At 45.8% G+C, this 57671-nt stretch carries 53 protein-coding genes (1 of these 53 running past the window's edge); 44 read left to right on the top strand and 9 right to left on the bottom strand.

The window, feature by feature from the left end; translation table 11 throughout:
• From ACQQ6X_RS12350 to ACQQ6X_RS12330, 5 genes are all read left to right on the top strand, one after another.
• Nucleotides 1-539 carry the 3' portion of a methionine ABC transporter permease gene (locus tag ACQQ6X_RS12350; RefSeq protein ID WP_149035507.1) on the top strand. Its footprint begins 124 nt before the window's first position, so the window shows 539 of its 663 coding nt (coding positions 125-663); its start codon lies beyond the left edge, outside the window; it ends in the stop codon at nt 537-539.
• A gap of 44 nt (nt 540-583) precedes the next feature.
• The gene (locus ACQQ6X_RS12345; protein ID WP_305165559.1) at nt 584-1471 is read left to right on the top strand and encodes a MetQ/NlpA family ABC transporter substrate-binding protein; all 888 of its coding nucleotides are present in this window, start codon (nt 584-586) and stop codon (nt 1469-1471) included.
• Between the two features lie 67 nt (nt 1472-1538).
• Nucleotides 1539-2747, top strand: coding sequence for a M20 family metallopeptidase (locus ACQQ6X_RS12340; protein ID WP_305165558.1), 1209 nt, complete (start codon nt 1539-1541; stop codon nt 2745-2747).
• A gap of 185 nt (nt 2748-2932) precedes the next feature.
• On the top strand, nt 2933-4369 hold the full coding sequence (locus ACQQ6X_RS12335; RefSeq protein WP_305165557.1) for a purple acid phosphatase family protein: 1437 nt from the start codon (nt 2933-2935) through the stop codon (nt 4367-4369).
• Nucleotides 4370-4619: 250 nt separating this feature from the next.
• Nucleotides 4620-5846, top strand: coding sequence for an RtcB family protein (locus ACQQ6X_RS12330; RefSeq protein ID WP_305165556.1), 1227 nt, complete (start codon nt 4620-4622; stop codon nt 5844-5846).
• Between the two features lie 57 nt (nt 5847-5903).
• Here ACQQ6X_RS12330 and ACQQ6X_RS12325 read toward each other — a convergent pair whose 3' ends face one another.
• Both ACQQ6X_RS12325 and ACQQ6X_RS12320 read right to left on the bottom strand, forming a co-directional pair.
• Nucleotides 5904-6794, bottom strand: coding sequence for a shikimate dehydrogenase (locus tag ACQQ6X_RS12325; protein WP_149035511.1), 891 nt, complete (start codon nt 6792-6794; stop codon nt 5904-5906).
• Between the two features lie 27 nt (nt 6795-6821).
• Entirely contained in the window at nt 6822-8012 is a 1191-nt protein-coding gene (locus tag ACQQ6X_RS12320) for an MFS transporter (RefSeq protein WP_305165555.1), read from the bottom strand.
• A 215-nt stretch (nt 8013-8227) separates the two neighbouring features.
• Here ACQQ6X_RS12320 and ACQQ6X_RS12315 point away from each other — a divergent pair, with 215 nt between their 5' ends.
• The 3 genes from ACQQ6X_RS12315 (at nt 8228) to aroD (ending at nt 11406) form a co-directional block, all read left to right on the top strand.
• Nucleotides 8228-9139, top strand: coding sequence for a LysR family transcriptional regulator (locus tag ACQQ6X_RS12315; RefSeq protein ID WP_305165554.1), 912 nt, complete (start codon nt 8228-8230; stop codon nt 9137-9139).
• A gap of 130 nt (nt 9140-9269) precedes the next feature.
• Nucleotides 9270-10538, top strand: a complete 1269-nt coding sequence (locus ACQQ6X_RS12310; protein ID WP_305165553.1) for an MFS transporter — start codon at nt 9270-9272, stop codon at nt 10536-10538.
• Nucleotides 10539-10641: 103 nt separating this feature from the next.
• Nucleotides 10642-11406, top strand: a complete 765-nt coding sequence (gene aroD / locus ACQQ6X_RS12305) for a type I 3-dehydroquinate dehydratase (RefSeq protein WP_305165552.1) — start codon at nt 10642-10644, stop codon at nt 11404-11406.
• 98 nt (nt 11407-11504) lie between these two features.
• Here aroD and ACQQ6X_RS12300 read toward each other — a convergent pair whose 3' ends face one another.
• Nucleotides 11505-12077 (bottom strand): shikimate kinase, encoded by a 573-nt coding sequence (locus tag ACQQ6X_RS12300; protein WP_064795854.1) that lies wholly within the window; start codon nt 12075-12077, stop codon nt 11505-11507.
• A gap of 565 nt (nt 12078-12642) precedes the next feature.
• Between ACQQ6X_RS12300 and ACQQ6X_RS12295 the strand changes: the two genes are divergently transcribed.
• From ACQQ6X_RS12295 to ACQQ6X_RS12285, 3 genes are all read left to right on the top strand, one after another.
• Nucleotides 12643-13335, top strand: coding sequence for a pectate lyase (locus ACQQ6X_RS12295; protein WP_305165551.1), 693 nt, complete (start codon nt 12643-12645; stop codon nt 13333-13335).
• Between the two features lie 146 nt (nt 13336-13481).
• On the top strand, nt 13482-14519 hold the full coding sequence (locus ACQQ6X_RS12290) for an aminoglycoside phosphotransferase family protein (RefSeq protein ID WP_305165550.1): 1038 nt from the start codon (nt 13482-13484) through the stop codon (nt 14517-14519).
• A 55-nt stretch (nt 14520-14574) separates the two neighbouring features.
• The gene (locus tag ACQQ6X_RS12285) at nt 14575-15573 is read left to right on the top strand and encodes a glycosyltransferase (protein WP_305165549.1); all 999 of its coding nucleotides are present in this window, start codon (nt 14575-14577) and stop codon (nt 15571-15573) included.
• Between the two features lie 74 nt (nt 15574-15647).
• Here ACQQ6X_RS12285 and ACQQ6X_RS12280 read toward each other — a convergent pair whose 3' ends face one another.
• Nucleotides 15648-16856, bottom strand: coding sequence for an MFS transporter (locus tag ACQQ6X_RS12280; protein WP_305165548.1), 1209 nt, complete (start codon nt 16854-16856; stop codon nt 15648-15650).
• Between the two features lie 216 nt (nt 16857-17072).
• On the opposite strand from ACQQ6X_RS12280, the gene cysK reads away from it, so the two are divergent.
• Together cysK and ACQQ6X_RS12270 are read left to right on the top strand one after the other, a co-directional pair.
• The gene (gene cysK, locus ACQQ6X_RS12275; RefSeq protein WP_305165547.1) at nt 17073-17996 is read left to right on the top strand and encodes a cysteine synthase A; all 924 of its coding nucleotides are present in this window, start codon (nt 17073-17075) and stop codon (nt 17994-17996) included.
• A gap of 132 nt (nt 17997-18128) precedes the next feature.
• On the top strand, nt 18129-19106 hold the full coding sequence (locus ACQQ6X_RS12270) for an aldo/keto reductase (protein ID WP_305165546.1): 978 nt from the start codon (nt 18129-18131) through the stop codon (nt 19104-19106).
• 153 nt (nt 19107-19259) lie between these two features.
• Here ACQQ6X_RS12270 and ACQQ6X_RS12265 read toward each other — a convergent pair whose 3' ends face one another.
• Nucleotides 19260-20060, bottom strand: coding sequence for a WYL domain-containing protein (locus ACQQ6X_RS12265; protein WP_305165545.1), 801 nt, complete (start codon nt 20058-20060; stop codon nt 19260-19262).
• Nucleotides 20035-21360 carry a helix-turn-helix transcriptional regulator gene (locus ACQQ6X_RS12260; RefSeq protein ID WP_305165544.1) on the bottom strand — a complete coding sequence of 442 codons (1326 nt, stop codon included), beginning with the start codon at nt 21358-21360 and terminating at the stop codon, nt 20035-20037. Before ACQQ6X_RS12260 ends, ACQQ6X_RS12265 begins: the two co-directional genes overlap by 26 nt.
• Nucleotides 21361-21558: 198 nt before the next feature.
• On the opposite strand from ACQQ6X_RS12260, the gene ACQQ6X_RS12255 reads away from it, so the two are divergent.
• The 17 genes from ACQQ6X_RS12255 to ACQQ6X_RS12175 all read left to right on the top strand — a co-directional run bounded on the left by ACQQ6X_RS12255 (nt 21559) and on the right by ACQQ6X_RS12175 (nt 43769).
• Nucleotides 21559-23127, top strand: a complete 1569-nt coding sequence (locus ACQQ6X_RS12255; protein WP_305165543.1) for a limonene hydroxylase — start codon at nt 21559-21561, stop codon at nt 23125-23127.
• A gap of 19 nt (nt 23128-23146) precedes the next feature.
• Nucleotides 23147-23965 (top strand): nucleotidyltransferase domain-containing protein, encoded by an 819-nt coding sequence (locus tag ACQQ6X_RS12250; RefSeq protein WP_305165542.1) that lies wholly within the window; start codon nt 23147-23149, stop codon nt 23963-23965.
• 21 nt (nt 23966-23986) lie between these two features.
• Complete coding sequence (locus ACQQ6X_RS12245) at nt 23987-25426, top strand: 3' terminal RNA ribose 2'-O-methyltransferase Hen1 (protein ID WP_305165541.1); 1440 nt, start codon at nt 23987-23989, stop codon at nt 25424-25426.
• Nucleotides 25423-28032, top strand: coding sequence for a polynucleotide kinase-phosphatase (locus tag ACQQ6X_RS12240; RefSeq protein WP_305165540.1), 2610 nt, complete (start codon nt 25423-25425; stop codon nt 28030-28032). The genes ACQQ6X_RS12245 and ACQQ6X_RS12240 overlap by 4 nt, the downstream gene beginning before the upstream one ends.
• Before the next feature lie 20 nt (nt 28033-28052).
• A complete protein-coding gene (locus ACQQ6X_RS12235; protein WP_305165539.1) occupies nt 28053-28850 on the top strand; it encodes a TatD family hydrolase in 798 nt (265 codons plus the stop codon).
• Nucleotides 28851-29305: 455 nt separating this feature from the next.
• A complete protein-coding gene (locus tag ACQQ6X_RS12230; RefSeq protein WP_305165538.1) occupies nt 29306-29902 on the top strand; it encodes an ECF transporter S component in 597 nt (198 codons plus the stop codon).
• Complete coding sequence (locus ACQQ6X_RS12225; protein WP_305165537.1) at nt 29902-31386, top strand: ABC transporter ATP-binding protein; 1485 nt, start codon at nt 29902-29904, stop codon at nt 31384-31386. Before ACQQ6X_RS12230 ends, ACQQ6X_RS12225 begins: the two co-directional genes overlap by 1 nt.
• The gene (locus ACQQ6X_RS12220; RefSeq protein ID WP_305165536.1) at nt 31361-32152 is read left to right on the top strand and encodes an energy-coupling factor transporter transmembrane component T family protein; all 792 of its coding nucleotides are present in this window, start codon (nt 31361-31363) and stop codon (nt 32150-32152) included. Before ACQQ6X_RS12225 ends, ACQQ6X_RS12220 begins: the two co-directional genes overlap by 26 nt.
• Before the next feature lie 137 nt (nt 32153-32289).
• Nucleotides 32290-33015, top strand: a complete 726-nt coding sequence (locus ACQQ6X_RS12215; RefSeq protein WP_305165535.1) for a methionine ABC transporter ATP-binding protein — start codon at nt 32290-32292, stop codon at nt 33013-33015.
• The gene (locus tag ACQQ6X_RS12210; protein WP_019686250.1) at nt 33008-33679 is read left to right on the top strand and encodes a methionine ABC transporter permease; all 672 of its coding nucleotides are present in this window, start codon (nt 33008-33010) and stop codon (nt 33677-33679) included. Before ACQQ6X_RS12215 ends, ACQQ6X_RS12210 begins: the two co-directional genes overlap by 8 nt.
• Before the next feature lie 276 nt (nt 33680-33955).
• A complete protein-coding gene (locus tag ACQQ6X_RS12205) occupies nt 33956-34813 on the top strand; it encodes a MetQ/NlpA family ABC transporter substrate-binding protein (RefSeq protein WP_305165534.1) in 858 nt (285 codons plus the stop codon).
• A gap of 344 nt (nt 34814-35157) precedes the next feature.
• Nucleotides 35158-35577: a hypothetical protein gene (locus tag ACQQ6X_RS12200; protein ID WP_305165533.1), complete on the top strand. Its 420-nt coding sequence runs from the start codon at nt 35158-35160 to the stop codon at nt 35575-35577.
• A 15-nt stretch (nt 35578-35592) separates the two neighbouring features.
• Nucleotides 35593-40560, top strand: a complete 4968-nt coding sequence (locus tag ACQQ6X_RS12195) for a DUF4132 domain-containing protein (RefSeq protein ID WP_305165532.1) — start codon at nt 35593-35595, stop codon at nt 40558-40560.
• Nucleotides 40561-40789: 229 nt separating this feature from the next.
• Complete coding sequence (locus ACQQ6X_RS12190) at nt 40790-41284, top strand: GNAT family N-acetyltransferase (RefSeq protein ID WP_305165531.1); 495 nt, start codon at nt 40790-40792, stop codon at nt 41282-41284.
• 191 nt (nt 41285-41475) lie between these two features.
• The gene (locus tag ACQQ6X_RS12185) at nt 41476-42459 is read left to right on the top strand and encodes a Gfo/Idh/MocA family protein (protein WP_305165530.1); all 984 of its coding nucleotides are present in this window, start codon (nt 41476-41478) and stop codon (nt 42457-42459) included.
• 350 nt (nt 42460-42809) lie between these two features.
• Nucleotides 42810-43199: a hypothetical protein gene (locus ACQQ6X_RS12180; protein WP_305165529.1), complete on the top strand. Its 390-nt coding sequence runs from the start codon at nt 42810-42812 to the stop codon at nt 43197-43199.
• A gap of 81 nt (nt 43200-43280) precedes the next feature.
• Nucleotides 43281-43769 carry an RTX toxin gene (locus tag ACQQ6X_RS12175; protein WP_305165528.1) on the top strand — a complete coding sequence of 163 codons (489 nt, stop codon included), beginning with the start codon at nt 43281-43283 and terminating at the stop codon, nt 43767-43769.
• Between the two features lie 369 nt (nt 43770-44138).
• Here the strand turns inward: ACQQ6X_RS12175 and ACQQ6X_RS12170 are convergent, their stop codons facing one another.
• A complete protein-coding gene (locus ACQQ6X_RS12170) occupies nt 44139-44933 on the bottom strand; it encodes a tyrosine-protein phosphatase (RefSeq protein ID WP_305165527.1) in 795 nt (264 codons plus the stop codon).
• A 303-nt stretch (nt 44934-45236) separates the two neighbouring features.
• On the opposite strand from ACQQ6X_RS12170, the gene ACQQ6X_RS12165 reads away from it, so the two are divergent.
• The 11 genes from ACQQ6X_RS12165 (at nt 45237) to ACQQ6X_RS12115 (ending at nt 54434) form a co-directional block, all read left to right on the top strand.
• On the top strand, nt 45237-45797 hold the full coding sequence (locus ACQQ6X_RS12165; protein WP_305165526.1) for an MFS transporter: 561 nt from the start codon (nt 45237-45239) through the stop codon (nt 45795-45797).
• A 24-nt stretch (nt 45798-45821) separates the two neighbouring features.
• Nucleotides 45822-46100, top strand: a complete 279-nt coding sequence (locus ACQQ6X_RS12160) for a DUF1648 domain-containing protein (RefSeq protein WP_305165525.1) — start codon at nt 45822-45824, stop codon at nt 46098-46100.
• Between the two features lie 156 nt (nt 46101-46256).
• Nucleotides 46257-47153 (top strand): TetR/AcrR family transcriptional regulator, encoded by an 897-nt coding sequence (locus ACQQ6X_RS12155; RefSeq protein WP_149035540.1) that lies wholly within the window; start codon nt 46257-46259, stop codon nt 47151-47153.
• A gap of 569 nt (nt 47154-47722) precedes the next feature.
• On the top strand, nt 47723-48196 hold the full coding sequence (locus ACQQ6X_RS12150) for a GNAT family N-acetyltransferase (protein ID WP_305165524.1): 474 nt from the start codon (nt 47723-47725) through the stop codon (nt 48194-48196).
• A 393-nt stretch (nt 48197-48589) separates the two neighbouring features.
• Nucleotides 48590-49420 carry a hypothetical protein gene (locus ACQQ6X_RS12145; RefSeq protein ID WP_305165523.1) on the top strand — a complete coding sequence of 277 codons (831 nt, stop codon included), beginning with the start codon at nt 48590-48592 and terminating at the stop codon, nt 49418-49420.
• 159 nt (nt 49421-49579) lie between these two features.
• Entirely contained in the window at nt 49580-49921 is a 342-nt protein-coding gene (locus ACQQ6X_RS12140; protein ID WP_305165522.1) for an iron-sulfur cluster biosynthesis family protein, read from the top strand.
• A gap of 211 nt (nt 49922-50132) precedes the next feature.
• Nucleotides 50133-50693: an SLOG family protein gene (locus ACQQ6X_RS12135; protein WP_305165521.1), complete on the top strand. Its 561-nt coding sequence runs from the start codon at nt 50133-50135 to the stop codon at nt 50691-50693.
• A gap of 156 nt (nt 50694-50849) precedes the next feature.
• Nucleotides 50850-52715, top strand: coding sequence for a rhamnogalacturonan lyase (locus ACQQ6X_RS12130; protein WP_430493586.1), 1866 nt, complete (start codon nt 50850-50852; stop codon nt 52713-52715).
• A 169-nt stretch (nt 52716-52884) separates the two neighbouring features.
• Nucleotides 52885-53118 (top strand): hypothetical protein, encoded by a 234-nt coding sequence (locus ACQQ6X_RS12125; RefSeq protein ID WP_305165520.1) that lies wholly within the window; start codon nt 52885-52887, stop codon nt 53116-53118.
• A 111-nt stretch (nt 53119-53229) separates the two neighbouring features.
• Complete coding sequence (locus ACQQ6X_RS12120; protein WP_305165519.1) at nt 53230-54096, top strand: DL-endopeptidase inhibitor IseA family protein; 867 nt, start codon at nt 53230-53232, stop codon at nt 54094-54096.
• A 92-nt stretch (nt 54097-54188) separates the two neighbouring features.
• Nucleotides 54189-54434 carry an HPr family phosphocarrier protein gene (locus ACQQ6X_RS12115; protein ID WP_016819915.1) on the top strand — a complete coding sequence of 82 codons (246 nt, stop codon included), beginning with the start codon at nt 54189-54191 and terminating at the stop codon, nt 54432-54434.
• 89 nt (nt 54435-54523) lie between these two features.
• Here ACQQ6X_RS12115 and ACQQ6X_RS12110 read toward each other — a convergent pair whose 3' ends face one another.
• Together ACQQ6X_RS12110 and ACQQ6X_RS12105 are read right to left on the bottom strand one after the other, a co-directional pair.
• Nucleotides 54524-55312, bottom strand: a complete 789-nt coding sequence (locus ACQQ6X_RS12110) for a formate/nitrite transporter family protein (protein ID WP_305165518.1) — start codon at nt 55310-55312, stop codon at nt 54524-54526.
• A gap of 88 nt (nt 55313-55400) precedes the next feature.
• Nucleotides 55401-56183, bottom strand: coding sequence for a Cof-type HAD-IIB family hydrolase (locus ACQQ6X_RS12105; RefSeq protein WP_305165517.1), 783 nt, complete (start codon nt 56181-56183; stop codon nt 55401-55403).
• 198 nt (nt 56184-56381) lie between these two features.
• On the opposite strand from ACQQ6X_RS12105, the gene ACQQ6X_RS12100 reads away from it, so the two are divergent.
• The 3 genes from ACQQ6X_RS12100 to ACQQ6X_RS12090 are packed head-to-tail and all read left to right on the top strand — an operon-like array spanning nt 56382 to nt 57401.
• Nucleotides 56382-57023: a WXG100 family type VII secretion target gene (locus ACQQ6X_RS12100; RefSeq protein WP_305165516.1), complete on the top strand. Its 642-nt coding sequence runs from the start codon at nt 56382-56384 to the stop codon at nt 57021-57023.
• 20 nt (nt 57024-57043) lie between these two features.
• The gene (locus tag ACQQ6X_RS12095) at nt 57044-57250 is read left to right on the top strand and encodes a hypothetical protein (RefSeq protein WP_305165515.1); all 207 of its coding nucleotides are present in this window, start codon (nt 57044-57046) and stop codon (nt 57248-57250) included.
• Nucleotides 57243-57401: a hypothetical protein gene (locus ACQQ6X_RS12090; RefSeq protein ID WP_430493585.1), complete on the top strand. Its 159-nt coding sequence runs from the start codon at nt 57243-57245 to the stop codon at nt 57399-57401. The genes ACQQ6X_RS12095 and ACQQ6X_RS12090 overlap by 8 nt, the downstream gene beginning before the upstream one ends.
• Nucleotides 57402-57671: the final 270 nt, after the last annotated feature.

Here is a 57671-nt window from a genome sequence, read left to right as displayed (position 1 = left end):
ATGTAACACGCAAAGGAAGCTTGTTTGAAAACAAATTTGTGTTTATGTCTCTAAACCTGCTGATAAATATCATTCGCCCGATTCCATTTATAATTTTTTTAGTGGCGATTAGTCCGTTTACACGGTTAGTCATAGGAACCACGATTGGCACCTCGGCAGCTATTTTTCCAATGACTATTGTAGCAGCCTTTGCAGTTGCAAGAATTGTGGAAAATAATCTGGTCTCCATAGATCCGGGGATGATCGAAGCAGCCAAGGCGCTCGGTGCAACTCCCTTTCAGATCATCACGGGTGTGTTGATTCGGGAAGCACTGGGACCTTTAATTCTTGGCTTGACGTTTATTACCGTGGCCTTGATTGATTTCTCTGCCATGGCTGGCACCGTCGGTGGAGGGGGTCTCGGGAATCTGGCCATGACCTATGGTTATCAACGATTCGATACCTCGGTCATGATCGTCACTATTGTTTTGCTGATTGTTTTTGTACAGGTAGCTCAATATGCGGGGAACTACTTGTCTCGTAAATTCCTACGGCGTTAATTGGAAAACAAGGATATACATAATGATTAAAGGAGAAATGAAAAATGAAAAAAATATTTCGTTTGGGTTTGCTCGCCATTCTTAGTGTATCGGTTTTATCTGCTTGCTCAGCTAACGGTTCGGGCTCCAATGCAGATGAAAAAGTACATGTTAAAATTGGGGTTTCAGGATCGGAGGATACGTATTGGGATGTGCTTAAGAAGAAAGCAGAGGCCAAAAACATTGAAATTGAGCTGATCAACTTTTCAGATTATACCTTACCCAATAAGGCACTTGCGAATAAAGAGGTGGATTTGAATTCCTTTCAGCATTTGGCTTTTCTCAGCCAGTTTAATGTAGAAAATGATGTGAATCTCGTCCCCATTGGTGCAACGATTATTGCTCCCATGGCACTGTACTCCGAAAAATTCAAAAACGTATCGGATATTCCCGCTGGCTCCAAAATTGCTATACCGGATGATCCTTCAAATCAGGGACGGGCTTTGAAACTGCTCCAGTCTGCCGGATTGATTACATTAAAGAAAGACTCAGGTCTGTATCCGACTCCAGATGAGATTGAAGGCAATCCTAAAAAGCTGGAGATTGTTCCTGTGGTCGCCCAACAGACGCCGCGCGTCTTGTCTGATGTAGCCGCCTCAGCCGTGAACAGCGGTGTTGCTACAGATGCCGGGCTCAAGCTGGATGAAGCCATTTACAAGGATGATGCGAGCAGCGAAGAAGCAAAGCCATATGTGAACGTGTTTGCTGCCCGTGCAGAGGATAAAAATAATGCGACCTACAAAACAATCGTGGATTTGTACCATGATGCTGATGTGGCCGAGGCTGTAAAGCAGGATTCCAAAGGAGCTAATGTCGTAGTAGACCAGTCTGCCGAGGAGCTGCAGGCTACATTGGATAAGCTGGTGGCAGATGTTAAAGCGCAAAAGAAATAAAGATGTCTGACAGAAGTGAAATTGGAAGCATAAAAAACTACTATTTTTGAAATGAGGAGAGATTGCGATGAATACAGCGAATACAGTGGATACACATAGACAGCGGATTACCGGACAAATTGAGGAATCTCGTCAGCTCTACACGGAGACTAGTCAGTTTATTCACGCTAATCCTGAAATCGGCAATCAGGAATTTCAAGCTTCCAAGGCACTGACGGGTATTTTGGAGCAAGCGGGATTTGAGGTAACCCGTAATGTAGCGGGACATGAAACCGGATTTGTTGCTCGCAAGACCTCGGCTAGACCAGGTCCCAAAATTGGATATTTGGCTGAATATGACGCATTGCCGGGTCTGGGCCATGCATGTGGCCACAATATTATCGGTACCGCAAGTACGGCAGCAGCTATCGCTCTGGCACAGGTGATTGATGAAACGGGGGGCGAAGTATATGTATTCGGTACTCCAGCGGAAGAAGGCGGTCCTAACGGCAGTGCAAAAGGCAGCTTCGTGAAGCACGGGCTGTTCGAAGGAATTGACGCTGCATTGATGGTTCATCCATCGGGCGTGACCCGGCTGACATCACCAAGTCTGGCAGTTGACCCGCTAGACTTTCATTTTTACGGCAAAGCGGCTCATGCCGCAGGATCACCAGAGCAGGGAATCAATGCGCTTGACGCGGTGCTGCAGCTGTTCAGCGGGATCAATGCTTTGCGCCAGCAGCTGCCGACCGATGTGCGTATTCATGGCATCATTACGCATGGAGGTGATGCGCCCAATATCATTCCGGATTATGCGTCAGCGCGCTTTTTCATTCGGGCAAGCACTTGGCAGCGCACGGAGGAGGTATCCACGAAAGTGCGCCATATAGCTGATGCGGCTGCTTTGGCAACTGGAGCCACGGTGAAAATTGAACGTTTTCAAAATGAAGTGCGCGACTTCATACTGAACGATACGCTGGACGAGGTCGTCGGTCGTGAACTGGAAGCGCTGGGAGAACAGCTGGATCGTGGCCCTCGTGCTGGGCTGGGTTCGACGGATGCGGGAAATGTGAGCCATGTTATTCCGACTGCACATGCTTATATTAAAATCGGTCCGGATGATCTCATCGCTCATACAGTAGAATTCCGGGAAGCAGCTGGCTCTGCCAAGGGGGATGAGGCTTTGGTGACTGGAGCCAAGGCACTTGCATTGTCAGGCCTGGAGTTACTGGTGAATGAATCATTACTGGTTGCGGTGAAGGAGGATTTTAAGCGTACGCATCCAGCGGCACAGTAAGCATCAGCGCATCTAATTGCCTCTATACTAATAGCATAAAAGGATATCCTACAGTCTTGTCGGCTGGAAGGGTATCCTTTTTCATTTTTACAAAGTACTCCATTTCAGCATACAACGTATTAACAATTGATTGTTATGATCGTAATTATAACTTTTACATAATAACTGCACAGAGGAGTGTACACATGTTTAAGAAGTTTCAAAAGTGGTCAGCAACATCTATGTCTGTTGCCCTTGCACTAGGTTTGATTACGGGCATGTCAGCCTTACCTGTCCATGCTGAGTCATCAGGGAATACAGATCAAGGCATTAGTAAAGTTACAGCTACATTTTATGGGGACACCAAGGGCTCCAAAGGGTTTACTTGGTATACTTCAAAACTGATTACGAAGAGCACTGTTCAAGTAACCAAGAAAACAGGTTCTGAAGCTGATTTTACGAAGGCTTTTACATTTGAAGGCACTTCCTCTCCATCAACCAATTCTGCAGAAGAGCTTGTCCATAAAGCTGTAGCTACAGGTCTTCAAGCGGACACAGCTTATTATTATCGTGTGGGTGATGGAGCGCGCGGGGTATGGAGCGAAACAGGAACGTTTCAAACGGCTCCTAAGAGCGGTGAATTTACCTTCATTGATCTAGCTGATACACAAGCCAAAAGCGAAGATGAAGCCATATTGTCTTCACAAACGCTTGAAAAAGCACTACAAACCGTAGGGAATGCTCAGTTTGTAGTCCACAACGGAGATATTGTAGATACCGGTACCAAAGAAGAGCAGTGGAACTGGTTGTTGGGGCATTCACAAAAAAGCCTTTTGAATACAACCATTGTTCCTTCAGCAGGTAATCATGAGGATGAGAACTACGCTTTTTATGATCACTTTAATATTAAAGAGCCAGCGGGCTCTGCTACTAAAACAGGAGCGTACTACTCCTTTGATTACAGCAATGCTCACTTTATCGTACTGAACTCTAACGAGGACTCAGAGAAATATGCCAATTTTTCTGAAGATCAAGTTGAATGGTTAAAGAAAGATGCTGCGGCAGCCAAAAAAGCAGGTGCAAAGTGGGTCATTGTTAACATTCATAAAGGTCCCTACACTACCTCTAACCATGCAACAGATGCTGACATCATGGATAGCAATGGAGTTCGTAACCAAATCGCTCCACTCATGGACAAACTTGATATCGACTTGGTTGTGCAGGGGCATGATCATATTTACGCTCGTACGAAACCAATCAACCAAGAGGGTAAAGCAACAACGCCTACCAAATTAAAAGATAGATTAAATGAAAAGACGATTGAATATAGTGTGAATCCGGATGGAAGTATTTATGTCATCCCAGCAACTGCGGGTCCTAAAGTTTACTACAAGAATCCGAGTGAAAAACTTGGAGATAAGTACTATAACCTCTTTGAACTAGCCGAAGAGAATCATGCGGCAGTCTATGGCCCAGATCCGAGTGACAATCGTAGACCTGTACGAGGACAGGTACAGAATTTTGTTGGCATCACTGTAGACGAAAATAAACTTACAGCCGTAACGTATGAAATTGATCAAAACAAAAATGATGCCAAGCCGTTTATTGTGGATCAATTCGGAATCATCAAAAAATATGATTAATATATTTTGATTTAATGGATTCTAATTGATCATAAAAGGATATCCTACAGTCTGTTTGGCTGAGAGGATATCCTTTTTCATTTTCTTATAAAAACTTTCGTATAGAGATGTCTGATATTGTGCTTGTAATACTTACGCCCTGTTCGGAAGCGGGTAAATCATACATAATGCTATTAACAGATCCAAAGTTGAAAAGCAGAGCACTTAATTTTACATATAAATTTCTTGCAAAACATGGGAGGATAAAACGATGGCTTATCAAGAAATCAATGGAGTACGCGTATGGGGAGCACCTGATCCGGGGGCACTATCTCAAGCCCGCACATGTGCCGAAAATGGTAATGTGATTCAAGCGCTGCTGATGGCAGATCATCATAAAGGCTACAGTCAGCCGATTGGCGGTGTGGTGGTGTATGACGGACAAATTTCACCTTCAGGTGTGGGGTATGATATCGGCTGTGGAAATAAAGCAGTAAGAACCAAACTGTCGGCAGCAGACATTATGCCGCGTATTTCAGCCGTGATGGATGAGATTGCACGTCAGATTTCGTTTGGTGTAGGTCGTGTGAATGAGGTTCAGGTAGACCATGAGTTGTTCGATGACCCGGATTGGGCGGTATATGCAGCGATTGGGAAACAAGAGCATAACAAGCTGAAGTCCTTGGCGAGAGAACAGCTCGGTACAGTAGGGAGTGGCAATCACTTTGTTGATATATTTGTGGAGGAAGCGACAGGACAGGTCTGGATTGCCAATCATTTCGGCAGCCGGGGCTTTGGGCATAAAACAGCAAGCGGGTTTCTAAATCTGGCCGCAGGACGGGAGTTTCTCGGAAAGGCGCCGGGAGAACATATGGATCAGCCACCTGTACTGCTGGATATGAACAGTGAGCTGGGGGACATGTACTACCGTGCGATGCGCCTTGCCGGACGTTATGCTTATGCCGGACGCGACTATGTGATAGAACAGGTGCTTGGTATTATCGGGACGGAAGCGGACTTTACGGTGCATAACCACCATAATTATGCATGGAAGGAACAGCATGATGGACGCGACACCATTGTGGTCCGCAAAGGCGCTACCCCTTCGGCTCCTGGCCAAATGGGCTTTATTGGAGGAAGCATGGGCGATATCTCGGTGATTGTACGTGGGAAAGATTCGGTAGAAAATCGGGATTCCTACTATAGTACCGTCCATGGCGCAGGACGTATTATGAGTCGTACCCAAGCAGCAGGTAAAATGAATTGGAAAACCCGTACGCGTAGCGGGGGGCAGATTACGGACCTACAGATGAAGGAGGCTGTGCGAAACTACGGTGTTGAGCTGCGCGGAGCGGGTACAGATGAAAGTCCATTCGTCTACCGTAAATTGCGTGAGGTGCTGGACGCTCATTCCGAGACCGTCGAAGTTATGCATGTGCTGAAGCCGATTGGGGTATGCATGGCTGGGGCCAATGAGTTTGACCCCTATAAGGATTAATGAAGAGAGAAGGAAGTCATGGCTTGATGTGCTTGTTAGTTGGTAGTACCTCTCAGTTTACAGTTGATCAGCAAAAAGCTGTTCTTTAATATAAGCGACAGGCATTTCTTGCCCTGTCCATAATTCAAAGGCAAGTGCGCCCTGCCATAGCATCATGCCCAGACCGTTAATGGCGGTTGCACCTACGGATTCAGCTTGTTCCATCAGCTTGGATTTCGCTGGGCTGTACACTACATCGGTCACGATCAGGTCGGAACGAAGCATGGACACATCCTCAATGACACTTTTGCCTTCCAGCGGTTTCATACCCACACCTGTACCGTTAGCAAAAATATGACTTGTAAGAATCTCTTCACGCAGCTTCTCTTGATCCTCTAATGCATAGATATTCGCCTTGGCTTGGGTATGTTTCATCTCTTCATTAATCATACGAACATTCTCTTCCGCCCGGGCAAAGAACGGGTCATGACGAGCAAAAATTGAAATTTCAGCGAGACCAGCCCGGGCGGCTTCGATCGCAATCGGCGTTGCAGCACCGCCTGAGCCGACGAGTGTCATCTTCTTACCTTTCAGATCAATGCCGTGCTCCTGCAAGTTACGAACATAGCCAGCTCCATCTGTACTGTAGCCTTTCAGCTTACCATCGGTATTCACGACGGTGTTCACGGCACCTGTAAACTTAGCGCTGTCGTCCAGCTCGTCAAGGTACTGTAAGATCGCTGTTTTGTTGGGCATGGACACGTTATAGCCGCGTATGTTTAGAGCACGCATCCCCCGTACTACTTCTTCAAGTTGTTCATTGCCTACTTCAAAGGCCATATATGCGTTGTTTAGCCCCAGTTTCTCAAACGCAAGATTATGCATAGCCGGGGACAAAGAGTGTCCGATCGGTGTAGCTAGCAGTCCGATTAATTGTGTTCTTCCGTCAATACGTCCAGCATTTTTCATAATAAGCCTCCAAGTGATCTGTGTAGTTTAATGAAACACTTTTTTATATCGATAAGCAACAAACACGGCCAGCAAAATACTGACTACGGCAATCGCAATATCTAGAATGAATACCGAGGTAATTCCCAGACTTTTGGACATGCCCCCGGTTGCCAAAGGCATCAAGATAAACGATAGGCTGGCTGCTATGTTTACGAGAGAAGTCGTCGTTCCTTTGTTCTTGCGGAAAAATTCAGTCATAACCGTGAGGGCAATTTGGAATATGCCTGCGGTAGACAAGCCGATCAAGAATGAACTGATCAAGGTAGCGACAGGATTGTGCCATATAATTAGAGCCAGCAAAGAAAGTAGGGCAATAAGCGGATACACCATCATGACGGTAATGGGCTTAATGAATCTACCAAGGATTACAGCTAGCAAAATAACGGAAACTAGTGAACCTATACTATAGTAGCTAAGCAGCTTAATGGCGCTGGCTTTGTCCATGCCAAGAGCCTCTTGTCCAAAGGTTGGAAGCCACAGCTGCACGATCATGAACAATACAGTTGAAGTAAAACCGATAATAATGAGAGACAAACCTTCTTGCCAGAACTTCGGCTCGCTGTGGAACGAATCCGTTGATTGGCCTGCCTCGGTAGGAGCCTTTTGTTCCTCTGCTTTGTGATTGGGGAAAGTGGTCATCGACAAGAAGATCCCGTTCAGCAGATAAATCGCTGCTGGAATAAAGAAGGAATATCCATAGAACAGATCGTGATTAATAAAAAATGCAATCATAAATGGAATAGCAATAGCACCGATCGAGATGGATGCTTTGACCAGCACGGTTGCTGACCCTGCTTTCTTTCCAAATCCTTCAATGAGTGCGGGATAAGTCCCCGCATCCATCATAGAGTTGCAGAGCCCTGCGATGATCGCAAACACGAATGCCAACGTATAGTTAGGTGCAAGCGGAATGCCAATTAGGAAGATTAAATAAGCAAATGATGCAATTACAATGAGTGGTTTTCTTCCGTATTTGTCTGACATTTTTCCGGCTACTCCGAGAGCAAGCAGCTTACCGATCCCAATCGCGGACACCAGATAGCCGATGGCTGCTTTATCTGTGTTCAATTGTACGGTCAGAAAGCTCATATTCGACGAGAGAATAACATTGATCATACCCAGAAGAAAATAGTTGATGTAAAGTCCTGCTGCCATTCTGATATAAGGATTTTTCATAGTGTAACTCCCAACTTGAATTTTAGATCAATGGCCTAGGTAGGCATCGTCCAGATGTATTGCAGTACGCCCACAAACAAGTGAAAATATTCACATATTGTCTATGTTTTAATTATATAAGGGGTGATATTATAAATCCAATGCATATTTTTATCGTTTTTAATAGTTTGAATCTATAATTTAAAATATGAATTAAAGAGGGGACGTACATCCTTATGAATCTGAAGCACTTACAATATTTTCGTGTACTTGCAGAGATGGAGCATTTTACCCAGGCAGCTATGCGGCTATGTATCACTCAACCCAGTTTAAGTCATGCGATTTCAGAATTAGAAAAGGATTTGGGCGTTCATCTGTTTGAAAAGCAGGGGAGAAATATTCGACTAAATAAATACGGGCGATTTTTCCTGAAGTATGTGGAGCACGCGATGGATGAATTGGAAAAGGGGGAGCATAACTTACGGGAATTAGTAAGTCCAAGTCATGGAAATATAGATTTGGCGTTCATTTACACGTTAGGCTCACACTTCATTCCGGCAATAATCCAAGCCTTTTCAGCTCAGGATGCTCGTAAAGACATCTCCTTTTCGTTTCACCAAGGGAATACGAACGATATTATTCAAGGCCTGAAGCAGGAACATTATGACGTGGCGTTTTGCTCTCATGTGGAAAATGAACCAGCTGTGGAGTTTATTCCGTTGGCTCAGCAGGAACTGGTGGTCATTGTTTCCCCTGATCATCCGCTAGCCTCTCTGGACCAGATTGATCTCAAGGATACAGCGGATTTCCCGGTGATCTTCTTCAACAAAAAGAGTGGGGTTCGGCCCATTATTGAAAATTTATTCGTCAAGGCAGGCGTTACGCCACAGATTATTTGCGAGATTGAAGAAGATACGTCTATGGCTGGACTGGTGTCTATCAATTACGGGATCGGAGTTATGCCCCGCATTTCATCGTTAGATTATTTTAATGTCAAAACATTGCCTATTATAAATCCAGCATACGAGCGTTTTATCTACCTAGCCAGCATTAAAAATAGATATTTATCCCCGGCAGTAGTAGAGTTTCGGAACTTTGCCCTCAGTTATGGCGAGGAGTTTTATCTGAAAACACATCAGCGTGTCTAAGCCGGAGTCTCGCAATATTTAAACTTGATAAATTTTAAATTGTGTTCTATACTTCATCCTCGACACAAACAATGTGAAAGGATTCACGTTTTGATACTACAAGACTTACTTACAAAAGCAGGTGAAATTCATGATGAAACGTTCTTCTATTCCAGTGGCGACAGGTCTTTATGTAAACTATCTGTTGTTCGGCATGTATAATATTATGCTGGCGTCACACATGTCCTTTTTAACAGAGCATTTGCATACAGATCCGGCGGGCATCAGTCTTTTGGTCTCCGCGATGGGGTTTGGCAGGCTGTTTACGCTATACATATCTGGCGTGCTCTCCGACCGCTATGGTCGCAAACCGTTTATTGTGGCCGCAGGGCTGCTGATGGCCGTATTCTTGGTTGGTATACCGCTGAGTCCCACCTTTGAGATGGCGATGGTACTGGCTGTGCTGGCAGGTGTAGCGAATTCTTTTCTTGATTCAGGTACTTATCCGGCTTTGATCGAAACTTTTCCCCAATCCTCTGGTTCGGCTACAGTATTGGTGAGAGGTTTTATATCTATTGGGGCGGCATTTTTACCGTTAATGATCATCTTTTTTATGAATCACGACATCTTTTACGGGGTTTCTTTCTTTTTAGCGGCACTCATATTTGCATTGAATGCGGTCTACTTGTTCAGAATGAAATTTCCAGACATGCGCGTACAGCCTGCCAAGGAGCAAAGGGGCGGTATTTCTGTATCTAGCGCTGAGCAGACGGAGACAAGGAAATTAAAGGCAAATGATGAGAGTAAACCGCGGTTTTGGCAGGAAGGTGTATGCCTTATTTTGCTTGGATTTACGGGACCTACTTTGTTATATATTGTGCAGTTATGGCTGCCTACGTTTGGACAACAGTTTATCGGCATGACCGAATCAGAATCTCTGAGACTATTAGTGTATTACAATATGGGTTCGCTGGTTTCCGTGTTTGTATTGGTGATTGTGTTAAGAAAATGGGTTAAACCTGTTCATATCATCCTTATTTATCCGTGTATATCCTTGTTGGCTTTTGGAGCACTTCTTCTTTTCAAATCAGGGGCTATCGCCATTATCTGTGCGAGTGTCATCGGATTTTCAATATCGGGTGTACTTCAGCTGACATTAACTGTAATGAGCGAATTTTTTAGTCAACGAAAAGGACAGATTACCGGGTTCATTTATACCGCAACTTCGCTGTCCTATACGCTTATTCCCGTGTTCACAGGCTTTCTTTTGAAGCATTCTCAAATTTCCAGTGTGTTTATGCTGGCTATCATCGTAAATGTGCTTGGGATCGCACTGGCGGTGTTTGTTAATTTTCGCTATAGTGCCGTTTTTCCTGCAAAACGAGAATTACCTTCTCAAATTGTACTGGATACGAAATAACAAGTGATTGAACCTAATCATCTGCATGCTCATTCAGAATGCGTTATACTATGAATTATTGTACATGTTCGACTTGAAACTGTAATTGGGGAGTGAGATAGATATGGCAAAAATCGTAAAGGTAAAAGATGTACGGATCGGTGAAGGAGCACCCAAAATATGTGTTCCCATGGTGGGAGAAACGTTAGAGCAGTTGAAGGAAGAGGCTGCCCATTTACGCACACTCGACCTGGATATCGTAGAGTGGAGAGTCGATTTTTTTGAGCATGTGGAGGATCTGGAAAAGGTAAAGGCTGCCTTACATGAAATTCGGTCTATTTTAGCAAATATTCCACTCGTATTTACGTTTCGCAGCGCCCGGGAAGGTGGAGAAAAGGAAATCAGTACGGCAAGTTATGTGGAGTTGAATCGTACAATAGCCGAAACGGGACAAGTAGATATGATTGATGTAGAGCTTTTTAATGAAGAAGACGATGTGAAGATACTGGTAGAAGCAGCACATAAGCATAACGTGTATGTGATTATTTCTAACCACGATTTTCAAAAGACGCCGCCGAAGGAAGAGATTGTGTCCCGGTTGTGTAAGGCACAGGAATTGGGAGGCGATCTGCCTAAAATAGCGGTGATGCCCACCAACACAGCCGACGTACTGACCTTGCTAGACGCCACGCGTACGATGGCAGAAGAATATGCGGATCGGCCGATTATTACAATGTCGATGGCGGGAAAAGGTGTCGTGAGCCGTTTGACTGGAGAACTGTTTGGTTCAGCGCTGACTTTTGGTGCTGCCAAGAAAGCTTCCGCGCCGGGGCAGATTCCTGTCACTGAACTGAGAGAAATATTGCAGGTGCTGCATAGCCGTTCTTAAAAGATATAGGTATTACTCGCTAGCGGCAAGGTACCGCAGTGAACACAAAAAGGAGGACCACAGCGTTAAGCATGCTGGGGCCCTCCTTTTTGTAACCCTTAATTCAATCCCCGAGTAGGTTCATACAATTCCCAACCCAGTTTCAGCGTTTGAATAATATAGTCTGCGACTTCCTCCGCATCCAACTGATCGGTATCGATCTTGGAGTGATTGACCGCATAAATGTCCTGTCTGGAACGGAAAAGTTCTTCGATTTCCTCTAGCGTCTTATTTTGCAGATTGGGACGAGTGTCAATCAGCATTTTGAGCCGATCTTTCCAGGAATCCCAATTTAAATCCAAGAAGAAAACAATGGAGGAAGCCAAACAAGCCTGCTTCACCTCTTCTTGTAGGAACGCGCCACCGCCAACAGAAATGATTTTAAGACGCGTATTGCTGCACAACTTCAAAATATGCTCTTTTTCAATCTCACGGAAACGCTTCTCTCCGTAAGTTTTGAAAATTTCTGTTGTGGGCATGTTGTACTCTTGTTCAATTTCCTGATCAATATCCACGAAATCGCGATACAGCTTGCGTGCTAGATGGGAACCGATCGTTGTTTTACCTACGCCCATAAAGCCGATCAGCACAATATTTTGTTCTTTTAATGGAATCTCACTATTGTTTTGCACGATAACCACTCTTTTCTCACCAGTAATGTTGAGATGTAACGCTTCAAAGCACTAAATACATTATACGTTCATCAAACGTGTCATTCAATAGTATAGAACACATCAACAATGAGGTATACGATAAAAAGAGGCTTTGATTACCAATAGAGTAATAAGCAGCAGACAAGCGAGGGTGGAGAATGAAGTGTTATGTAATGCGTAAATCGAAGAAAAAAAATTTGTACAAGTATAAAAGAGACAATATTGTGTTTTATATTGAAAAAAAGGATATATTTTGCCAGAAATATATTGAAATTACTGGAAGTAGGGCTATAATAGAATTATACAAATTGTAAATGTAAGTGCTATATTTACAGTTTGTGTTTGGTTGAATTTATAATAATAAAGTTACTTTGAATCGAAAACCTAGTATACATATATGAAAAGACATATATTACTTTAGGGACATGTATCGGTCAATGGGTTCATTGTACAAAGGTGGTGATATGGATTACTCGCTTGCGCTCTAGTCAACGAAGAGTTGGAGACAAGAACAAAAAAATATCTATGAGAGGGATGAATTGAAATGAAAACAAACACATCTAAAGTATGGAAAAAGGGAATGAGTATCGCTTTATCCGGTATGTTGATCGCATTATTTGTTGGCAATTATTCTGCCCATGCAGCCCGGGAAGTCGTTCATAAGACCATACTTGTTAAAGCTGGAGAAGTATACGATGGTAAAGGAAAGACCGTAGTGGCTGACCCCGATACTTTGGGAGATGGAAGCCAGAAAGAGGCGCAAAAGCCTATTTTCAAGCTTGAAAATAATGCAACGCTAAAAAATGTGATTATCGCCGCACCTGCCGCGGATGGTGTGCATGTATATGGAAATGGCACTATTTCCAACGTAACCTGGGAGGATGTCGGTGAAGATGCATTAACGCTTAAAGAACCAGGCACGGTGAATATTACAGGCGGCGGAGCATACCATGCATATGATAAAGTGTTCCAAATCAATGCCGAAGGCACAATTAACATTAAAAACTTTAGAGCCGATGATATCGGAAAGCTGGTTCGCCAGCTTGGAGGCTCTACTTTTAGAGTGAATATGACTTTGGATAACTCGGATATTTCCAACGTGAAGGATTCGATCCTGAGATCGGACGGTCCTAACAGCAAGGCTAAAATTACGAATACTCGTTATCATAATGTAAAGCAATTGTTCAAAGGTTTTAAATCAGGTAATACGAGCGAGTCCGGCAATACTCAATATTAATTGGTAGAGAATAGAGTAAGGATAGGAGTACGGATGTGATAAGGGGCTGTCTGACAGGTCACGTGATCTGCTTGGACTAGCCCCTTTTTGGGTGCATCAAGTTACCCCCAAACGAACTGGACTTCGTTCGGAACGAGGACTATGATATGATCGTGCTATTACATTTTATACAAAAAAGTTGGGTGGCTATGAATCTATTTCATCAATATGTGAATCTTGACGGTACTTTAAAGGATACGCTAGTGTGGGATCGTCAAATTTTATATACAGGTACAAATGGCCGGCATGTGGAACGTTTTTACGTGTCATCTTCTGAAAGTTATATATTTAAACCACTAACCAATGACGATCAGAAGGGGCGCGAGAAATGGGTGTATGAGCATGTACTTCCAGCATTACCACCCATTTATCCCCAATTGTTAGCTTGTTCCGATACAGACGTAAATGGCGGAGAAGAATGGATGGTGTTTGAGGACCTTGGTCCATTACATCACCTACATACAGACGAAACCCTATTGCAAGCTGCTGGACTTGTTGCACGGTGGCATGCTTTGCCGCCGGAGCATTTTGCTGGAATACCATTACGGGGACCGAAGCCGCTCATTCAGGAGATGGTTTCAGAGCTGCACAACCGTAAGGCTGATCTATTGGAGCTTTGCAGCTCGCCCGGTTTTTCCAAGCAACAGATGCAGCGTATCTACACGCAGCTAGAGCATCTTTCTTTTTCACACCAGCTTGTACTGTCCCATGGTGATCTTCATCCGGGAAACTATGCGCTGAGTGGAGAGCGGTTAATGGTAATGGATTGGGAGCATGCTCATCTAAACACACCTCTGTGGGATGTATATCACCTGATCGACATGTCCCATCCGTGTTTCCCCCGACACATGACGTCTGAGCTGCGTATTCATCTGCTGAATACCTATCTGGAGCAGCTGGAGCTGTTGGGGATAAGGGTGGATCGAACGACATTTGTGCAGGAATATGGCAGGTTTGCTGTGGTGTTTTCACTGTGGATGCTACTGCTAATCACAAGTGATTTGCAAAGGATGAGTACAGAGGTGCATAGAAATAGCAGCAAATGGTCAAAAGAGCAATTAGAGTCCCAGTTGGCTGAAACGCTAGCTTGTTTAAACCAATGTGCAGCGATGATGGATTGGGGACAAGTCCAAACATGTAAGTAGTCAGTTTAAGACCTAGATTCTATATAGTTAGCCAAAGAAGGTAGGGAAATAGTCCATGAAAAAAGTCGGTTTAGTCATGAGAAAAATACAATTTGCTGAAGCGCAAGGTCCTCGTATTTTTGCAGAACGTCTGAAGCAGATCGGATTGGAACTGGGGGTAGATATCGTATTTGTATCACCGGAACGCCATGTGAGCAGCCATGACTGGCTTCCAGGCTATGAGCATGAAAAGGGTGACCTGGTCAATTATGACATTGTACTAGACCAACTGCATGAGCAGCAGATTGAGCATGTAATTTATACGGTATCCGGCTTTACCTATTTGAACATGTTTTTTAAAAACAGCGTGCTCTTTCCGCATAGTTTTCCAGATCCGGCCCTGACAGGCTATGAGATGATGAAGCCTTTTTATCAGATCGTGGACAAGGCTATCGTACAGACTGCCTTTCTCAAACAGGAGATGGCCTCGAAGTTTGGCGTAACCGATGTGACGGTTATCCCGATCGGATTTAATGAGCGGCTGGTGGAAAAGCATTTTGATCCCTCACAAGTGGTGGAGAACCGGGTGATGTGGATTGGTAGAGACGAAGAGAATCGGCGTCCAGATCTGGTACTGGAGTATGCGCGGCATAATCCTGACAAGGATGTCTATATGGTGTTCGGCGGTGAACGGTACAAGGAAAGCATGAAGAAGTACGACATCCCGGACAATGTAAAACTTCAATTTGCATTGACGCAAGACGAGGTGTTCGGACTGATGAACACGGCGAAGGTGTATTGGAGCTGCTCCAAATTCGATACGTTCGCTATGCCGCTGACCGAAGCGCTTGCAATGGGGAAAATCGTCGTCAAGCCCGAGCATCCTTGCTATGGACATATCAGCTCTACGCATTCTTTTTCAGGTAATGAGAAAAACTGGTTCGAGTTGGTTAATATGGCTGCTGCTTCGCCTCGCCGGGTTTCTCTGGAGAACCAGGCATACGCCATGGAGCAGTTTTCAAGTCAGGTGATGAAGCAGGGATACCGAGACTTCTTTGATAGCTGGTTAAGCTGAATGCCGAGGCAGGGCACATGGAATTAGATCATAAGAAAAGGGACTCTCGCTCTAAAGAACGAAAGTCCCTTTTCTTATGACTGTATCTTTGCTATTACTTCAGTATGAGCCGTCTTGCGATCCATCCTGTAGCTGACTAGCATCAGTAGCAGACCGCCGATAGTAATGAGTGAGGCAACCCATGGAATGGCGGGCAGTCCCATTTGATTAATAACGACTCCCCCAACAAAAGCGCCGCCTGCGTTGCCCAGATTCAATGCGGAATGGCTGGAGGTAGAGGCCAGCAAAGGAGCCTCATAGGCCAGGTTCATGATGCGAACCTGAATACCTGGCATGATGCCGAATGCGGCAATCCCCCAAATAAATACAGTGATAACGGCCAGTACCTTGTTTTGAAGTGTAAACGTCAGAATGGCCAGAATAACAGCCAGTACAGCATAGTTTGCGATCAAGGAGGGCAGCAGCTTCCAATCTGCGAGCTTGCCGCCAACGATGTTGCCAATTGTGACCCCTAGGCCGAACAGCACGAGAATCCAGGTAATGCTATGCTCGGCAAAGCCGCTAATATCGGTAAGCATGGGCGTAATGTACGTAAAGACAGTGAACAGGCTACCACAACCGACTGCACCTGTCAGCAACATCAGCAGCACTTTTGGATTAAACAGGCTTTTGACTTCTTGTTTGAGACTGGAAGGCTTGTCTTGATGAATCACTGGAATATATCGAATGATGCCGAAGAGAGAAATCAAGCCGATGACCACGATGGCGCCAAAGGAAGCGCGCCAGCCAAGCTGCTGTCCGATAAAGGTGCCAAAGGGCACGCCAATAATGTTCGCCACGGTCAGTCCGGTCAGCACCATTGAGATGGCCCCTGCCCGCTTATCCGGACGAACCAGCCGGGCCGCAATCAGGGAACCGGCTCCCAGGAAGGTTCCGTGCGATAATGCAGTAGCCATACGGGCGGCAATCAGCAGCTCGTAGTTAGGAGCAATGACGGAAAAAAGATTCCCTAAAATGAATATGGACATCAGCAGACAGAGCAGCTTTTTTTGCGGAACTTTATGGGTTAATACGGTAAGCACAGGTGCGCCAATAGCCACACCAAGCGCATAACTGGTGATTAACTGCCCGGCTTGCGGGATCGTAACATGAAGATCATGGGCTACATTGGGCAGAAGTCCCATAATGACGAATTCGGTCATGCCGATGGCGAAGGCGCCAAGGGTCAACCATAGCAAGGAGGGGGGAAAGCGATCAGCTGTCGTATTTTCTTGAGTACTCATAAGTGTCTTATATCCTCCTGAAAAAATAGTAATGCGAGTATATCATTCCAAACGACATCTGGCGACCCATTTTGCAAGAATTTTACATACTAAGTTGATAAGGTTTGTATAATTTACAATAGAGGCAGAATGAGAGGAGCCCATTCTGTTATTTTGGTAGTATGATATGAAGACAGGAAATGATGTTGTAAGGAATGAACTAGGGAGGATATAACGATGACACTTAAAGTGGTACATAGTATTACGGATTTAATCGGAGATACGCCTTGTGTGCGGTTGCAACGGCTCACAGGACCGCAGGATGCGGAAGTCTATGTGAAGTTGGAGTATTTTAATCCAAGCGGAAGTGTTAAGGATCGGGCGGCGGGCAATCTGATTGCCGAGGCGGAAAAGGCGGGACATCTCAAGCCGGGAGGCACCATTATTGAGCCAACCAGTGGCAACACAGGGATTGGGCTTGCGATGAATGCGGCAGCCCGAGGTTACCGTGCGATTTTGGTCATGCCTTCGAATATGACGAAGGAACGGATCAATATTTTAAAAGCCTATGGAGCTGAGGTCGTACTGACACCAGCCGAAGAACGGATGCCAGGAGCGATTCGTAAAGCTCTCGAACTGGGGGCAGAAATTGAAGGGAGCTTTATCCCGCATCAATTTGAAAATGAGGCAAATCCCGATATCCACCGTACAACCACGGCGCTTGAAATTTTGGAGCAGACGGAAGGGAAGCTGGATGTATTCGTCGCTTCTTCAGGAACGGGCGGGACCATCACGGGGACAGGTGAAGTGCTGCGCCAGCACTTGCCGGATTTGCGGATTGTTGTGGTCGAGCCTAAGGGCTCGCCCGTACTGTCCGGGGGCAAACCCGGTCCGCATAAGCTGGTGGGAACGAGTCCGGGCTTTGTACCCACCGTGCTGAATACGGAGGTTTATGATGAAATCATACAGGTTTCCGATGAGGATGCGATTGCGATGACACGGGCGGTTGCTGCTCAGGAGGGGATTCTCGTCGGGCCCTCCAGCGGGGCTACAATATGGACGGCCATTCAGGAAGCCCGGCGTTTGGGAGCAGGCAAACGGGTACTGTGCATTGCCCCGGATACCGGAGAACGTTATCTGAGTATGGGGATATTCGGATAAAAAGACGCAGAATGGGGTCAAAAGGATACACGAACGTAAGTAAGTGGTAAAATAGGTGTGTGATAGCGATTTCACGAACTATTAAAATGTTGATGAATCAAGGAAAACGTTGAGGGTTGAAGGAGGAGCAGCATGAAGATTATGCCTTTACAGAAACGCGGAATCTCCGATAGTCGGCTGGTGCTCGGTTGTATGCCTTTTGGTGGAGAATGGAGCCATGCACCGTTTACGCAGGAGCATGTCCTTGAAGCGGAGAGAGCTGTAGCAGCTGCACAATCCATCGGGATTACGATGTTTGATCATGCGGATATCTATCGTATGGGGAAAGCGGAGGAAATTTTCGGCCGGATTTTAAAGGGACAGCCCGGTTTGCGTGAACAAATCGTCATTCAGTCCAAATGCGGCATTTTTCTGCCGGATGGTACGCTCCCTGGCCGTTTTGATTTCTCATACGCTCATATCATGGAGTCCGTGGATGGAATTCTGAAGCGTCTGGGTACAGAATATTTGGACATCCTGCTGCTGCACCGTCCCGATCCGCTGGTAGAGCCGGAAGAAGTGGCAAAGGCGTTCGGCGAGCTTAAGGCAGCCGGCAAAGTACGGCATTTTGGCGTTTCCAATATGAATGTAAGCCAAATTCGTTTTCTGGAGCGGAGCCTCACGGAGCCGCTGATTGTTAATCAGCTGGAGATGAGCTTGGCACATCTGCATTTTGTAGATCAGACCGTACATGTGAACCAGCAGGCGGGGACGAATGTACATTTTGGCGAAGGATTGCTGGAATATTGCCAAACCGAGGATATTCAGCTCCAGGCTTGGGGACCGCTGGCGCAGGGGCGTTTTAGCGGAGGTTCGCTGGACGGGAAGCCTGAGCATGTTCGTAAGACGGCAGAACTGGTGCGGAAGCTGGCTTCTGAAAAGGGGACGACACGCGAAGCGATCGTTCTGGGCTGGCTGATGAAGCATCCGGCACGGATTCAGCCTGTCATTGGCAGCGCCAATCCTGAACGAATCCAAGCATGTCAGGATGCAGAACGCCAAAGTGAGCTGATGACCCGTGAGGAATGGTACCAATTGTATGTCAGTGCGCGCGGACAATCCTTGCCATAACTGGTACCACGGACCGGCTAGTTACAGCAGACGCATGCGGATGTAAGTGTATACCTCGTCTATACGAACTGTAGTTTAATAGGCCCTCCTTTCGTCTCATTAGCAGACGGAGGCAGGGCCTTTATGTGGATACATCTTATATTTCTTCAGCAGTTATTCCTCTTCATACCGGGCGAGGGCCTTGGCTGTTGTTTCCTTCATTCGCGAAATTAAGCGAGAGCCTTGAACGACCTTGACACGTTTGCCAAGGAAGCGGATTTTGGATAACACATATTCACATTCGTCTGCCTGGAAAGTGAGCGTAATACGATAGGTATCTGCTTCCTGATCATATTCGACCTCCTTTTCAAAACAGGAAAAAGCATATAAAATACGAGACATTTCACCGTTGTAAACAGGAATAATTTCGATGATGCCCTGTTCTTTGCGCGACTCCAGTATACCGAGTATACGTTGGGTAAACTTCTCGGCTTCTTCAGGTAGAATCTCATCCTTCGTAACGGTTACGATATTGGATAGTTTAGTGGACATGAATGCGCGGTGTCGGCGATTATACCAGAGAAGACTCCATTCTTTTTTGACCATGGAAAACTCCAGCTTATAGGGGAATCCGCACATTCGCTCATGCAGGCGACCGTTGCGCAGTTTATAGGTCATACAGATGACAGAACGGGTTCGCAGAATGGAACGCAATTCACGCAGGAGCGGATGATACACCGACGCAGTAGGAACCCCTGCCTTTTCGCGTAGGCTGCCATCGGCCTCCAAAGGTTCGTCGTCTGTAAGTAATTGCCGAAGCTTATCAAGTGTAGACGGGGTAAAAGCCTCTGTTGCTGCCGAGTCTGCAAGCATAGACTTAAGCCAAATTCTTTCCTGTGATGTGGTAGCAAAAGCGCCCGATTCATCCAGCCGTGAGACGATCTGATAGTTAAATATTTTCTCGAACAGGCTCATAATAGGCTTGCAGCTCCTTCCATTCCTGTCTGAATTCCTTACGCAGCCGCTGGGGCTCCAATACCTCACAGCTTGATCCGAAGCTGCGAATCCACGGTTTAATCTCAGTGATTCCATTCACTGTGATTTCATAGATAAAGGATTCACTTTCTTCCTCCGTAATCGTGCCCCATTGTCCCTGTGACAGCACCCGTTCCCGAATAAAGTTGCGCTTTGCACCCTCAGGATTAAAAAAACGTACCCGCACCTTCACGGGACGACCCGTATCAACAAGCCAGCTATACCGCATTTTTTCTTCCAACACGGCTAACAGGTCGGCATAAAGCTGCTCTGGGACAGGCTTGCCCTCCACCAATTGAGTCATGCCCTCCATACGAAACTTCATGATTCCTTTGCCGCCCACATGACCGAGCACGTACCAACGTCCATATTGATGATCATAGATGACTTGCAGGGGCAGAATGGTATGTTCACGGCCTTCAGTCTCTTTTTCAAATAGTGGGTTTGTGTTCTGTGACCCGTACATGCTTCGTTTGGATGTCGAAAAATATAAAAAAGTTACACAGCAGCGTTGCCGAATGGCATGCAGCAGTGGATGAATATGGGCTTCGTCCAGAATGCGCGAATAATAATGGTATTTATATAAAAAAGGCTCTGCCATCTCCCGATCCCCGAGCTGACGGCGCATAGCTTTTTTAAGATGATCTCGTAACAGATATCCCTGCACAGAGGGGAGCTGGGTGTTGGCCATAATGTCCACAAAATCATATAAGTCCAGTAATTCCTCGTCCGTCAGTTCTGTCACCAGATCGTTGCGGACAGCATAGCGATAGGGCCTGCCGCCAGGCTCCTTACGAACCACGCCAACTTCGACCAGATATTTCAGATCAGAACGAATTGTTTTTTCATCTGGCAGTGAACTGTCGGAAGGCAGGTCATTGCAGCAAGCATCCAACAGTTCCATGGTAGTCATAGACTGTGACTGTAGCGCTGTCAGCAGAAGGGACAAGCGGACACTTTCCGATTCCTTGAGCGATTTGGCCCGAAACAGGAATAACAGCAATGGATCAGCGGATTCGTAATAATTAAAGCGCAGCATCTCATTAAAATCATGTCCCTGTTCCGCAGGCAGCTGCTGTTGTACGGATTGGACGATTTCTTTGAGGCGCCGGATCGTTTTATCAAAGGTATGTACCGAAATGCCAAGTCTGTCTGCAAATTGCTGCCGATTATAAGCGCCGCTTGTTAGTGTGAGCATACGCAGGAATTGAATTTCTTTATCAAAACTCTCTCTCGCCATGATGCATTCCCCGTTTCTGTAGCCGTTCTCCGAAAATAAGTATCCCTTTATTCTAACAGGGAAGGAAGGCAGGAAAAAGGTAATTTATTCATCTTTGTAATACTTTCGCCATGTTCATGACTTCCAAAATAAAGGATTATAAGGATATGAGGTAGCACGATAAGTAAAGAGCAATACATAACAGAAGGGTGATGCAACATGTTTGGACGATTCAAAAATGAAGTGTTATATCCATGGGTAGGTAAGCTTTCGATTTATGAAACGATTAAGCAGGGATTAGACTCTCAGGGTAGGCTTACCGATGATCAATTGCCGGATGATGAAGAATACTGGGCAGGTCACACGATGCGTTGGGTGGCAGGAGGGTTGGATGGAGCGTTTGGGCATCATGGCGCTGGCGGAGATGGAGAGACTGACAAAATTAAGGATCTGGCGCAGTTGTTGTCCAGACAATGCCGCAAGCCAGGGATGAAGACAAGACGTGAGACGTATATACGCTTGATGGAGGAAAATGCGCTCAGCCTGATAGATCCGCTGCTAGATGCGGTACGTGAGCATCCAGCAATTCAGCCGGATCGATTGTATGAGGAGGCACGTTGGCTGGCTGAACACGGAGCACATCGCAATGTGGTGAAGTTCGGTATTGCATTGCTGGGATTGCTGGAGACAGAGCAGCACCACGAGCTTATTTTAACGCTAGCAAAACATGATGAATTCACGCTATATGCGGCTGTAGCTATCCGTAATATTTCGGAGGAGGCCAATGAGCAGTTATATAAATTAGCCTCACAGGTACACGGTTGGGGGCGGATTCACGTCGTGGAACGGCTGGAGCCGGCGCGGCAGGAAATACGTGATTGGTTATTACGGGAAGGATTCCGCAACAATATCATGTATGAGTATCTTGCTTATGAGTGCGCTCATAAAGGCGAGCTGCATACAGCCATCGCTGTACCGCACATTGATCAGGAGTTGTTTGACGGAGCGGGCGATATTCTGTCAGCGTTGCTGGCAGCAGGTGGACCTGCGGAAAGCATAGATGATTATGAGCATGCCGCTATGGTCATAGGCAACTACCTTCGTCATGCTAAGACCATGTGTACGACTGTGAAGCATTTTACGATCATCATGGATATTGCAGACTTTCTGGGTGAAGAAGACGATTCATGGGAGACACGTTATGAGTATGAATGGACGCCGGAATTGCGTAAACGTTATGCGTCGATTTGCCAGCAGATGATGGATGATCCGCAGTGGGTAAAGCGGGTAGAGCAAGAGCTGCAGCATGCAGATTCACCGCATCTCCACTGTGCCATTCGCGCAGCTCGAATGTTGGGGCTAGATGTATGGCCTGTGCTATTTAATCAATTAAGCAAAAAACCAGTCAAGTCTAATCTGTACTTTGAACTCATCAAGATAGAGGATGAACAGCGGGCTCGTAAGCTGGTGGCTTTTGCAGAAAAGCACCTGCCTCTAGGAGAGATTGCTTCTGGTCCCGCTGATGCGCCCGGCTTTGGACCAGAGTATGAAGCGCATCAATGTCTGGGTGTGCTGCTTCAGCTTTTGTCTTCTTACGAAGGAATAGGACAAGAGCTAGTTGCAGCAGGGCTTTGGAGTCCGGTGATTTCTAATCGTCACGCAGCACTTCATGTACTCAAGGCATGGCCTTCTGAGATGTGGGGAGAGAAAGCGACAGAACGCCTTCGTCGCTTATCGGTAGCTGAAACAGAGGAGTCGATTAGAGAACAGATTCGGGAAATACTTTAATGACAAGGGAGGGAACAACATGACAGATGTGAAGCATGGGCGGGATTTCATTCAAACGGAAATGCGAGAAATGATTTTGCGCGAGCTGCGCGCATTGGAGCAGGCGGAGCAGGTGCGCATTATATACGCCTGTGAATCAGGCAGTCGGGCATGGGGGGTTCCTTCACAGGACAGTGACTATGATGTGCGATTTATCTATGTAAGACCGATAGAATGGTATTTGTCCATTTTTGATAAGCGGGATGTGATTGAGCGGCCAATCAGCAATTTGCTGGATATGAACGGCTGGGATTTGAAAAAGGCGCTCCATTTGTTTCGCAAATCCAATCCGCCTTTGCTGGAATGGCTGCAATCTCCGATTCCCTATCTGGAGCAATATTCAGTGGCTGATCAGATCCGTGCGATCTCGCCCTTAACCTTCTCTCCGAAGTCCTGTATGTACCATTATCTGAACATGGCGCGGGGGAACTATCGGGATTATTTGCAAGGTGAACAGGTGAAGATCAAAAAGTATTTTTACGTGCTGCGCCCGCTGCTGGCCTGTGGCTGGATCGAACGATACAACAGCATGCCTCCGATGGAATTCGTAGAATTGATGGAGGAATTCATTCCGGCAGATACCAAACTTTTTCAGGTAATCAGTCATTTACTGCAACGTAAAAAGGCGGGTGAGGAGCTGGATGTGGAGCCGCAGCTTTCGGTGGTGAATGAATTTATCGAGCAGCAAATTGCTTATTTTGAATATAAAGCACCTTTGCTTCATCATCAGGAAAGTGGACGTGACCAGCAATTGGACGAGATGTTTCGCGCTGCGGTGAAGGAAGTATGGGAAGCGTAAGCCGGGAAGGAGAAGAGAAGTATGCACATCACACTAAAAGCAACTGGCACAAATGCCGGGATGATTTCACATTTGCTCGCCAAGAACCCCAACAATACGTATGATCGCACGGAGAAAGGCGCACGTGTACGCATGGTGTACACCGTTTTTACCGAGGAAGAGGCGGAGATCGTTATTCAGGCTTCGCCAGATTCGATAGATTTGGTCAAAAACAGTCCGGATAGCTATGACATTACACAATATATTAATGACCGGGAGTTTGTAACCAGCAGCTTGTTCTGCACCTATATCCGTGGCGCGCTCGGCACGGCTTTGAATGGCAAACCCAAGGAAAACTATGCAGCATGGGTGGCGCATCGTTTTGCGCTGGAGTTATCGTTTGGACCTGTTGCATCGGATTTGCCCGATGCTGTGGTGGAGGGACTATTTGCACCGCTGGGCTATCAAGTGACCATAGAACGAGGGAAAGCGGATTATGCTTTTCAGCTAAAAAATCGAAGCACCGTCAGATATGTCACGCTAAGTGGCCAACAGACGGTGCAATATGCGCTGCGTCAGTTATTGCTGTTGATTCCGGTGCTAGATAATTATAAGCACTACTATATCAGTGAAGAAGAGTTGGACAAGCTGAAACGTTACGGTGAAGGCTGGCTGTCAGCGCATCCGCTGCGCGAGCTCATCATTCGACGCACACTTCATTTTACCAATCTGATTGAGCAATTTGAGCAATTGGAGGCTGCTGAAACAACTTCTGAAAAACAGGCGATCCAAGAACGAAATAATAGCCACGAACAGGTTCAGCAGCAGGAACAGTCCCTGGAGGCAGAGAAGCAACAGCCTGCGGTACGGCTGAATGAGCTGCGATATCAAGCCATTATGGATGTGATTCGCAAGCTGCCCCGAAGACAGAAAATCGTAGATTTTGGTTCAGGGGAAGGGAAGCTTTCCGCTCGCTTGGCCCGAATGAAGGGCATTGAAGAGATTTGGGCAGTGGAGCCGTCTGCGTATGCACAGGTGAGGGCTATAGAACGTTTTGCCAAGCTGGAAAGGCATGCCGACGCAATTAGCCCTATCCCTATGACGGGCTCTCTCTTTTATTATGATGAACAATTGTGGGGAAAAGATGTGATGATCCTGTGTGAAGTCATTGAGCACGTGGATGAGCATCGTCTGAACCGGGTGATGAATACGATTGTGACAGAATATCAGCCAGGTGTACTGATCGTGACGACTCCCAATCGCGAATATAATGAAGTATATCGTATGGATCAGCAAGAGCTGCGACATAGCGATCACCGTTTTGAATGGAGCAGAAACGAGTTTCGTGAACGATGCGAGCAATGGATTGAGGAAGCTCCTTATTCATTAGCGCTGGAAGGGATCGGAGAAGAGGTCGAAGGTTTTGGACAACCGACTCAAATGGCTGTATTTACGCGCACAAAGGAGCTGAAGGAAGCATGAGCATCTCATCCGAACGAACGATTGAATTACCCCATGCTGGACTGGTTGTGTTGGTAGGAGCCTCGAACAGTGGCAAAACCACTTTACTGGACAGGTTGGTGAGCGAAGGGGTTCTATTGAAAACGGAAGTGGTATCCTCGGATCATTTTCGTCAGCTGGTTGGAGATACAGAATTTATAGACTGGCGTGGCCTTCCTAGGCTGGAATCGGACGTGCTGTTCTATGAGTATCAGCAGATGTCAGCCAAGGCATTTGAGGCGATGGATACCATTCTGGCTATGCGCTGTCGTCTGAATAAGCTGACGGTTGTGGATGCCACCCATCTGTATGCTGAGGACCGCCAGAAATATATACAGCTAGCAGCCAAGGCGCACGTTCCTGTGATGGCCTTGGTGCTGGATGAACCCGAATCTGTGCTGCTGGAACGTGATTCAGGTAGGGCGCATCCGCGTGGCCGCCAACGGGTCAAGCAGCAGGCGCAGCTGTTAAAGCGGAACCTGCGCGGTATCCGGGAAGAAGGTTTTGACGCTTGCTATGTCCTCAAGGATGTAGAAAAGGTTAACTTTGCCCGTGGTGCTCAACCGCTGTTTCATGATATGGGGGCAGGCATTGATATCATTGGTGACATTCACGGGTGCTACCGTGAGATGCTGGAAGTGATAGAGCGGCTAGGATACATAGAAGATCCGGAAGGGTTATACCATCATCCAGACGGCAGAAGACTGGTATCCGTCGGGGATGTGATGAGCCGTGGTCCGGCATCGTTACAAGCGGTGCAGTTCTGGAAAAAGCACGTGGACGCCGGACTCGCCTACATGATTGACAGTAATCATGGCTGGAAAATCGGTCGTTATCTTGATGGGAGAAAGGTGACTCTCAATCATGGAGATGAACGATTCGCAGCGGAGCTGACCCAATATGAACAACAAGCCGGCAAGGCAGCCGCGGAACAGCTTAGAAGCGAGCTGAGAGATTTTCTGCTGCATGCACCCTCTCATCTTATTTTCGGCAGAAATGGGTTGCGACACGTGGTTGTAACTCATGCCGGGATTAAGGATCATTTTATCGGCAAACAGTCGGCACGTATTTCGGATTACTGTCGTTATGGAGATACGGATGGTCAGGATGCGAATGGAAAGCCCATCCGCAAAGATTGGTTCGTGGAACATGAATCGGGAGAAATAGTAGTATGGGGACATGATCCTAGACCGCAGCCGACCCTTGTAAACCAGACGGTGAATATTGATCAGGGTGTGGTATTTGGCGGTATGCTGACCGCTTATCGTTATCCGGAAAAGGAATTTGTCAGCGTTCCCGCTCATGAGAATTATGCGAATGACCCGGATAGCCCACTTGTCCGGTGGCAGAAAAAACGGTTTTCCCCGCCGAATTTACGCAAGCTCATTGCTGGTTACAGTGTGCTGACGGAATCATATGGTGAAGTACGCGTACAAGGGGAATCGGTCAAATCCGCTATAGATACCGTATCACATGTGACGGTACCGATGGAGGAACTGGTGTACATTCCACCGACGATGAGCCCTGCTCCCATGGTTTCCGCAGAGGAAGGTTATCTGGAGCATCCGCGTGAGGCGCTGGCTTACTATCGCGGGCAAGGTGTACAAACGATGGTAGCGGAGAAAAAGCATATGGGTAGCCGGGCGATTTTGTTATTATTCAAAAACGAACAGGCTGCTGTTGAATATGTAGGTTACCCGACATTGGGCACGATCTACAGCCGAAGCGGACGACCTTTCTTTGGGCCAGACCTCGGGAAGCAGGTGCTGGAGAAGCTGAATGCGGATCTACAGACTGCCGAATATTTTGAGCGGAACCAGACAGATTTTGTGCTGCTGGATGCGGAAATTGTACCGTGGAATCTCAAGGCTCGGGAATTGATTGCTGCACAGTATGCGCATGTGGGTGAAGCAGCTCTGCTGGATCGCAGTAAACTGGTCGACAAGCTGAAGCAGGCGAAGGCTATAGGTCGAGAGGTTGAAGACTGGCTGGAGGAAATGGAACGGAAATATGCGAATGCGGTAACGTTTCAAGAGGCTTTTCAAAAATATTGCTGGGATGTAGACGGTCTGGATGAAATTCGTATTGCACCTTTCCATACGTTGGCACACAGCAGCCGGACTTTTTTTGACCAATCTCATATTTGGCATATGGAGCAAAACCGGGAGCTGGCAGGACTATCCTCCCTGTTTATGGAGACAGAATATCGTGTCATCACGGATGAAGCAAGCGAGGAAGAGGTCATTCGCTGGTGGAGCGAGATGACAGAGGATGGTCATGAGGGTATTGTGATCAAGCCGGAACGCTTTTTGATGAAAAATCGGGACAAGATGATCCAGCCTGCAATCAAGGTGAGAGGCCGGAAGTATTTGCACATCATTTACGGTATGGATTATCTGGCCCCCGAGAATCTAAAGCGTCTGAAGCAGCGTCGAACGAACAAAAAGGAGCGTCATGCCCTGATGGAAGGAGCGCTTGGGATGGAGGGCGTAGAACGTTTTGTCCGCAAGGATACGGTGGATCGTATTCATGAATGCGTCCTGGCCGCGCTATCTCTGGAGTCGGAGCCAATTGATCCGAGATTGTAGTTTGCGAAGGAGGGATTGAGATGGATAGGGGTACACCGTTGATAGATATTGGTGTGAACTTGATGCACCGTTCGTTTCATGCAGATCGGGAACAGGTGGTAGAGAGGGCAGCGGCTGTAGGGATTACACCATTAATTATTACTGGAACCAGTGTCCGCAGTAGCCGAGAGGCTGCTCAGTATGCAGCACGTTATCCTGGTCAGCTGTATGCTACAGCTGGCGTGCATCCCCATGATGCCAAAAGTTGCAGCACAGATACAATTCAGCAGCTCCGCCAACTTGCGGCTCAGCCGCAGGTCGTATCCATAGGGGAATGCGGGTTGGACTATAACCGTGATTTTTCTCCGCGTGATGTACAGCGCCGATGGTTTGGAGAGCAGATTCAACTGGCGGGTGAACTGCATATGCCATTATTTCTGCATGAACGAGATGCACATGAGGATTTTGTCGCTATGTTGCGAGAGCATCAAGGGCTCGTCGATAAAGCGGTGGTGCATTGTTTTACCGGCACTACACAGGAATTGCATACGTATGTGGAGATGGGACTGTATATCGGGATTACAGGCTGGATCTGTGATGAGCGGCGTGGCAAGCATCTGCGTGAGTTGGTGAGGGATATTCCACTGGACCGGTTGATGATTGAAACGGATGCTCCGTTTTTGACCCCGCGCAATCTGCCTGTGAAGCCCAAAGAAGGGCGTAATGAGCCGATGTATCTCGCTCATATTGCCGCAACAATTGCCGAGTGCACAGGCCGGAGCATGATGGAAATCGAAATTGCGACGACGGAAACAGCCAAACGTTTCTTCGGATTATAGGATTGTCAAAGCCATTGATGTGGTATATATTATAGTGAATTAAAAAGCATTGTCGGGAGCTTGAGATAGTCAGGCTGAGAGGGTGGCCCTTGCCGCCGACCGTGAAATCTGATCTGGGTAATGCCAGCGTAGAGAAACCTAGAACACTATACAAAAAGCAGGATTACCGCCTATTTGCGGCGGCTAGTCGATGAATTCGTTTCATATCCTTTATCAAGTTAATGAGCTTCGGATCTGTAGAAAGTTGCAGACGGGCAGGGGCATTTTGTTTTGTACCTGACTTTAGCTTGGTTTTAGTGCAGTAGAACTGTGCTATATGAGATATGTCGACAACTAATAATGTATGGTGATCATTTTATGACTGCGCATAAAGCTTGCCTGGAGATTCAGCTCCGGACAGGCTTTTTTGTATGGCCAGAAGGCCTATTTTAAAGAAAAAGGGGAGCGTATCAACAATGAGTACGAATGTAAGAACGTCGAAAGGGTTGAAGCTGACTGATATTTTGGTCACGATTGTAATCTCCGTGGTGTTTGGGCTGGTCTACAAAATATGGGGACCTGTCTATGATTTAATGAAACCATTCGGTCTGCATGCCGAGCAACTGATGTACGGCATGTGGTTTATGGCCGGCACGTTCGCTTATCTTATTATTCGTAAGCCTGGAGTTGCGATTCTGGCAGAAGTAGCGGCGGCAACCGTCAGTGCTTTTTTGGGAAGCGAATGGGGCATGTCCACCTTGTACTATGGTCTGCTGCAAGGCTTGGGAGCGGAGCTGTTCTTTGCAATTTTTCTGTATCGGAATGCAAACTTAGGGGTCGCTTCGCTGGCTGCGGCAGGGGCGGCTGTCACTTCTTTGATTTTAGACTTCAGCTACGGGTACATTGATCAGCTATCGACCTGGAACTATATTTTGTATATTGGATTTCGGATGATTGGCAGTATTGTGATTGCGGGGATATTCGCTTTCTATTTGGCTAAGGCGCTGGAGGTAACCGGCGTTACGCGAAGTTTGAGACCGGCAACAGAACAAGATTATAAGGGGCTAGATTGATGAGCCTGGGAAACGAAGATGTGGCGGCTTCGATCACCCGTCTTCGGTTGAAATTTCCCGGTGAGCAAGAGCTGCTTTTTCACAATATGTCCTTAACTGTCCGCAAAGGGGAAAAGATGCTGCTGCTAGGGCCGAGCGGCTGCGGAAAATCAACGTTGCTTCAGGTGCTGAGTGGTCTGATTCCACGCACGATAGAAGTGCCTATGAAATGCGATGCTGCCGTGATCCCGAGTCTCTCTGGTATTGTATTTCAAGATCCCGACACGCAGTTTTGTATGTCGTATGCAGACGAGGAACTGGCTTTTGTGTTGGAAAATAATCAGGTTCCAAGGGAGCAGATGCCATCCCGTATTCGCGAGCTACTAATGCAGGTTGGTTTACCGACAGATGATATACATATGCCGATCGCCAGCATGTCACAGGGAATGAAACAGCGGCTGGCGATTGCATCTGTGCTAGCTATGAAGCCGGAAGTGCTTTTTCTGGATGAGCCGACGGCTTTGTTGGACGAGGAGGGCACAACACAGGTGTGGGATACCATTCGCAACATTTCGGCAGACCAGACATTGGTGATCGTAGAGCATAAAATTAATGAAATTGTCCATGATGTGGATCGGATTGTGGTGCTTTCAGCTCATGGGGAAATCATTGCGGATGGAAGCGCGGAAGAAGTATTTCATACGCATCGGCAGGCATTGTCCGAGTACGGCGTGTGGTATCCGGGAGTATGGGATGAATCGTCTTCACCACGCTGGAATGAATCTATGATTCAGCAGAAGGGTGTGTTGCTTGCGGATTGTCCATCCACCTTAACACGTACAACGAATTTGCTGGAGCTGGAGCATTTTAGCGGACTTCGGGGTGTGAGCTCAGTCATATATGTGGAGCAAGCGCTGGTGCAGCCTGGTGATTGGATTGGCGTGATCGGTGAAAACGGGGCTGGCAAAAGCTCGCTGCTACTCTCTATGATGCGTTTACTCCGTACACAGGGACGGTACTGTGTGGACGGAATTGAGGTAGGCACTACGGAACAACTGGCAGAGCGCATTGGGTTTGCGTTTCAAAATCCTGAGTTGCAATTTGTAGCGAACACCGTGCGAAGGGAACTGGAGTATTCGTTACCTAAGGGCTTGTTTACCACTGAACAGCGTGGGCAACGAGTAAATCGAATGCTCGTACAGTTCGGACTGGAGCGGCTGGATGAGCGTCATCCGTATCAGCTTTCGTTGGGGCAAAAAAGACGGCTGAGTATTGCTACGGCAATGATCCGGAAGCCGGAAGTGCTGCTGCTGGACGAACCGACCTTTGGGCAGGATGCGCGCAATACCTTTGTCATGCTGGATATGTTGGAGCAGCTGAGAGCGGCAGGCACGGCCATCGTGATGGTTACGCATGACCCGGAGATTGTCCGTCGGTATTGTACCGATATATGGCGGATTCAGAAAGGGGGACTACAGTATGAACCTGTCCTTTCCCCATCATGAAACTTGGCTGCATCGGGTGAATCCTGGTTTAAAGCTCGTGATGTTTTCCATGCTGTTTGTGGTCGTTATCGTTATCCATGATCCGAACGTTATGTTTAATGTTGCGTGTGCTATGCTGCTACTGCTTGTCTGGTCAGGACATCCATGGATGCGACTGCTGCTGTACGGATCTCCCTTTATATTGGTGTTTATTTCAACCTCAACGGGCATGATGATGTTCGGCAAAGGAGTAACGACCTGGTGGACATGGGGTCTAATCCATATTACACAGGAAAGTTTTTATCGAGGCATGCATCTGGGCTTTCGCGCACTGAGTATGGCCGCAGCAGGGTTGCTGTTTGGTCTAACGACTCGTCCGGTGAACCTTTTTTATTCACTGATGCAGCAATGGAAGCTCCCTCCCAAGTATGCATACAGCTTTTTGGCAGCTATGCGGTTGGTACCGATGATGGTGGAGGAATTTCAGGCATTGAGACACGCCCACCGCATTCGAGGTTTGCATCAGCATGTGTCCAAATGGAATATGTATGCTACGCTCCGCAGGTACGCAATTCCGCTGCTTGCTCAAAGTATCCGGCGTGCGCAGCGCATTGCTATTGCCATGGAAGCCAAGGGATTTGCCAACGAAACCAAGCGCACGTATTATTATGCGATCGGATATTCGACTGTAGATATTATATTTATTTTTTATTTTGTGGTGATGCTGCTGCTGGCTTGGGGATTTGGGACCTGCTTTCCTTATATAGGGGTATCGGATGTACGTTAATTGTTGCCAAAAGGCTTTGCCCGATTTCTGCTCTGTGGTATATTAATGCAATGGGAATTGACGGCTCGACAGACCCGCTTGGGCTGGCGGGCTTTTACATTTTCCCGCAGTAAAGGATCACCAGGAGGCCAAGTTTCATGATTAAGCTGCATCAGGTAAACAAGCATTATACCACCTCAAGCGGCCTATTTCATGCGGTTCAATCCGTGTCCCTTCAAGTGGAGGAAGGGGAAATTCACGGTATCATAGGTGCCAGCGGTGCCGGCAAGTCTACGTTGCTCCGGTTGATGAATGTATTGGAAAGGCCGGATGAGGGAAATGTGGTTGTGAACGGGGAAGATCTGACTCGCATGCCGGAAAAACGTCTCCGTGAGGCGCGCCGATCCATAGGGATGATTTTTCAGCATTATCATCTTGTTCACAATCGGACGGTAAGTGGAAATGTAGCAATGCCGTTGGAGCTGGCAGGGGTCGCGAAAAAAGAGCGAGCAGAACGCGTGCGCGAATGCCTGCAATTTGTCGGTTTGGCGGATAAGGCAGAACAGTATCCGGCACAGCTAAGTGGAGGCCAAAAGCAACGTGTGGCGATTGCCAGAGCACTGGCGAATCGACCTGCGGTGCTGCTTTGTGATGAGCCGACTTCAGCACTTGACCCGCAGACGACCGCGGATATACTGGGCGTGCTAAGGGAGATTAACCGTGAACTGGGAGTTACGATTGTAATCGTCACGCACGATATGGACGTGGTTCGCAATATTTGTACCCGTGTATCCGAAATGCGGGACGGACATTTGCTTTCAACGAAACATGTAGCTGACCCTATAGTAGGTTCAACAGCGGAAGCAGGTGATGCTGATGAATGACATGTTAAGCATTATTGCGCAGTATCAGTCAGAGATATGGAAGGCCATCGGAGAGACGTTTATCATGGTGGGAATTTCGATCGCAGCAGCTGTACTGTTAGGGCTTCCGGCAGGAACGATTTTATATTTGTGCGGTAAAGGACAAAAGTATGAAAACCGATTGCTCTTCACCATACTGAACAGTCTGGTCAACGTTATCCGCTCGTTTCCATTCTTGCTGCTCGTCGTGTTTATGATTCCATTTACACGGCTGGTGGTGGGTACGGCGCTGGGCACGATGGCTGCTACGGTACCCTTGTCAGTGGTGGCCATTGCCTATTATTCAAGGCTGGTGGAGCAATCACTGCTTGAGGTGCCCAAGGGTGTGATTGAAGCCGCTACGTCTATGGGAGCATCCACCCTCCAGCTTATTTTTAAATTTCTATACGTGGAAGCCCGTTCCGGGCTGGTATTAGGCCTGACCACGTCCACCATCAGCTTCATCTCCTACTCCACGGTGATGGGGATTGTGGGCGGTGGTGGGGTAGGCGATTTTGCCATTCGCTACGGTTACCAGCGGTTTGAAACAGGCTTGATGGCGTTCACCATCGTCGTTATGATTATTTTCGTACAAACGATCCAGTTCACCGGAAGCACCATCTCCCGTCGGATCGACAAGCGGTAAATGGTAGGTTGTATGGCAATTCACTTGCAACACCCACTATGGGAAATAAAAATGACTTTACAGTACCTCAAAAGCGGAGAGAAGGATTTGAATCTGGAGAAGCGTTAGCGTTCGCCTTTGAAATGGGATTCTAACCTATAAATTACTTTATAAATCAGAGAGAATCCCATTTCAACAGCGATCGTAAGATCAAATCATTCGCGAAGCGGCTACGTCTCCTACTGTAACTCATTTTTTATCTTCCCAATCACAACTAATTTGGAGGTTCCTCATCGAATGCGTCTCAAAAACAACATGAAAACGAACTTGAAATTACTTACACTACTTGCAGTGGTTATGCTACTGGTTGCCGGATGCGGCGGTCAGAAGCAGGCTGCACAAGAAACAACAACTAAGGGAGCAGCTTCGCAAAAAGAAGTAACCTTGAAAGTAGCTACGCTAATTCCACCGATGACAGATGTACTGGATATCGTGAAGCCACTGCTCAAAAAGGACGGAGTCAACCTGGAAATCGTCGTGCTGTCAGACAATATCCAACCGAACAATGCATTGGCGAGCCATGAGGTGGATGCGAACTTCTTTCAGCATGCTCCGTTTATGCAACAATATAATGAAAGCAACAAGTCTGACTTGGTAGCGGTAAAACCAATTTACAACGCCATTTATGGCGCGTACTCCAAAAAATACAAGAACATTAAAGACCTGCCCGATGGTGCGACGATTGCCATTGCCAATGACCCGGCTAATACCGGACGTTCTTTGGTCATGATGGAGCAAAACGGTTTGATCAAGCTTAAAGAAGGCGTAGGCTATAATGCTACACAGGCTGATATTATTGAGAATAAGAAAAAGTTTGTGTTTAAAGAAGTGGATTTGTTGATGTTGGCGCGGTCACTGGATGATGTAGACATGGCTGCCATGTATCCCGCATATGCCAAACCGCTCGGTCTGACACCGAAGAAAGATGCGCTGATTACAGAAAAGGACGATACGCACTTTGCCATTAATTTGGTAGCACGTAAGGATAATGCAGATTCCGATGCCATTCAAAAGCTGGCAAAGCGGATGACTGGTCCGGAAGTACGCAAATTTTTTGAGGACAACTATAAGGATAGTGTAGTTCCAGCATTCTAAATAAATAAGTATTCAAACATTATTTTATGATGATATATGACCTGTATAATGGAGTGAAGTCTGTGAAGAACAGATGATCTCCTTTGTGCAGGTCTCTTTTTTTATCCTTAATATGGATGAATTTCATCGAAAACAGGGTACAAAGTCTTATTTTTTAAGATTTGGGGTGTTACAACGCTGTGAATTTTGGTCATAAAGGGCGATGGAGTAATGATAAAGAACATATTAAAATAATTATGCGAACAAACATTCGTCTTTTATTTTATTAATGATGTTTGTATGAGGGTCGAGAAGTTCAGCTGACAACGGGTCAAAAGTGTGAATAAACAAGGAAGGGAAACGATATGAAGCTGTTTGTAACTGTAAAAAGTCTGGGGAAGCGTAAGCCCGCACTCGCACAACAGGAAATAGATCTAAGCCCCACCCCAGAAACATTGCGAGATTTAATTACTGCAACCGTTGCCCTGAATGTTCAAAAGCTACGGGAAAAGCAGGAGAGTGTCGAGCTGATTCCGTTCCTTACGGGAAAGGAAATCCAGGCACAAGGCGAGACAGGCAAAGTAGGATTCGGCTCCATATATAATGATGGTGTTCCTAATATTGAGGCTGCCGTAAATACGGCGATACAGGCTTTTGAAGATGGTTTATACAGGGTTTTTATATGTGATGAGGAAGCAATGGAGCTGGATGCGCCTTTGTTACTTCATGCAGGGGATGAGATTGTATTTATACGCTTCACAATGTTGGCTGGAGGCCTATGGTAGAGGGGGAGACGAAATATGCATCAGGAGAACAATGAGCAAGAATATTTCGCCACACTGAAAGAGCGCGCAGCGCAACTGGGTGGACAACAACAGGAGTTGGCTCAGTATGTTGTGGAACTGGGTAAGCTTCATTACATACAAGAGGTTGAAGAGCCATTTATTGAATGTCAGCGAATACTGAAAGAACGAGCAGCAGAAAGTGGACAACCGCTGTTCAAGCCACTGGCAGAGGTACTGCGTGTTCTAATTGGACAAGCGACTGGCGATGTGTTCGCACATCTAACAGAGCATGTGACTGAATATCCATACAGCACCGGGTATGAGCGCAGACCGTTTCGCACTTCGGATATTACAGCTCATACTTCCCGGGTTTATAAAAAAATGGTTCAGTTGATCCGAATGGACTGTATCGGATTTTCTCTAATGGATTATTTAACGAAAAAAGACTATGAACCAGGCAGGGATTATCGGATTCAGGAAACGATTGGCGATTGGATTGCCTATGAGCTGGATAATGGCAATTCGCAGGTGCTTGAAGCGCTAAAAGCTATTATTTATGGAGATAATCAGGCGGCGTTGCTTACGCGCAATATGATTAAAGGCATGCTGCTGAGCCATCAAGAAGAGAATTACCATATGATTGGCGAATTGCTGGCAGCGGCCAAGCTTCAGGAGGGATTGCGCCAAAGCATTGTGGAGCAAATGGATGAAGGAACTCCAGAGGCTCTCATTTATCTGTTAAAGGTGATCATTGACCAAGGTTTCATTCGTTACAGTTCGGTGGTGCGGGCGCTTGCAGTATGGACGGGCATGGGCTTGGAATCCGCCAATCAGCGGGTTGTTCGCCAATTGATTGAGCAGGCATATGATGCACTGACTCGCAGTGAACTGCGCCAGGAATGGCTGACCAGCTCAAATGCTAACGAACTATATATGAGTTTGTGGGCTACAGCAGTGCATGAGGAACGTGACTTGTATGGACAGGTTCGCCAACTTATGGAGCAGGGGGCGGCTTACCAGAAGATTGTAGCCCAGTATGTACTGTCTAATACTAAAAACAAGGATATGCGCCTCGAGATTGCCAGAGAATATCTAGATGAAACTGACCCAGAGCTTCGCTATTGGATACTCACGAACTATACAACCGATTATTTTTATGAATGGGTAGAAGGCGGGACGGTCGCGAATCGAATCGTTAAAGTGGCGCGCACTCCTTTGTTGGAGAGTAAAGAGGAGCGGCGTAAGGATTTTGAACGACTTTATAACCTGTTTGTACATATGAAAAAGGGTGAGTCTATCGAGTCCTCCAAGGTGCTGGATTATGTAAATCTGTATCACCGCTCTGATGCACCTATTCAAAAAATGCTCTATCTCGCTGGCTATGATATGGACTCATCCTGGATTGGAGAAATCATAGCCTTAAAGGAACAGATTAGCCCTAATCTGCGCGGCGAGATATTGAATCATTTTGTGCAGAACACAGAGGATGCGGTACAGCGCGATTTTATTTTTTCCAGCTTGTCTGACAAAAGTATGAGTATCCGTGGGTTTGCTGTGGCCAAGGCTCGTAATCTGACGTTGTCGGAGCCAGAAATGCAGCAAATGGAAGCCTTATTAAAGCTTAAGACGGGGTCGTTGCGACAAAGTGTCATTGGGGTGCTGCTTTCACAATCAGAAGAGCCGCTTGCTGGCTCATTGGAACGCTTGCTTCGCGCCAAGGCGGAACTGCAACGATTGGGTGGCCTGGAAATATTGACGAAGATATATGCAGATCCGGATCGTGCCGAACAGTATGAAAGCCTACGAGCATTGGTGGATATTATTCAGCAACCCACCGTCAAAGAAGAGCAACTGCTGTCCAAGCTGGGACAGGAGGATGCTTATACAGGTACAAACGGCTATGGCCTGTACGATCCGAATGTCAAGGAAGCTTGGTTGGAAGAAAAAGTTGATCTGGGTGATTTCCGAATGGCCGATGTTTTTGTTAGTCCATTGGACAAGCTCAAGCAGTTCTTGAATGGACTGGATGAGCTGGTTCATCATCATCGGGATGTGGAATATACTGCGGAGTATTATTCAGGCTACAAAGATACATTGCTTATTGGGACGAACCTTCGCCCTCTACGGATGGTTCAGGTTGATGAAGAAGTGGATTCCAGGCTGTCTTTATATCCTCTTTACGAGGAGTGGGACCGTTATTTGCAGGAAAGCGGCATAGAAGCGCGTGAACTGCTTGAGCTTGTTTTTTATGATCGGTTAGAGCCTATGAACCGAACGTTGGATCGCTACTATCGATATTTCTCATTTAACTTTGGCTATTCAGAACAAGGCAAGCAAAAGCTGCTGGAAGGATGGCGTAAAGACTTCGCCGAACAAATGTATCCTTTAGAGCGGATTAACGAGGTTCAAAAGTGGATGGCAGAGCTGACCTATCCCGATCAGGTAAGCACATTAATTAATGCTTATTTTATGGACACAGCCGGAGCCGAAACATTTGATGTAATCGACCTTGCCTTAAATTCACTAATGCAGAGCATGCCCAAAGATAGACCTGCAGAGGACATGGGAATGTTTCATCTATTGTCTAGTCCGTGGGTGGCATTGGAGAAGGGACGAATTCATGATAGTGAGTCCTTTAAGCGCTTTTTCCATACTTTTGTGAACTACGCAGAATGGCCAGGAATGGAAAATCGTTTTTATTCTCCGCTGGATCTGGAGGATTACTTCAAAGCCTATGAAAAAGGGCTGATCGGTGTAGATGAAGTGTATCGGGAACTGTTGGCTAGTAGTGACAGCAGAAGACATATGGGCACCTTAACCAATGCTCGTAATACATGGGTTTCCAGCAAGCCAGAGTTTTTGGAGATACGTCGTACAGTTATTGATCGACTACTGGAGGTTGAATTGGTCCGAGGCGATTTGCCTACCGAGGCTACGCCAAAGGTGATGGGTCTGAGCCGGATTGAAGGCATGGATTATTTTATACGTATTTTGGAGGGCCTCGACAAGGAAACGTTCGTGCGTGGTTATGTGTATGGCTACGGTGATCGTATTACCAAAAAAGAATCGTTCAGTCACTTGCTCAAGGCATGTTATCCAAGTGACGGCGAGGATGCTGCATTGCTCAAGGAAAAGCTGAAGCACACTAAAATTACAGATAAACGTCTGCTGGAGGCGGCAATGTATGCCCCGCAGTGGATTGAGATTGTAGCAGGTTATCTCGGATGGGAAGGACTTCGTAGTGCGGCATGGTACTTCCATGCGCATATCAATGAAGGCTTTTCGGCTGAGAAGGAAACGATTGTAGCTCATTACTCACCGATAGCCCCGCAGGATTTTAATGATGGTGCCTTCGATATCCACTGGTTTCATGAGGCTTATGAAACGTTGGGTGAGGAACGATTTGATCTGCTGTACGATTGCGCCAAGTATATTTCGGCTGGAGCCAATCATCGTCGCTCCCAATTGTTTGCGGATGCAACGTTAGGTAAGCTGAAACGGAGTGAAATGGAAAAATCAGTGGAAGACAAGCGAAACAAAGACCATTTGTTGACCTATAGCCTGATTCCACTTGCAGAGCCGCCTGAACCAGATGTCCGTGAACGTTATGATTTTATCCAGAGGTTTCTGGAACAAAGCAAGAAATTCGGGGCACAGCGTAAGGCCAGTGAGGCACTGGTTTCACGAATTGCACTTGGAAATTTGGCACGTAACGCAGGTTATGATGACGTAACTCGTCTCGTCTGGGATATGGAAGCTCGCAAGCTGGATGACCTCCGGTCTTATTTTGAGCCCCATGCCTTGGATGAGACTACAACGGTACAACTCGTCATTGATGATGAAGGAGCGGCAGATATTGAAATTGTCCGCAAAGGGAAGACGCTGAAATCCATTCCGGCTCGTTTCAAGAAAGATGAGTATGTTACATCCTTGAAAGAGCTTAAAGCTGATCTGGTAGACCAATATCGCAGAGCTCGCAAAGAATTGGAGCGCTCTATGGAGTCTGGTACGACCTTTATGGTAAAGGAATTGAGAGGACTGCTAGGCAATCCTGTGCTTGCCCCACTAGTGCGGACACTGGTTTTCAAGGCAGGCGATCACCTCGGATATTTTAACGAGGAAACGTTAGCGTTGACTGCTCCTTCTGGTGAACAGCACACTATTGGAGAAGAAGAAAAGCTGATTATCGCACACCCACTTCATTTGTACGAAAGTGGTCGTTGGAGTGAATTTCAGAAGGACCTATTCGACCGCCAGATACGCCAGCCATTTAAGCAGGTGTTCCGTGAGCTGTACCTGCTGAATGCTGATGAACGTGCCAACGCGACAGTTTCCCGTCGGTATGCGGGACACCAGGTGCAGCCGAATAAAACGGTATCCTTACTAAAAGGTCGTCAATGGACGGTCAGCTATGAGGACGGACTACAGAAGGTCTACTATGCCGAGAATCTGATTGCGAACCTGTACGCTATGGCCGACTGGTTCTCACCAGCGGATACTGAAGCTCCTACACTGGAGACGGTGCAATTCTTTGATCGGACAACCTATAAGAGCGTGCCTTTGGAGGAAGTTCCACCTGTTTTGTTCTCTGAAGTTATGCGGGACGTCGATCTGGTCGTCAGTGTTGCTCATGTAGGCGGCGTTGATCCAGAGGCCAGTCTGACGACGATTGAGATGCGTAGGGTCATTGTGCAGGAATCGCTTCGTCTACTGAAAATCAGCAATGTACGCTTAGATGGGAATTATGCACGTATAGACGGGAGTCTTGGCGAGTATGCGGTCCACCTCGGAAGCGGAGGTGTCTACAAGCAAGCGAAGGGAGCGCTGCATATTATTCCGGTGCATTCGCAGCATCGTGGACGCATCTTCCTGCCGTTCCTGGATGAAGACCCAAGAACAGCCGAGACTTTATCCAAAATCGCGTTGTTGGCTGAGGATCAGAAGATCAAGGACCCACAAATTCTTGAACAGCTTCAAGCGTAAAATAGAAATTCCGGTATAGAGAAGTTTATAATTAACTCAACGTTCGCACCTAGACAAGATTTCCAATCATCGACTGTATAGATGGAAGCTCAGTTTAGCTGCGGAGGTTGAGTTATTTAATATCACGTACGAATGGCCACAAATAAGGAGATATGCGTAGAAAGTTATCTCTGTATTTTGATGAAAAGCTTATGGCATCACAATTGACGATAATAGGGAGAATACAGCGATGATAAATAGCATCCTTTTAAAGGAGTACGCAACTGAGTATCAAGCGCAAGTTGTCGATTTAATTTTACATATTCAACAAAACGAATATAATATCGCCATAACCAAGGAAGATCAGCCTGATCTGCTCGATATTGAAAACTTCTATCAACATGGTAACGGCAACTTCTGGGTGGCTCTTAGCGAAAGCGAAGTAGTAGGGACGGTTGCCTTGTTAGATATCGGAAACCATAAGACGGCGCTCAGAAAGATGTTTGTAAAACAAAACTATAGAGGCAAAGCCTTGAATGTTTCGAATCAATTACTACAGTATGCCATAGAATGGGCCAAGAAACGGTTTGTTGAAGGAATCTACCTTGGGACTACACCGCAATTCGTAGCCGCTCATCGATTTTATGAGAAGAATGGATTTGTTAGTATAGCTCCTGATGAATTGCCAATTGGCTTTCCAGTTATGAAAGTGGATAAAAAGTTTTACAAATATACTATTCAATAAATAGCCTAACCAAGACGATCCTGAAGGAATTCCTGCTAAAATTGACTTTGTGTTCGCCTCGCCGCCTTTCTGCTGAGCCGCAACACAAATTGTTGCCGAACAGGAATTTCTTTTGTTTAGGGCAGGTGTTTGCTAGAATGAAGAAGATCGTGTAAGTCTACGTTAAATATACAACTGGGAGGGAGACAAGTATGAGCAAAAAGATTAAATGGGGAATTGTTGGTACGGGATGGATCTCGGATCAGTTTGTTGCGGATTTGCAGCACGTTACGAATGGAGAAGGATACGCTGTTGGATCACGCAATATTGAAAGCGCTACCGAATTTGCAGCCAAGCATCAAATGACACAGGCATATGGTAGCTATGAGGAATTAGTGCAGGATTCCGAAGTCGATGCGATTTACATTGGAACCCCTCATCCTTTCCATAAAGAAAATGTTCTAGCGGCTCTTCGAGCGGGCAAAGCCGTCTTGTGTGAGAAACCCTTCACAGTCAACAGCAAAGAGTTGGAGGAACTAATCAGCTACGCGCGTGACCATAAGCTATTTTTAATGGAAGCCATGTGGACGCGTTTTTTGCCCTCGATTCGCCAAGTGCAGGAGTGGATACATGCGGGACATATTGGTGAAGTGAAGTTGGTGAAGGCGGAATTCGGTTTTCGCGTAGATTGGAACCCAGAGGGAAGATTATTGAATCCTGAACTGGGCGGAGGGGCATTATTAGATGCAGGAATTTACCCCGTTTCTTTTGCTTCGATGGTATTTGGCCCTGAACCAGAACGTGTATGGAGTACTGCTCATATCGGGGAAACGGGCGTTGACGAGACATTTTCGATCATGCTGGATTACGGAAAAGGGCGCACGGCTATGCTTAACGGAGCAGTTCGTCTCGGACTGACGAATGAGGCATATATCCATGGGACCAAAGGCTATATCCACATTCCGTCATTCCTGAATAGTACATCGGCTACTTTAGTTGTGGACGGTGAAGAGGCACAAAACTTTCAGGATGATCGCTCCTCTACAGGCTATGCTTTTGAAGCAGAAGAAGTCGGGCGCTGCTTGAACGAAGGTTTGCTCGAAAGTTCTACGATCTCTTTGGATGAATCATTAGGAATTATGAAATTGATGGATCAGATTCGTTCACAGTGGGGACTTCGGTATCCGTTCGAATAATCACATTGCTTCCAGGGGGCTTTTCAGGTTCTCTGGATCTTTTTGTTGACCCGTTTTTTATACATAAGTATTCTAACTTTCTAGAGTCAGCCTCAACCGGCTAAGTGCTCTTTTTTTCTTTATCAAGTTTCAAATGTGAATAAATAAAATTTTAATATTGTTCAGAATCGGTTCAGAAGCGGATGATAAGATCTTTTCACTAACCAAAGAAAGAACCGTTTTACGGGGGAACTGATGAGCAAGAAACAAATAAAGAATGCAGAAAGCGCTAATCGAGACGCTGCTGGCAAGTATAGCATGGGGACTACAACTTTGTTCATGCGGAAACGAAAGGGGAAACGTCAGTAATTGTGACTAAAGCGAATATAGTATCTTTTACCGATTCTGGCGGCGAGGGTAATTCTGTAACGAATTTCACACCAACACTTAATCATGTATCTGTTAAAGCCATAGTTCCTTCCGATCAATCTGGTAGTATAGGTTCTGGTGATACAATAGTGGATTTACAAAATGTATTTTTGGCTGGCGATCAGGATGAGTTATCGTATCATGCGGTTACTTCAGATGTATACGTAGCAGAAGTAGAAATAGCAAGTCAACAGCTTGCGTTAAAGCCCAAATCAGCAGGAAGCACACAGGTGTTTGTGACGGCAGAGGATGGAAAAGGTGGCAGAGCGAGCGTATTTTTCACCTATACAGTGACTAGCCCTATTTATGATGTGAATGTAAAGTCCTGTTGAGTAGCAGCTTAAGTAGGTCATAGGAATGGCTGGCAGAGCGGATTATATTCAGATTCAACAAAATCACAGGAGGCACTTCTTTTGTTCTTTTCACAATATGTCGATGGTGGAGACGGTCGCATCGTGCTGCAATTGTTCTGCAACCAGGAAGGTGACTTTTCTCATAAAGTAGAAGGATATGAGCTGGAGGTTCACCAATTCATGAAAAACACGAACTGCATGAACATATCCAGCACAGCACTATATCCGGTTAACCCATTAATACCGTACCTGATCATAAACAGCATTTTTTACGATTTCATGGATGTGACTAATGTTGCCTATTTTAATCAAGAGGGTCATTTCTATAGCCCAAGCGAATTTAATACGGTCGCTTATGTTTTAAACTATCATGGATCTGTGGTAGATGTGCTTGGAGAGCCTCATTCGCAGAACCGATTGTTTCCTCAAGGTGGGACATTTGTGCGTAAACAAGGTATAACATGCGGATCGCCCGTTTTTAATCAGCAAGATGAGTGGATTGCATACCCGAAAGGTACTTATCAATATGTGGGCAGGCATACACCCTAATTGTGTATATTGGTCTGAGACCTCTACTCTTTGTAGTGAAAGCCAATTGGGCGAATAACAATTTCATCTCCGGCTGTATTCACAGAAACAATTCTTTCATCAAGCTTGTCTTCGAACATTCCCGGACGAAGGCTCATTTCCTCTGCAGGAGATGTTCCGTCTTACAGCTCTCACGCCACGTATCTCATTTTTAAATCCCCTCAATAATTCTTTTCTTGTTATTTCACGTCACCAATTATAAACATTATAGTTAACTATAGAGTCAATTTTATCTTCCATCGGTGAATGTACATATAGTTTTATTTGACCATTCCTCGCCAAAATACCAAAATGCTCCATAATTTATTGGACAAGGTAACTTCAATTTCGTTACTCTAGAGCGAGCTCTTTGAAGCGTTCCAGGTGCTGCTGCGAAACGCCGCATTCGTTTTTCAAGTATCCCTCAATGTTCGCATGCCGGCTCATAATTCCCTGTAGCACGTCCTCCAGATAATCGCGCTTCACCTCCAGCATGGGTCTGATCCGCTCTGCAGGCACTCGGTAAAAACTCATCAGACGGATCAGTTTCTCGGCTTTTTTCATACGTGGCCCGATGCATATATTGGAATGCAAGTAGTCCTCAAGCACGCTTTCGTAGGGAATTCCCAGAAACAGCTGAATAATCGCCACGATGAATCCAGTTCGATCCTTGCCCCCAGTGCAATGAATCAGGACAGGAAACTTCTCTTTTTCGGACAATAGAGTGAAAAGTTTCTGTAGCGTAGACTTAGAGCCAGTCCCCATATGGTCATACATGTCTTTCATCGTTTGCTCAAAATCGATATCTTTGCCATGTCTAATTAAATATTTCATAAATTCGAGACGGGTAAACTCCTGACTTTTATCCTGCATGGTCAAATTCTTTACTTCGACTCCCTGGTTCAGCATGCGGCTCTTGTTCGATTTCTGCTCCGTTTCCGTTCTCAAGTCGCAAATCAGCTTGAAACCGATTTGATCCATTCGTGCCATGTCGGCTCTTGATAACTTTGACAATTCGTCGGAGCGGAACAGGATTCCCTTTCTTACTCTCTTCCCATCCGTGGTGGCATAGCCTCCGAAATCCCTGAAGTTGGTCAAGCCATCAAAATAGAGTGCAGCGGTGTGCTCATGATTGTTTTTTTGCATATTCTTTTCCTTCCGTTCATTTATAAATCCCTGTTTTTTCATGACTAAATCAATGCTTTATATTTCGAACCCTGATATTTATCTTATTTTGACTATTGGGTTTTGTAAAGAACTAATAGTCCATAATTCGAATAAATCTGTTTATATCGAGGATTGACACACCTGGATCTCAAGGATATGATGAGTTGAAAACCAGAAAGTTTTTTATAAAACTAATTGGTCAAAAAGAGTCTTGGCGACTAGTTTGAAGCAGGCTCAGTCCTTAGCCTTCGTTCATTTCTAGAGAAAGCAGGTTATTTGTATATGTCTCATCATGCAGTTATTGACGAATCTTCTAAGGAAAACTCATTTGTATTCCGTCCATATTTTTCACCAACGCTTGCGATCGTCATAGGGACGTTTATGGTGATTTTGAACAGCACAGCTCTTAACCTGGCCCTCGCGACCTGGGTGCGGGAATTTGACGTTTCGCTCCAGACCACTCCATGGTCGGTAAACGCCTATACACTAGCACTTTCTGCGGTCATTCCGTTGGCAGGATGGCTTTCGGACAAATGCGGTGCTAAGAAGGTGTTTCTTTGTTCTATTGGATTTTTTATGTTAGGTTCCATATTATCTGCATTTGCGCAAAATCCCGGACAACTGATTATTTTTCGGATCATTCAAGGTTTGGGGGGAGACATGGTTTCCCCGATTGGAATGGCTATGCTATATCGCCTTGCGTCACCTGACAAGCGAGGGGCGATTATCAGTTTACTTGGGATTCCAATGCTTCTCGCTCCCGCGCTAAGTATGGTACTATCCGGCTGGTTGGTGGAATTCGTAGACTGGCACTGGACTTTCTGGCTCACTATTCCCAAATAAGATAAAACAAAAGGAGGCAACGCATTGATTAAGATTCTCTTTCATCCTAAAACTCCCGTTTTTGTCACGGTGCTTGCGTGGCTTGCCGCCATGATAGTGGTCTGGTCTGCTCCTTCGGAGATCCCTGTTCATTTCATGAATGGACAAGCCGACAGGTTCGTCAGTCGATGGGGCGGTCTTTTTGGTTTTCCAGCCTTGATGACCGTGTTGCTCATAATCCGAAATTGGCTTGTCACTGTTGTGAGGCTTATTTATGTGCTGGCCTTACTCCATATTTGTATGCTATGTATCGCTCTAATGTAAGGGAGAACGCTTTTACTGAGAACCATGGAGTGGACCTGACGCCTCATTTTGGCACGACGCCTTCTTTTTTGCTCGCTGGATATTGGCTATACTTGATCAAGGAGCTTTGAAAAAAAATCACACCTGTCCAGTAACGAGTGATAAGGAGACATAAGCATGGGTTTAATAAAGGAAAAAATCGTCCAATCTGCTGTCCGCCTTTTTATGGAGAAAGGCTATAGAGCAACCTCAATTCAGGATATCGCCGACGATTGCAGTATCGCCAAAGGTTCCTTGTATAAATTTTTTGAGTCCAAGGAAGAGTTATTCGTCAGTATACTGAAGCAACGCCAGCAGTATATGATGGATGAGGTAGAGCGAATTCGGAAAATGGCATTACCGCGCCGGGAAACGTATCTGGCCGAAATTATGGGTTTGTTCCAATTCTTTGGCCGTCACGGCTACTATATTTCCCGAGATTACAATGAATTTCCCTCGGCGAGCAACGACAACATCTCTACCCTCATTCATCAGATTCAGATTCAGATGTTCAGCTATTACCAAAACCTGTTGACGCGCCAATACGGCTCTGCCATATTGGATTGGAAATGGGACGTAACTGCCATGTTTAGCGGCATGATCCGGGAGTATACTTTTCATCTGCTATTCGCCTACAAACCAATCACCGTCGAAAAACTAGCAGGGTTTATCGCGGAACGAATGGATGATTTGGTTCAAGGTTTGAGTAAATGTTCGCCACAGCCTTTGCTAACCTATGAGTTCATGAAAGAGTATGAGGAAGTGGATTTAGAGTCACTTGTCCCGACAAGCTCAGCGAGGATTTCCGTTTTGTTTCAAGCGATCTTGTCGATCATTCCTGATTTATATATCCCGAATGCCAGAAAGAAGGAACTGCAGCAAGTGACCGTGTTGCTTGAGGAAGAATTGGAAAATGAGGCACCTAGAGCGTTTTTGATCCAGGCATTGTTGCGGGATTTGGCCGCTGAAGCAGAACTATCGTTCTATGCCCATCAGTTGCAACAGCGACTAGGCGAGCTTCTTATTAAAGAATGATTTCGATATGAGTAAAAGGCGGTTTTCTCTCAAGTATGATTTCGTATTATTAGGTCAACCCCAAATTTGGTTGGCCTATTTTAATAGGTGTTTTAAGATGACGATAGCCGGGGAGAACTAGTGGTTTTAGGGGATAAATAACCCGTCAAGATAACTGTCCCACTCGCCTCTACTTCACGGGAAATGGTTGATTCCGAACCAACAAGATAGGCGTTCATTTTCTGGTGTTCCATCAAAAAACGTAAGACAACAGGTGGGAGTTAAGTTTTCTCGTTAGCAGAACTGGAAGTCCTTCATACATGGCATAGTTTGGTACAAACATGTTTTCCGAGAAGGTTTCTCTCTGGTTCTGACATAGGAGGATACGTGCCCTATTTGTCGCGTTTGGATCGCCAGCAAAAATGATTTGAATTTAAGGTCGAAGCCGTAGCACTTGATTCGGGTTATTGACGCCGAGCGAAATATGTTCGTTTGTCCGGCGAATCACGAACTGAAATACCGAACCACAGACCGAAAGGACTACCGGCAGTATGCTCTCGATTTTGAGATTTAATTGAAGGAGATCGTATATGATTATTCGAGAAATGAAAAAAGAAGACAATGCAAAAGTAAAAGAAATTATACAAGATTCATTAAAATCACTTGGATTAGCGATCCCTGGAACAGCTTATTTTGACCCTCATCTTAATGACCTACACCAATATTATAATAATTTAAAACATGCGAACTATTGGGTAGTAGAAATGGAAGGAGAAGTTGTTGGTGGAATTGGTATAGCACCATTTAACGAACATGATAAAGTTTGCGAATTACAAAAGCTATACTTAAGTCCAAAAGCTCAAGGTTTAGGGCTTTCCAAGAAACTTATGGAAACAGCTTCGTCTTTTGCCTCTAAACATTATGAAAAATGCTATTTAGAAACAATGCATGAATTAAAAACTGCATGTTTATTATATGAAAAGTTTGGATTTACACTTTTACATGAACCTCTACCAGGTTCTGAACACTCTGCTATGGATGCTTGGTATATAAAAGCTTTTTAAAGTTAGGTATGCCAGTCTAATACTTTATTTTCCCTGTACAAGTAGGCCCTCTTGACAAACATTAGCTGGTTTTCTTTTGTACGCTTCTTGCTACAACTTGTTCAAAATAAATTTTAAAGAAGAGAAGACGTTCTGATTTTATCAGTACGTCTTCTCTTCGATTCGAATGATTAATCAAGTCAATGGAAACAATTGTCCATACATTATCTTTATCCTTTTCAAAATAGAAGGTATACCGTATTATCGGGTGAAAAACCTAATACACATATACTCGCAGAAAATATAAGAATAGAAATAAATTTAGCTGTTTTGTTCATGTTTAGATCAGCCCATCCTCTCTCTTTCTATAATGAATCCTAAGAACAATACATCTTTTACAAAGGAGCAATTAAAATGAAAAGTCTAACATTAAAATACGCTATTGCTTTCCTGTCGGGTATAGTGCTGGTGGGAAGTGCAAGTGGCTTTTCTATCGTCAATGCTAATCGTACGTTGCATCCTAATACCTATGTTCAAAGTTCGGTTCTTGCTGTAAATCCATCTGTGTATCAGTCTATAACGAAGTTTAAAAAGAGCGAAACCCCAAATCAATTGACTTGGACGGAAAAAAACATTACGTTAGTGGCAAAAAAAATTGAGCGAGAAAATGTACCAAGTTCTGAGAAACGTGTCATTACATCCATAACTATTAAAAAAGGAGATAAAAATTACACCCTTAAAACAGATGAATATCATGATAAATTGCGTGATATATCGAGCGCAGTAGTATCTCCTTCTAATACATGGTTAGCTATACAAGCACAGCGCGGTGCGGGAAGTACGTTGTTACTGATCAATCTTACAACCGGAAAATCTATCATTGTAAATGATCTTTTGAAGGCTAAAGGTAAAAGAAATATAGAATCCATTACTGCTTATAACTGGTCACCGAAAGAAGATCAAATTGCTTTTTCGTATGGTGATACATCAAGCAGCTCTATAGCCATTTATAATACAAAGACGGATGCCTTTATATATCTTCCTAGGGAAACGAATTACATTAGCACAAGTCTGATTTTATGGCATAAAAGTGGAAAAAATATAGATTATATAAGTGAGTATCCATCTGACCAAAAGAAGTTATACAGATACTCAATGGACAGCAAAAAAGTAAAAACTGTTAAAAAAATGAGCCAGATTGAATTTCAACAATGGTTTAAACTTGATAAATACACAACAAATTAAGAAATAAATGTTCTTATTTGTGAATGCATAATTAATGTTCTCCTTTTACTTAAAGATTTTAAATGATTATAATGAAAATATAATTTATATTTAGATTTTTGGAGTTGTGAGTTCCCAATATATCCGAATGTTTCGATTGCAAAGGAGAGGATTTATCTCATGAATATACATTTAGAGTTGGATTCCTTGTCGGTTGAAAGGCTAGCATCGGTCCTTTCAGGACGACCGGGTATGTTCAAGTTATTTTATGATACAGAAGATTGTGGATGCAACGGCGTACTTGTCATCTTGGTGGTCGATGCACCGAATGCAACTGATATAGCAATTCAGTCCAATTCGTATTCTTTTTGGATTGATCGGCAGCAGGAACAGCAGTTCGACAGCAGAATGCGGCTTGAGGCAGATCCTAGTTACCCGTCGTTTAAACTAAGTAGTGATGCCGGCATGTTTAGCAGCAATATTAGAATTCAAGATCGCCGAATAAACTCGTCTGAGAAGTGATATACCGACATTAATAGGAATTCATTAAGCACCATAAAGTAGTTGTGAATGAACACCCAGCATCCCAAAAAACGAACCTTGTTTACCCTATAGGGCAGAGGTTTGTTTTTTTTGTACTATATTCGATTCGTTTATCCAAAAAATGAAGTGTTTAGCGACCTGCTCTGAAATGGTACAATAACCTTTATGATAATTCCAGAAGGACGATGAGATGATGAAAAACTTGCTCGTTTCAGGCTACCGTGCCCATGAGCTGAATATTTTCAGTCAAAAGCATGAAGGCATTCCATACATTAAAAAGGCGATTGCAAGCAGGTTGATTCCCCTGATCGAAGATGGGCTGGAATGGGTGATTACCCCTGGCCAATACGGGGTGGACTTGTGGGCTTGCGAGGTCGTCGTTGCATTAAAACAGCAATATCCTCACCTAAAATGCTCTATTATGATGGCTCATCAAAATATGGAGGAAAAGTGGAAGGAGGATAAAAAGGAATACTTTCAGCAGATTTGCGCCGGAGTGGACTACGTGGGAGTGGTCAGCCGCCAGCCCTATCAGGGTATCTGGCAACTCAAGGCACGAGATGAACTCCTTTTCCGCAAAACAGACGGTTTATTGCTTGTGTACGATGAGGATGCTGGAGAGGGAAGCCCACGTTATATGAAGGAACTGGCATTGAAAAAACAACAGGCAGAAGGCTATCAATATATCAGTATTAGCTCGGAGGATATCCAAAGCATAGCTGACGAAGAACGATTATTCATGGACCTCTGATTTTTAAAGCATTAGCACGGATTTTTGAACAAAAAGGACGGATTCGTCCCTTTACACATATGTAAGCGCTATCATAAGATTTAAACAACAATAACTTATCAGTCAGATAAAATAAATTTATTAAAAATACAAACTATGAAAGGAGCTAATGATCAGATGAACAAAAGATTTCGGCATACTGTGTTGCTCTGTCTTGGTGTCATGCTGTGTGGGGTGGTCACTCCGATGGATAGCCAGATCTCAGCAGCCTCTACGAGGCAAATGGAGAAGCTGAATAGGGGAACTGTCGCAGTGAAAGTACCAGAAGGTGTACTGGTGAGCTGGCGCTTGCTGGGTACGGAAGCGGATTCGGTTGGCTTCAATTTGTACAGAGGGACAAGCAAGGTCAACGATACGCCGATTACATCGAGAACCAACTTTCTGGACAAGGCAGGTACGACATCATCTACGTATACCGTTCGTGCGGTGGTTAATGGAGCAGAGCAGGCCGCTTCTCTAGCGGTAAAGGTATGGAACAACAACTATCTGGACGTTCCCATCCAGCAGCCTGCAGGAGGAACAACCCCGGATAATATGAACTACACGTACAATGCCAATGATGCCAGCGTAGGGGACCTCGATGGGGATGGTGAGTATGAGATTGTACTGAAATGGGACCCTTCCAATGCTAAGGATAATTCGCAATCCGGTTATACGGGAAATGTATTTTTGGACGGATATGAGCTGGATGGAACACGCAAATGGCGAATCGACCTGGGACGGAACATTCGGGCTGGAGCTCACTATACGCAGTTTCTCGTCTATGATTTTGATGGCGATGGTAAAGCAGAGATCGTATGTAAGACAGCAGACGGCACGGTAGATGGTACAGGTGTAAAAATTGGCGACGCTTCGGCAGATCATCGCAACACGAGCGGGTATATTTTGAAAGGTCCCGAGTTTCTGACCGTATTCTCAGGTGATACAGGCAAGGCTCTCAGTACGATTGACTATGTGCCTCCGCGTGGGACGGTATCCAGTTGGGGAGACAACTATGGTAACCGTGTGGATCGTTTTCTGGCCGGGGTTGCTTATCTGGATGGTGTGAGACCCAGTATAGTGATGGCGCGTGGTTACTACACCCGCACTGTTTTGGTCGCATATGATTGGCGGAACGGCAATCTGACCCGTCGCTGGACTTTTGACAGCAACAGCTCCACCAATGCCGGGACGGCTGGACAGGGGAACCACAGTTTGAGCGTGGCAGATGTGGATGGGGATGCTAAGGATGAAATTGTGTATGGCTCACTGGTGGTAGACGATAACGGAGCAAAATTGGCTAACACGGGGATGGGACATGGAGATGCGCTTCATGTCGGGGATTTGGACCCGGACCGTTCAGGATATGAAGTGTTCAAGGTGAACGAGGACAAAAATGCCACCTACGGAGCCGCTATGTACGATCCGCGTAATGGCAACATTTTATGGGGCGTAAAAACAGGCAAGGATACCGGACGTGGCATGTCGGCAGACATTGATCCGCGAACGAAGGGGAATGAGCAATGGGCACCAGGCATTGGGTTACGTTCAGCCAAGGGGGAGCTCATTACCAACACGATGCCGTCTTCCATTAATTTTGGGATCTGGTGGGATGGGGATCTCCTCCGTGAACTGCTGGATCATACCTCATCAAGCGCCGGTAAAATAGACAAGTGGAACTATACGAACTCGACGACCTCCAACTTGCTTACGGCTACAGGGACGAGTTCCAATAACGGAACGAAAGGAACGCCGTCATTGCAGGCGGATCTATTCGGTGACTGGCGGGAGGAAGTCATTTGGCGCAAAAGTGATAATTCGGCGCTGCGCATCTACACAACACCCTATGAGTCTGAATACCGATTCCACACACTTATGCATGATCCGGTGTATCGCCTGAGTGTAGCCTGGCAAAACGTAGCCTATAATCAGCCGCCGCATACTGGATTTTACTTGGGAGAAGGGATGTCCAAGCCGCCGCAGCCGAATATATACACTCCTTGATGTGCAACTCAGTAGTGAGGTGAATGCAAGTTATGAACATAATTAGAAAGAGCTCCAGACTAATGGGGGCTCTTTTTGTTATGGGTACATCGAGAACGTATGACTTTCGTATAAATGGGAACATTAGTTCTTATTAAGTAATATATGCATGAAAAAGGAGGCGGAATCTGTGAATTCTTTAACGACTGAAGGCATGATTGAGCTCGTAACTAATGTCGGATTCCCTGCAGCATTAAGTCTGATCCTGTTAAAATACATCCTCGTTACCTTTAATCGTAGATTAGAGCAGCTGGACCGTTCTGTGAAGCAACTGTCACGATCCTTGGAAGAGAGCGAGGTAAAGCAGGGGAAGCAGTCAGAACCTACGATCCCAGCAAATACGGACAAACTTCGTGCAGAATGAACAAAAAAAGGCAAATAGAAACAATTTAGCAACCCAATCGAGCAACAAAATTCTTATAATAGAAACGTGTGCAGTTTATGCAGACATATGATTATGGAGGTGTATAAGAGTATGAAAATAAATACGAAACTATCCGCACTATGTGTTGCGGCCACCCTTTTGAGCGCGGCACAGGTCGCTGCTGCTGCGCCCGCCGTGACCAGTCCAGCGAACACGACGCAACCAAACGTTGCTAGTCCATCAGTAACTGTACCGGCTCAGGTGCCAGCCCCAGCAGCATCTGCGTCTGTTGCGACGCCTGCCCCTGCGCAAGCGCCGTCAGTTCCAGCCGCAACAGCCCCAGCCGCTGGTTCCGTCCCAGCGGCTACACCAGCAGCTCCGTCTGCACCAGCACCGCGTCCATCCGCGTCAGCAACACCAGCGGCTGCCCCGTCCGTACCATCGACTGCCAAGCCGTCCAAGCCACAACACCCATCCACTTCGGGGCCAGCCACAGCCCCAGCCACTAGCGTGAATCCAGCCCAGTTGGACAAGCTGAACCATGAAAGTGCGGTTCCGCTTGTACTGGAGGCGCAGTCTCGTTATCAGTATGCCGTCAGCGGCGGCAAAGCATTGGGTCAAGCGTTCCAGTTGAACGGTAAAAGCTACCGCTATTTGTCCGAGGACATCGGCACGAAGACCAAATTAATCAACTATCTGACGCAGGTTTATACCAAACAGGCGAGTGAGCAATTTGTTGGCAAATTTTTTGTTGAAGTCAACGGCAGACTAGCTCAGTTGAACGCAGATGGCGGTAATTTGCTAGAGTTCAGTCGGGCTACGGCGAAGATGGTAACCATGACCCCGGTGAAGCGCAGCTACCTGCTGACCGTGCCGTATCCGGCAGAAACCAAGAAGGCAAACGAGAAAATCACCGTGAATTTTGAAAAGGTCGGCAGCTACTGGAAGGTCAGCTCCCCGCCGCATGTCATTTTCTAAATTAAGTTTGTGCAACGTTCTTTATAAATAGGGTATAGTGATGTTAAGGCTTGTTTCGTAAGCCCCAATTCAACGCAGGGGAGAGCTGTGCAATGATGACACCCATCAAGGTAAAAAACGTTAAGGATATTGAGAAGATCAATCAAATCGTATCCAATTATACGTATGACATCTGGATTCATGGCAAAAGCGGCATGGCAGATGCCAAATCCATTTTAGGCATGTATGTGCTCAAGCTGGATGAGCCGCTAACTCTGGTTGTACCTGACAACGTCAATCCCAAAAAGCTGTTCAAGGAGTTGGAGGAATTTATTCATTTTCCTGCTCAAGCAGAATAAACAGCAAAGAAACATCTGCAGACCTTGCATACGCTATTATCAGAATTAATGCAAAGAAGCCATGGAACTTAGGTTCCACGGCTTCTTTTTTAGTGATCCTCTTCGTCCAAAAACGGGAGGTTGACGGAATAGTACATAACCCCCATCAGCAGCACGCCACCCACCAGATTCCCCAGCGTTACCGGAACGAGATTATGGATGACACCAGCGACAGAGACCGTACCCGGATGATCCAGCACGAGCGCAATCGCGAAAGTACACATGTTAGCTACACTATGCTCATATCCCGAAATGAAAAAGCAGAATACAAACAGCATCATGGCAAACATCTTTGCGCCATTTTCCTTCATAAACATCGGAACAAAAAAGGCGAGGCAGACCAGCCAATTACACAAAATAGCGCGGAAAAACAGCTGCATTGCAGGCGCTTCCATTTTGTGTTCAACTACGTTCAGCAAAAAGCTGTTCACGCTGGAGGAGTCAAACAGCCCGGTCAAGTAAATAAGGAGTGCAAACACACCCGCACCCAGCAAATTACCTCCATAGCTGGCAGCCCACAGCCGGAGTACCTGCCCCCAGCGCAGCTTTTTACGGAGCGCAGCATAGGTGTAATAGAAGGTATTGCCGGTAAACAGATCCCCGCCGCCATATGCGATCAGAATGATGGCTGCCCCGAACGTGAGCGCTGCCATGGGATAAGTGAGTGGAGAGTGCTCCATGTAAAAAAAATTGCCTGTCTTGAAGGCGACAATAACACCGAATCCGATAAACATACTCGCCAGCATGGAACGCGCCAAATACCGGAGCAGGCTTTGCTTGTAAATTTTGTACTTCTTCAGGGCTAGCTGTTCGACATTGCGTAAGCCTTCCGTTTCCATACCAACGACTACCTCCTATTTTCTCATATCTTAGTCATTAAACCGACATGATTTTTTCTGAAACATGCCCAGTCTGTCAGCAATTTTGTTAGCTTAACAGGCCGAGTTTTTGCAGTCCGTACAAAATTCCGTCTTCATCAGCGCGCTTTGTGACCATTTTAGCTGCGGCTTTGGCTTCATCACAGCCGTTCCCCATCGCGACACTGTTATGTATAGTAGTTAGCATCTCCACATCGTTTAATCCATCACCAAAAGCGTATTGATTCTCAGCGGCAATGCCCAGTCTGGACGTAATCTCGCGGATGCCCTTGGCCTTGGAGCCAGCGTGAGGAACAACGTCCACTGAACTCGGATGCCAGCGTACAAAATCAAATGCCTTGAATACCGCTTCATAGAAAGGTTCTTCTTCTTCCGTACACATCAACAGCGTCTGATAAATATCTCTTCCCTGGAAGTAAAGCGGATCGTATCCGACTGAAATCTTGGCTTTAAGCGTTTGGATCGATTTTTCTACAAGCTCATCGTTAGGAATATTGGCCTTCATGTCCATATGATCCATATATACGAGAGCATGATTATGTGTGAGTGCCAGATCGGTCATCGCTTGCAGGGCTTCTCGATTCAGCGGATTGGTAGCGACGACTTCCCCGCGAAGCACCACATATTGCCCGTTAAAGCTAACGTAGGAATCAATTTCTAGCTGCTCACGGATATCCTTGAACATAAAAGGCGCCCGTCCTGTTGCGATCGCTACCTCATGGCCCTGCTCTTTCAAAGCAAAGACAGCTTTTTTGGCGGTTAACGGCATTTTCTTGTCATCGTCCAGTAATGTACCGTCGATATCGAAAAAAATAATTTTTTTGTCTGACATGTCCTTACACCTGACTTTCAATAATGTATTGTCGAAATAAACTTATACAGATTCATTATATCAAAGGAACTGTTTCTGAATACACAAATACGTATAAATCCTCATGAATGTCCGACCTCTATAGCTTACAATATGAAATAAGGATTACTGTAAACTGTAATATCTATCTCCTATTTTCATAGATGGGATGTGATCACCATGACAAAAATCCAAGTCACACCGGAGCAGCTGGATAACGTGGCCTCCCAATTTGCCAATGCCCACGGCATACTGTATAACCAGCTAAACGGTCTGGATAACACAATGAACCGCCTTCACAGCCAGTGGGATGGTATGGAGAGAAACCGTTTTTATAATGACTATCGTACAGCTAAATATACGCTTTCTTCTATATTAAATAAGGTTCAATCCATTGAAATTGAGCTGAAAAGCATTGCTTTGAAGTTTAGAAACGCGGATGGTGGGAGCACACGTGGCTTCTGGTCAGCCCTGGCAGCAGCGATGAACGCCAGTGCAGCGCTGTCGGGCAGCGAAGAGACTGGAAATCATGCTGAAGATATCGTGAATTCACCAAAACATATAGACGAGTGGGAGCAGGCAGACGCGGAGAAATATCATCAATATGAGGAACTATTGAAAAACGCGGAGACCATCGGCGACAAGCAGGTCATGCAGAAAATCCACGACCAGATGAATGTCCTGCGGCTGCAATACGAGGACTCGGTGATCCGTACAGATTACAATACCGGAGAAAGCTCCAAGGTTACATCAGAATCTCTTGTGGCCGTTACTGAAATGACAGGTAAAGACGAAAGCAAAACAGATATATCTGGTAGATAAAAAAGGAAATATTATAAGTTATGAGTAAAATACAGACAAATACGATGACTGGGTCCAAAAGCATACTCAATCAGCCGGAGAGCACACTCTGGGTAAAACGGCCTAGACCGTTACGGGGTATGGAATGGGTCTTATTTTGTCGCGCGGGACTGGCGCCAGTGGAGCAGGGGCGGGCGCAGCTTCCGGGTGGGGGAACACGTCGTCGGCATTGGTGGCGGTATGGTTAGTGACAAGGTATTATTCTCAGTTCCGGATGAGGGAGAAACTCGTACCATGATCTACCGAACGAATAAAGAAACTGGACATGTAGAGAACATGATTATCGTTACCAAAGGCGAAAATGAAATGAAATATCGCTATTGGGAGGATTATAACTAGGTCTTGAGCGATAATCATCTTAGTAAAGCGAATAGCAGTATCTGTACCATCCATCTACAGACTTTTCAAGACTAAGTGAGCGGCAGGTGAAGACTGCAAAACTCATTAGTCGGCGAATCTGTAGATTTTTTTATTTTAATTCCATAAATCTTCGTTTGAGTTATATAATTGAATATCTATTGGAATGAGATTGATAAAATATCATAATATGGATAAATTCAAAAAAATATAATATCAATGTATGGGTATTGTTTTTTGTAAATTATAAAC

Source organism: Paenibacillus ottowii (genome assembly GCF_050516475.1).
Lineage (GTDB): Bacteria > Bacillota > Bacilli > Paenibacillales > Paenibacillaceae > Paenibacillus > Paenibacillus ottowii.
Note: the sequence above shows the minus strand (reverse complement) of the source record. Positions and strands in the feature narration are given on the sequence as shown.

What these genes read in the sequence shown, in the direction of transcription:
- ACQQ6X_RS12285 (WP_305165549.1), top strand. Translation starts at nt 14,575, where the DNA reads ATGAAAAAAGTCGGTTTAGTCATGAGAAAAATACAATTTGCTGAAGCG.
- ACQQ6X_RS12200 (WP_305165533.1), top strand. Translation starts at nt 35,158, where the DNA reads ATGAAGCTGTTTGTAACTGTAAAAAGTCTGGGGAAGCGTAAGCCCGCA.
- ACQQ6X_RS12135 (WP_305165521.1), top strand. Translation starts at nt 50,133, where the DNA reads ATGATGAAAAACTTGCTCGTTTCAGGCTACCGTGCCCATGAGCTGAAT.
- ACQQ6X_RS12310 (WP_305165553.1), top strand. Translation starts at nt 9,270, where the DNA reads ATGATGAAACGTTCTTCTATTCCAGTGGCGACAGGTCTTTATGTAAAC.
- ACQQ6X_RS12150 (WP_305165524.1), top strand. Translation starts at nt 47,723, where the DNA reads ATGATTATTCGAGAAATGAAAAAAGAAGACAATGCAAAAGTAAAAGAA.
- ACQQ6X_RS12095 (WP_305165515.1), top strand. Translation starts at nt 57,044, where the DNA reads ATGAGTAAAATACAGACAAATACGATGACTGGGTCCAAAAGCATACTC.
- ACQQ6X_RS12225 (WP_305165537.1), top strand. Translation starts at nt 29,902, where the DNA reads ATGAGCCTGGGAAACGAAGATGTGGCGGCTTCGATCACCCGTCTTCGG.
- ACQQ6X_RS12215 (WP_305165535.1), top strand. Translation starts at nt 32,290, where the DNA reads ATGATTAAGCTGCATCAGGTAAACAAGCATTATACCACCTCAAGCGGC.
- ACQQ6X_RS12120 (WP_305165519.1), top strand. Translation starts at nt 53,230, where the DNA reads ATGAAAATAAATACGAAACTATCCGCACTATGTGTTGCGGCCACCCTT.
- ACQQ6X_RS12110 (WP_305165518.1), bottom strand. Translation starts at nt 55,312, where the DNA reads ATGGAAACGGAAGGCTTACGCAATGTCGAACAGCTAGCCCTGAAGAAG.
- ACQQ6X_RS12290 (WP_305165550.1), top strand. Translation starts at nt 13,482, where the DNA reads ATGATCGTGCTATTACATTTTATACAAAAAAGTTGGGTGGCTATGAAT.
- ACQQ6X_RS12315 (WP_305165554.1), top strand. Translation starts at nt 8,228, where the DNA reads ATGAATCTGAAGCACTTACAATATTTTCGTGTACTTGCAGAGATGGAG.
- ACQQ6X_RS12255 (WP_305165543.1), top strand. Translation starts at nt 21,559, where the DNA reads ATGTTTGGACGATTCAAAAATGAAGTGTTATATCCATGGGTAGGTAAG.
- ACQQ6X_RS12265 (WP_305165545.1), bottom strand. Translation starts at nt 20,060, where the DNA reads ATGAGCCTGTTCGAGAAAATATTTAACTATCAGATCGTCTCACGGCTG.
- ACQQ6X_RS12245 (WP_305165541.1), top strand. Translation starts at nt 23,987, where the DNA reads ATGCACATCACACTAAAAGCAACTGGCACAAATGCCGGGATGATTTCA.
- ACQQ6X_RS12105 (WP_305165517.1), bottom strand. Translation starts at nt 56,183, where the DNA reads ATGTCAGACAAAAAAATTATTTTTTTCGATATCGACGGTACATTACTG.
- ACQQ6X_RS12235 (WP_305165539.1), top strand. Translation starts at nt 28,053, where the DNA reads ATGGATAGGGGTACACCGTTGATAGATATTGGTGTGAACTTGATGCAC.
- ACQQ6X_RS12185 (WP_305165530.1), top strand. Translation starts at nt 41,476, where the DNA reads ATGAGCAAAAAGATTAAATGGGGAATTGTTGGTACGGGATGGATCTCG.
- ACQQ6X_RS12210 (WP_019686250.1), top strand. Translation starts at nt 33,008, where the DNA reads ATGAATGACATGTTAAGCATTATTGCGCAGTATCAGTCAGAGATATGG.
- ACQQ6X_RS12205 (WP_305165534.1), top strand. Translation starts at nt 33,956, where the DNA reads ATGCGTCTCAAAAACAACATGAAAACGAACTTGAAATTACTTACACTA.
- ACQQ6X_RS12220 (WP_305165536.1), top strand. Translation starts at nt 31,361, where the DNA reads ATGAACCTGTCCTTTCCCCATCATGAAACTTGGCTGCATCGGGTGAAT.
- ACQQ6X_RS12090 (WP_430493585.1), top strand. Translation starts at nt 57,243, where the DNA reads ATGGTTAGTGACAAGGTATTATTCTCAGTTCCGGATGAGGGAGAAACT.
- ACQQ6X_RS12130 (WP_430493586.1), top strand. Translation starts at nt 50,850, where the DNA reads ATGAACAAAAGATTTCGGCATACTGTGTTGCTCTGTCTTGGTGTCATG.
- aroD (WP_305165552.1), top strand. Translation starts at nt 10,642, where the DNA reads ATGGCAAAAATCGTAAAGGTAAAAGATGTACGGATCGGTGAAGGAGCA.
- ACQQ6X_RS12340 (WP_305165558.1), top strand. Translation starts at nt 1,539, where the DNA reads ATGAATACAGCGAATACAGTGGATACACATAGACAGCGGATTACCGGA.
- ACQQ6X_RS12100 (WP_305165516.1), top strand. Translation starts at nt 56,382, where the DNA reads ATGACAAAAATCCAAGTCACACCGGAGCAGCTGGATAACGTGGCCTCC.
- cysK (WP_305165547.1), top strand. Translation starts at nt 17,073, where the DNA reads ATGACACTTAAAGTGGTACATAGTATTACGGATTTAATCGGAGATACG.
- ACQQ6X_RS12260 (WP_305165544.1), bottom strand. Translation starts at nt 21,360, where the DNA reads ATGGCGAGAGAGAGTTTTGATAAAGAAATTCAATTCCTGCGTATGCTC.
- ACQQ6X_RS12345 (WP_305165559.1), top strand. Translation starts at nt 584, where the DNA reads ATGAAAAAAATATTTCGTTTGGGTTTGCTCGCCATTCTTAGTGTATCG.
- ACQQ6X_RS12170 (WP_305165527.1), bottom strand. Translation starts at nt 44,933, where the DNA reads ATGCAAAAAAACAATCATGAGCACACCGCTGCACTCTATTTTGATGGC.
- ACQQ6X_RS12325 (WP_149035511.1), bottom strand. Translation starts at nt 6,794, where the DNA reads ATGAAAAATGCTGGACGTATTGACGGAAGAACACAATTAATCGGACTG.
- ACQQ6X_RS12145 (WP_305165523.1), top strand. Translation starts at nt 48,590, where the DNA reads ATGAAAAGTCTAACATTAAAATACGCTATTGCTTTCCTGTCGGGTATA.
- ACQQ6X_RS12280 (WP_305165548.1), bottom strand. Translation starts at nt 16,856, where the DNA reads ATGAGTACTCAAGAAAATACGACAGCTGATCGCTTTCCCCCCTCCTTG.
- ACQQ6X_RS12270 (WP_305165546.1), top strand. Translation starts at nt 18,129, where the DNA reads ATGAAGATTATGCCTTTACAGAAACGCGGAATCTCCGATAGTCGGCTG.
- ACQQ6X_RS12115 (WP_016819915.1), top strand. Translation starts at nt 54,189, where the DNA reads ATGATGACACCCATCAAGGTAAAAAACGTTAAGGATATTGAGAAGATC.
- ACQQ6X_RS12330 (WP_305165556.1), top strand. Translation starts at nt 4,620, where the DNA reads ATGGCTTATCAAGAAATCAATGGAGTACGCGTATGGGGAGCACCTGAT.
- ACQQ6X_RS12250 (WP_305165542.1), top strand. Translation starts at nt 23,147, where the DNA reads ATGACAGATGTGAAGCATGGGCGGGATTTCATTCAAACGGAAATGCGA.
- ACQQ6X_RS12140 (WP_305165522.1), top strand. Translation starts at nt 49,580, where the DNA reads ATGAATATACATTTAGAGTTGGATTCCTTGTCGGTTGAAAGGCTAGCA.
- ACQQ6X_RS12195 (WP_305165532.1), top strand. Translation starts at nt 35,593, where the DNA reads ATGCATCAGGAGAACAATGAGCAAGAATATTTCGCCACACTGAAAGAG.
- ACQQ6X_RS12335 (WP_305165557.1), top strand. Translation starts at nt 2,933, where the DNA reads ATGTTTAAGAAGTTTCAAAAGTGGTCAGCAACATCTATGTCTGTTGCC.
- ACQQ6X_RS12320 (WP_305165555.1), bottom strand. Translation starts at nt 8,012, where the DNA reads ATGAAAAATCCTTATATCAGAATGGCAGCAGGACTTTACATCAACTAT.
- ACQQ6X_RS12190 (WP_305165531.1), top strand. Translation starts at nt 40,790, where the DNA reads ATGATAAATAGCATCCTTTTAAAGGAGTACGCAACTGAGTATCAAGCG.
- ACQQ6X_RS12155 (WP_149035540.1), top strand. Translation starts at nt 46,257, where the DNA reads ATGGGTTTAATAAAGGAAAAAATCGTCCAATCTGCTGTCCGCCTTTTT.
- ACQQ6X_RS12165 (WP_305165526.1), top strand. Translation starts at nt 45,237, where the DNA reads ATGTCTCATCATGCAGTTATTGACGAATCTTCTAAGGAAAACTCATTT.
- ACQQ6X_RS12230 (WP_305165538.1), top strand. Translation starts at nt 29,306, where the DNA reads ATGAGTACGAATGTAAGAACGTCGAAAGGGTTGAAGCTGACTGATATT.
- ACQQ6X_RS12295 (WP_305165551.1), top strand. Translation starts at nt 12,643, where the DNA reads ATGAAAACAAACACATCTAAAGTATGGAAAAAGGGAATGAGTATCGCT.
- ACQQ6X_RS12240 (WP_305165540.1), top strand. Translation starts at nt 25,423, where the DNA reads ATGAGCATCTCATCCGAACGAACGATTGAATTACCCCATGCTGGACTG.